General features: G+C 64.0%; 54 protein-coding genes and 2 pseudogenes (1 of these 56 only partly in view). 28 read left to right on the top strand and 28 right to left on the bottom strand.

The annotated features are described in order from the left end of the window. Positions 1-1,421, bottom strand: partial view of an MFS transporter gene (locus ACNJX8_RS24520; protein WP_439357065.1) — the 5' portion only. Its footprint begins 70 nt before the window's first position; 1,421 of the gene's 1,491 nt are visible here — the first part of the coding sequence; its start codon is at positions 1,419-1,421; its stop codon lies off the left edge, out of view. A gap of 473 nt (positions 1,422-1,894) precedes the next feature. Here ACNJX8_RS24520 and guaB point away from each other — a divergent pair, with 473 nt between their 5' ends. From guaB to ACNJX8_RS24505, 3 genes are all read left to right on the top strand, one after another. Continuing rightward, positions 1,895-3,388, top strand: a complete 1,494-nt coding sequence (gene guaB, locus ACNJX8_RS24515; RefSeq protein WP_128934348.1) for an IMP dehydrogenase — start codon at positions 1,895-1,897, stop codon at positions 3,386-3,388. A 253-nt stretch (positions 3,389-3,641) separates the two neighbouring features. Further along, positions 3,642-4,664 (top strand): NADP-dependent oxidoreductase, encoded by a 1,023-nt coding sequence (locus ACNJX8_RS24510; protein ID WP_439357064.1) that lies wholly within the window; start codon positions 3,642-3,644, stop codon positions 4,662-4,664. A gap of 153 nt (positions 4,665-4,817) precedes the next feature. Beyond that, positions 4,818-5,069: a hypothetical protein gene (locus ACNJX8_RS24505; RefSeq protein WP_439357063.1), complete on the top strand. Its 252-nt coding sequence runs from the start codon at positions 4,818-4,820 to the stop codon at positions 5,067-5,069. 60 nt (positions 5,070-5,129) lie between these two features. Here ACNJX8_RS24505 and ACNJX8_RS24500 read toward each other — a convergent pair whose 3' ends face one another. Further along, entirely contained in the window at positions 5,130-5,972 is an 843-nt protein-coding gene (locus ACNJX8_RS24500; RefSeq protein WP_439357062.1) for a metallophosphoesterase family protein, read from the bottom strand. A gap of 68 nt (positions 5,973-6,040) precedes the next feature. Then, positions 6,041-6,655 carry an acriflavin resistance protein gene (locus ACNJX8_RS24495; protein ID WP_439357061.1) on the bottom strand — a complete coding sequence of 205 codons (615 nt, stop codon included), beginning with the start codon at positions 6,653-6,655 and terminating at the stop codon, positions 6,041-6,043. A 154-nt stretch (positions 6,656-6,809) separates the two neighbouring features. Between ACNJX8_RS24495 and ACNJX8_RS24490 the strand changes: the two genes are divergently transcribed. Next, entirely contained in the window at positions 6,810-7,232 is a 423-nt protein-coding gene (locus ACNJX8_RS24490; protein WP_439357060.1) for an MAPEG family protein, read from the top strand. Positions 7,233-7,321: 89 nt separating this feature from the next. Then, entirely contained in the window at positions 7,322-8,623 is a 1,302-nt protein-coding gene (locus ACNJX8_RS24485; protein ID WP_439357059.1) for an RsmB/NOP family class I SAM-dependent RNA methyltransferase, read from the top strand. Between the two features lie 230 nt (positions 8,624-8,853). Here the strand turns inward: ACNJX8_RS24485 and ACNJX8_RS24480 are convergent, their stop codons facing one another. The 3 genes from ACNJX8_RS24480 to ACNJX8_RS24470 all read right to left on the bottom strand — a co-directional run bounded on the left by ACNJX8_RS24480 (position 8,854) and on the right by ACNJX8_RS24470 (position 10,351). Further along, positions 8,854-9,063, bottom strand: coding sequence for a cold-shock protein (locus ACNJX8_RS24480; RefSeq protein WP_008141931.1), 210 nt, complete (start codon positions 9,061-9,063; stop codon positions 8,854-8,856). A 262-nt stretch (positions 9,064-9,325) separates the two neighbouring features. Continuing rightward, positions 9,326-9,658: a DHCW motif cupin fold protein gene (locus tag ACNJX8_RS24475; protein WP_091895774.1), complete on the bottom strand. Its 333-nt coding sequence runs from the start codon at positions 9,656-9,658 to the stop codon at positions 9,326-9,328. 321 nt (positions 9,659-9,979) lie between these two features. After that, positions 9,980-10,351, bottom strand: coding sequence for a nuclear transport factor 2 family protein (locus ACNJX8_RS24470; RefSeq protein ID WP_439357058.1), 372 nt, complete (start codon positions 10,349-10,351; stop codon positions 9,980-9,982). A gap of 141 nt (positions 10,352-10,492) precedes the next feature. Between ACNJX8_RS24470 and guaA the strand changes: the two genes are divergently transcribed. Then, positions 10,493-12,091 (top strand): glutamine-hydrolyzing GMP synthase, encoded by a 1,599-nt coding sequence (gene guaA, locus ACNJX8_RS24465; RefSeq protein WP_439361969.1) that lies wholly within the window; start codon positions 10,493-10,495, stop codon positions 12,089-12,091. A 351-nt stretch (positions 12,092-12,442) separates the two neighbouring features. Here guaA and dps read toward each other — a convergent pair whose 3' ends face one another. The 6 genes from dps to ACNJX8_RS24435 all read right to left on the bottom strand — a co-directional run bounded on the left by dps (position 12,443) and on the right by ACNJX8_RS24435 (position 18,434). Beyond that, positions 12,443-12,931, bottom strand: a complete 489-nt coding sequence (gene dps, locus ACNJX8_RS24460) for a DNA starvation/stationary phase protection protein Dps (RefSeq protein WP_439357057.1) — start codon at positions 12,929-12,931, stop codon at positions 12,443-12,445. 62 nt (positions 12,932-12,993) lie between these two features. After that, positions 12,994-13,608 carry an NADPH-dependent FMN reductase gene (locus ACNJX8_RS24455; protein ID WP_439357056.1) on the bottom strand — a complete coding sequence of 205 codons (615 nt, stop codon included), beginning with the start codon at positions 13,606-13,608 and terminating at the stop codon, positions 12,994-12,996. A gap of 64 nt (positions 13,609-13,672) precedes the next feature. Then, the gene (locus tag ACNJX8_RS24450; RefSeq protein WP_439357055.1) at positions 13,673-15,745 is read right to left on the bottom strand and encodes a xanthine dehydrogenase family protein molybdopterin-binding subunit; all 2,073 of its coding nucleotides are present in this window, start codon (positions 15,743-15,745) and stop codon (positions 13,673-13,675) included. After that, complete coding sequence (locus ACNJX8_RS24445; protein ID WP_439357054.1) at positions 15,742-16,719, bottom strand: FAD binding domain-containing protein; 978 nt, start codon at positions 16,717-16,719, stop codon at positions 15,742-15,744. Before ACNJX8_RS24445 ends, ACNJX8_RS24450 begins: the two co-directional genes overlap by 4 nt. 2 nt (positions 16,720-16,721) lie before the next feature. Continuing rightward, on the bottom strand, positions 16,722-17,261 hold the full coding sequence (locus ACNJX8_RS24440; RefSeq protein ID WP_439361968.1) for a (2Fe-2S)-binding protein: 540 nt from the start codon (positions 17,259-17,261) through the stop codon (positions 16,722-16,724). Between the two features lie 267 nt (positions 17,262-17,528). Beyond that, on the bottom strand, positions 17,529-18,434 hold the full coding sequence (locus tag ACNJX8_RS24435; protein WP_439357053.1) for a helix-turn-helix domain-containing protein: 906 nt from the start codon (positions 18,432-18,434) through the stop codon (positions 17,529-17,531). A gap of 262 nt (positions 18,435-18,696) precedes the next feature. On the opposite strand from ACNJX8_RS24435, the gene ACNJX8_RS24430 reads away from it, so the two are divergent. Beyond that, positions 18,697-19,077: a RidA family protein gene (locus tag ACNJX8_RS24430; protein WP_439357052.1), complete on the top strand. Its 381-nt coding sequence runs from the start codon at positions 18,697-18,699 to the stop codon at positions 19,075-19,077. A 510-nt stretch (positions 19,078-19,587) separates the two neighbouring features. On the opposite strand, the gene ACNJX8_RS24425 is transcribed toward ACNJX8_RS24430, so the two are convergent. Together ACNJX8_RS24425 and ACNJX8_RS24420 are read right to left on the bottom strand one after the other, a co-directional pair. Continuing rightward, positions 19,588-20,952, bottom strand: a complete 1,365-nt coding sequence (locus ACNJX8_RS24425; protein ID WP_439357051.1) for an amidase — start codon at positions 20,950-20,952, stop codon at positions 19,588-19,590. Further along, positions 20,949-22,129, bottom strand: a pseudogene (locus ACNJX8_RS24420) (MFS transporter). Before ACNJX8_RS24420 ends, ACNJX8_RS24425 begins: the two are co-directional and overlap by 4 nt. Before the next feature lie 26 nt (positions 22,130-22,155). Between ACNJX8_RS24420 and ACNJX8_RS24415 the strand changes: the two are divergent. Then, the gene (locus ACNJX8_RS24415; RefSeq protein WP_164934476.1) at positions 22,156-22,491 is read left to right on the top strand and encodes a hydroxyisourate hydrolase; all 336 of its coding nucleotides are present in this window, start codon (positions 22,156-22,158) and stop codon (positions 22,489-22,491) included. Here ACNJX8_RS24415 and ACNJX8_RS24410 read toward each other — a convergent pair whose 3' ends face one another. From ACNJX8_RS24410 to ACNJX8_RS24395, 4 genes are read right to left on the bottom strand one after another with little or no spacing between them, the layout of a single operon-like run. Further along, positions 22,492-23,307, bottom strand: coding sequence for an ABC transporter permease (locus tag ACNJX8_RS24410; protein ID WP_164934434.1), 816 nt, complete (start codon positions 23,305-23,307; stop codon positions 22,492-22,494). Then, positions 23,307-24,170: an ABC transporter permease gene (locus ACNJX8_RS24405; RefSeq protein WP_439357050.1), complete on the bottom strand. Its 864-nt coding sequence runs from the start codon at positions 24,168-24,170 to the stop codon at positions 23,307-23,309. The genes ACNJX8_RS24410 and ACNJX8_RS24405 overlap by 1 nt, the downstream gene beginning before the upstream one ends. Before the next feature lie 3 nt (positions 24,171-24,173). Next, positions 24,174-25,220: an ABC transporter substrate-binding protein gene (locus ACNJX8_RS24400; RefSeq protein WP_439357049.1), complete on the bottom strand. Its 1,047-nt coding sequence runs from the start codon at positions 25,218-25,220 to the stop codon at positions 24,174-24,176. A 29-nt stretch (positions 25,221-25,249) separates the two neighbouring features. Next, a complete protein-coding gene (locus ACNJX8_RS24395) occupies positions 25,250-26,344 on the bottom strand; it encodes an ABC transporter ATP-binding protein (protein WP_439357048.1) in 1,095 nt (364 codons plus the stop codon). Positions 26,345-26,492: 148 nt separating this feature from the next. Here ACNJX8_RS24395 and ACNJX8_RS24390 point away from each other — a divergent pair, with 148 nt between their 5' ends. Continuing rightward, positions 26,493-27,812 carry an amidase gene (locus tag ACNJX8_RS24390; protein WP_439357046.1) on the top strand — a complete coding sequence of 440 codons (1,320 nt, stop codon included), beginning with the start codon at positions 26,493-26,495 and terminating at the stop codon, positions 27,810-27,812. Here the strand turns inward: ACNJX8_RS24390 and ACNJX8_RS24385 are convergent, their stop codons facing one another. Next, complete coding sequence (locus ACNJX8_RS24385) at positions 27,813-28,562, bottom strand: aspartate/glutamate racemase family protein (RefSeq protein ID WP_439357045.1); 750 nt, start codon at positions 28,560-28,562, stop codon at positions 27,813-27,815. A gap of 2 nt (positions 28,563-28,564) precedes the next feature. Continuing rightward, positions 28,565-29,293 carry a GntR family transcriptional regulator gene (locus ACNJX8_RS24380; RefSeq protein ID WP_439357044.1) on the bottom strand — a complete coding sequence of 243 codons (729 nt, stop codon included), beginning with the start codon at positions 29,291-29,293 and terminating at the stop codon, positions 28,565-28,567. Between the two features lie 182 nt (positions 29,294-29,475). Between ACNJX8_RS24380 and ACNJX8_RS24375 the strand changes: the two genes are divergently transcribed. From ACNJX8_RS24375 to hydA, 5 genes are read left to right on the top strand one after another with little or no spacing between them, the layout of a single operon-like run. Next, entirely contained in the window at positions 29,476-30,480 is a 1,005-nt protein-coding gene (locus ACNJX8_RS24375; RefSeq protein WP_439357043.1) for an ABC transporter substrate-binding protein, read from the top strand. Next, on the top strand, positions 30,464-31,315 hold the full coding sequence (locus ACNJX8_RS24370) for an ABC transporter permease (RefSeq protein WP_439357042.1): 852 nt from the start codon (positions 30,464-30,466) through the stop codon (positions 31,313-31,315). The genes ACNJX8_RS24375 and ACNJX8_RS24370 overlap by 17 nt, the downstream gene beginning before the upstream one ends. Further along, entirely contained in the window at positions 31,315-32,091 is a 777-nt protein-coding gene (locus ACNJX8_RS24365) for an ABC transporter ATP-binding protein (RefSeq protein ID WP_439357041.1), read from the top strand. Before ACNJX8_RS24370 ends, ACNJX8_RS24365 begins: the two co-directional genes overlap by 1 nt. A 9-nt stretch (positions 32,092-32,100) precedes the next feature. Continuing rightward, complete coding sequence (locus ACNJX8_RS24360) at positions 32,101-32,832, top strand: maleate cis-trans isomerase family protein (protein ID WP_439357040.1); 732 nt, start codon at positions 32,101-32,103, stop codon at positions 32,830-32,832. Continuing rightward, entirely contained in the window at positions 32,832-34,253 is a 1,422-nt protein-coding gene (hydA, locus tag ACNJX8_RS24355; RefSeq protein WP_439361967.1) for a dihydropyrimidinase, read from the top strand. Before ACNJX8_RS24360 ends, hydA begins: the two co-directional genes overlap by 1 nt. A 37-nt stretch (positions 34,254-34,290) precedes the next feature. Here the strand turns inward: hydA and ACNJX8_RS24350 are convergent, their stop codons facing one another. The 6 genes from ACNJX8_RS24350 to ACNJX8_RS24325 all read right to left on the bottom strand — a co-directional run bounded on the left by ACNJX8_RS24350 (position 34,291) and on the right by ACNJX8_RS24325 (position 39,890). Then, positions 34,291-35,127, bottom strand: coding sequence for an ABC transporter substrate-binding protein (locus ACNJX8_RS24350; RefSeq protein ID WP_439357039.1), 837 nt, complete (start codon positions 35,125-35,127; stop codon positions 34,291-34,293). Between the two features lie 70 nt (positions 35,128-35,197). Beyond that, the gene (locus tag ACNJX8_RS24345) at positions 35,198-35,680 is read right to left on the bottom strand and encodes a MaoC family dehydratase (RefSeq protein ID WP_439357038.1); all 483 of its coding nucleotides are present in this window, start codon (positions 35,678-35,680) and stop codon (positions 35,198-35,200) included. A gap of 9 nt (positions 35,681-35,689) precedes the next feature. Further along, positions 35,690-37,273, bottom strand: coding sequence for an acyl CoA:acetate/3-ketoacid CoA transferase (locus ACNJX8_RS24340; RefSeq protein ID WP_439357037.1), 1,584 nt, complete (start codon positions 37,271-37,273; stop codon positions 35,690-35,692). Between the two features lie 4 nt (positions 37,274-37,277). Continuing rightward, positions 37,278-38,420: an acyl-CoA dehydrogenase family protein gene (locus tag ACNJX8_RS24335; protein WP_439357036.1), complete on the bottom strand. Its 1,143-nt coding sequence runs from the start codon at positions 38,418-38,420 to the stop codon at positions 37,278-37,280. Positions 38,421-38,432: 12 nt separating this feature from the next. Continuing rightward, positions 38,433-38,801 carry a tautomerase family protein gene (locus tag ACNJX8_RS24330; protein WP_128945561.1) on the bottom strand — a complete coding sequence of 123 codons (369 nt, stop codon included), beginning with the start codon at positions 38,799-38,801 and terminating at the stop codon, positions 38,433-38,435. Between the two features lie 3 nt (positions 38,802-38,804). Next, the gene (locus ACNJX8_RS24325; RefSeq protein WP_439357035.1) at positions 38,805-39,890 is read right to left on the bottom strand and encodes a LacI family DNA-binding transcriptional regulator; all 1,086 of its coding nucleotides are present in this window, start codon (positions 39,888-39,890) and stop codon (positions 38,805-38,807) included. Between the two features lie 184 nt (positions 39,891-40,074). On the opposite strand from ACNJX8_RS24325, the pseudogene ACNJX8_RS24320 reads away from it, so the two are divergent. The 11 genes and pseudogenes from ACNJX8_RS24320 (at position 40,075) to ACNJX8_RS24270 (ending at position 48,903) form a co-directional block, all read left to right on the top strand. After that, positions 40,075-40,982 (top strand): annotated as a pseudogene (locus ACNJX8_RS24320) (dihydrodipicolinate synthase family protein). A 16-nt stretch (positions 40,983-40,998) separates the two neighbouring features. Beyond that, positions 40,999-42,189: a CaiB/BaiF CoA transferase family protein gene (locus ACNJX8_RS24315; protein ID WP_439357034.1), complete on the top strand. Its 1,191-nt coding sequence runs from the start codon at positions 40,999-41,001 to the stop codon at positions 42,187-42,189. Further along, positions 42,186-43,349 carry an acyl-CoA dehydrogenase family protein gene (locus tag ACNJX8_RS24310; RefSeq protein ID WP_439357033.1) on the top strand — a complete coding sequence of 388 codons (1,164 nt, stop codon included), beginning with the start codon at positions 42,186-42,188 and terminating at the stop codon, positions 43,347-43,349. Before ACNJX8_RS24315 ends, ACNJX8_RS24310 begins: the two co-directional genes overlap by 4 nt. An 11-nt stretch (positions 43,350-43,360) precedes the next feature. After that, on the top strand, positions 43,361-43,768 hold the full coding sequence (locus ACNJX8_RS24305) for a MaoC/PaaZ C-terminal domain-containing protein (RefSeq protein ID WP_439357032.1): 408 nt from the start codon (positions 43,361-43,363) through the stop codon (positions 43,766-43,768). 3 nt (positions 43,769-43,771) lie between these two features. Further along, complete coding sequence (locus tag ACNJX8_RS24300; RefSeq protein ID WP_128934534.1) at positions 43,772-44,203, top strand: MaoC family dehydratase; 432 nt, start codon at positions 43,772-43,774, stop codon at positions 44,201-44,203. Next, complete coding sequence (locus tag ACNJX8_RS24295) at positions 44,200-45,153, top strand: dihydrodipicolinate synthase family protein (protein ID WP_439357031.1); 954 nt, start codon at positions 44,200-44,202, stop codon at positions 45,151-45,153. Before ACNJX8_RS24300 ends, ACNJX8_RS24295 begins: the two co-directional genes overlap by 4 nt. 11 nt (positions 45,154-45,164) lie before the next feature. After that, entirely contained in the window at positions 45,165-45,467 is a 303-nt protein-coding gene (locus ACNJX8_RS24290; RefSeq protein WP_439357030.1) for a hypothetical protein, read from the top strand. Between the two features lie 121 nt (positions 45,468-45,588). Beyond that, entirely contained in the window at positions 45,589-46,425 is an 837-nt protein-coding gene (locus ACNJX8_RS24285; RefSeq protein WP_439357029.1) for an ABC transporter substrate-binding protein, read from the top strand. Between the two features lie 19 nt (positions 46,426-46,444). After that, positions 46,445-47,176 carry an amino acid ABC transporter permease gene (locus ACNJX8_RS24280; RefSeq protein WP_439357028.1) on the top strand — a complete coding sequence of 244 codons (732 nt, stop codon included), beginning with the start codon at positions 46,445-46,447 and terminating at the stop codon, positions 47,174-47,176. Beyond that, positions 47,173-47,964 carry an amino acid ABC transporter ATP-binding protein gene (locus ACNJX8_RS24275; RefSeq protein ID WP_439357027.1) on the top strand — a complete coding sequence of 264 codons (792 nt, stop codon included), beginning with the start codon at positions 47,173-47,175 and terminating at the stop codon, positions 47,962-47,964. Before ACNJX8_RS24280 ends, ACNJX8_RS24275 begins: the two co-directional genes overlap by 4 nt. A 9-nt stretch (positions 47,965-47,973) precedes the next feature. Further along, on the top strand, positions 47,974-48,903 hold the full coding sequence (locus ACNJX8_RS24270; protein ID WP_439357026.1) for a dihydrodipicolinate synthase family protein: 930 nt from the start codon (positions 47,974-47,976) through the stop codon (positions 48,901-48,903). Here ACNJX8_RS24270 and ACNJX8_RS24265 read toward each other — a convergent pair. After that, positions 48,900-49,625, bottom strand: a complete 726-nt coding sequence (locus ACNJX8_RS24265) for an LLM class flavin-dependent oxidoreductase (protein ID WP_439357025.1) — start codon at positions 49,623-49,625, stop codon at positions 48,900-48,902. The two genes, ACNJX8_RS24270 and ACNJX8_RS24265, sit on opposite strands and share 4 nt — an antisense overlap. A gap of 8 nt (positions 49,626-49,633) precedes the next feature. On the opposite strand from ACNJX8_RS24265, the gene ACNJX8_RS24260 reads away from it, so the two are divergent. After that, positions 49,634-49,963: a flavin reductase gene (locus ACNJX8_RS24260; RefSeq protein ID WP_439357024.1), complete on the top strand. Its 330-nt coding sequence runs from the start codon at positions 49,634-49,636 to the stop codon at positions 49,961-49,963. A gap of 39 nt (positions 49,964-50,002) precedes the next feature. After that, positions 50,003-50,317 carry a hypothetical protein gene (locus tag ACNJX8_RS24255; protein WP_439357023.1) on the top strand — a complete coding sequence of 105 codons (315 nt, stop codon included), beginning with the start codon at positions 50,003-50,005 and terminating at the stop codon, positions 50,315-50,317. An 834-nt stretch (positions 50,318-51,151) separates the two neighbouring features. Here ACNJX8_RS24255 and ACNJX8_RS24250 read toward each other — a convergent pair. Next, positions 51,152-51,343, bottom strand: coding sequence for a DUF1330 domain-containing protein (locus ACNJX8_RS24250; protein WP_439361965.1), 192 nt, complete (start codon positions 51,341-51,343; stop codon positions 51,152-51,154). A 537-nt stretch (positions 51,344-51,880) separates the two neighbouring features. Between ACNJX8_RS24250 and ACNJX8_RS24245 the strand changes: the two genes are divergently transcribed. Next, positions 51,881-55,225: an AAA family ATPase gene (locus ACNJX8_RS24245; protein ID WP_439357022.1), complete on the top strand. Its 3,345-nt coding sequence runs from the start codon at positions 51,881-51,883 to the stop codon at positions 55,223-55,225. Positions 55,226-55,662 lie beyond the last annotated feature (437 nt).

Here is a 55,662-nt window from a genome sequence, read left to right as displayed (position 1 = left end):
CCTTTGCCCGCACCCTTGCGGCTCGCGATCTCCACCGCCTTGCGGCCGGAGATCTCGTAGCCGGCATCAATGGGCATCTGCCAGAAGAACCAGCTCGATGCTGCCGAGGTCAGCGCCACCACGACGAAGGCCGGCGCGAACACGGTGGCGTTGAGCTCGCTGACATGGCTGAACCACATCGTCGTCTCGACGCACGCCGCGCCGACGGCGACGCCAGCTGAGACCGCGAGCTGCTGGTTGACGCTGACCAGCGTGGTGGCGCGGCTCATCTGCGCGGTCTCGACGTCGGCATAGGCGACCGTGTTGATCGCGGTGAACTCCAGCGAACGGAAGAAGCCACCCACCACCAGGATCACCATGATGATGAGCAGTGGTGTCGTCACCGTGAACAGGGCACAGACGCCGAGGAAGAACGCGCTGACGACCGCGTTCACCGTCATCAGATTGCGGAAGCCGAAGGTGCGGATGAGGCGCGCCGCCAGCGTCTTCATGCCCATGGCGCCGAGCGAGGAGGCAAACGTGACGAGGCCGGAATGAAACGGCGACAGGCCGAAACCGATCTGCATCAACAGCGGCAGCAGGAACGGCAGTGCGCCTATGCCGAGGCGGAACAGGAAGCCGCCGAAAATGGCCGCGCGCAGCGTCGGCAGCTTCAGAAGCGAAAAGTCCAGCACCGGCGATCCCGTCCGCCGCGCGTGCAGGACATACAGTGTCATCGAGATCGCGCCGCCCACGACCAGGGCCGCAACCGTGCTCCAGGGCAGCAGGTTGAGCCCGGCGACGGAGAGACCAAACGCGATGCCGGCAAGCCCGATGCCCGCCAGCACCATGCCGTAGAGATCGAACGGCTCCTGCGTCTCGCTTTTGATGGGATCGATGAAACGCAGCGCCATGAAGATGCCGAGCAGCCCGATCGGGATGTTGATCAGGAAGATCCAGTGCCAGGAGGCGTACGTCGTAATGAAGCCGCCGAGCGGCGGCCCGATCACGGGGCCGATCAGGGCAGGGACCGTCACCCAGGCCATCGCATTGACCAGCGCGCTCTTGTCGACCGAGCGCAGCAGCACGAGACGCCCGACCGGGGTCATCATCGCCCCGCCCATGCCTTGCAGGATGCGCGCGAACACGAAGTCGGTGACCGAGGTCGAAAGCGCGCAGCCGACCGAGCCGACCATGAACACGCCGACCGCGATCGCGAACACCATGCGCGCGCCGAAGCGGTCGGCGGTCCAACCGCTCGCCGGGATGAACACCGCCAGCGACAGCAGATAGGAGGTGATCGCGAGCTTCAGCGTCAGGGGGCTGGTGCCGATGTCGGCCGCGATCGCCGGCAGCGAGGTCGCGATCACCGTCGAGTCCATGTTCTCCATGAAGAGCGCGGTGGCCACGATCAGCGGAATGACGCGTTGCTTGTCGACCATGACGGATTGGTAATGAAAATCGGAAGGAGGGCGGACTTGCGGCTTATCACCCCCGTCAGGCCGGGACCATTGCGGATCAACGCATAGCACCTAAGTCCCGCGTAACAACGGTGTGACCCTCCCTCGTCATTCCGGGGCGCGCCCCTGGCGCGAGCTATGGTGCGCAATTGCGCACCTGAGAATCCATTGGGCCGCAGGGATCGCTGGGGAATGGATTCCGGGCTCGCGACGCCGTCGCGTCCCGGAATGACGATGGGTGGGGGCGCCGCCGGGCTGTCCCAGCCGAATTTGCCTAAAAAGCCTGTGCATGGCTGGCCGGCGGTCCGAATTGCTTTGATTCGTCACGCAGCCGTGCTATCGACCCGCGTCAACCCCACCGATGGGCTCCGATTCTCCGGCGTTGCCGCAAGGTACGCCGAGGGCGGCGCTCATCCATAAGCATTTGCGGCAGGGCCGCAGGAAGGAGTTGGCAGATGGCCACGGTGCAACTTCAAGGCATTCGCGAAGCCTTCACGTTCGACGACGTGCTGCTGAAGCCGGGCCTGTCCGAGGTCATGCCGGGCGAGGTCGACATCCGGTCCCGCGTCACCCGCGCCATTCCGCTCAACATCCCGATCATGGCCTCCGCCATGGACACCGTCACCGAGGCGCGCATGGCGATCGCCATGGCGCAGGCCGGCGGCCTTGGCGTCATCCACCGCAATTTCGATCCCGAAGGGCAGGCTGCCCAGGTGCGGCAGGTCAAGCGCTACGAGTCGGGCATGGTGGTGAACCCGCTCACCATCAGCCCCGAGGCCACGCTCGACGACGCGCTCAAGCTGATGAGCGATCATGGCATCTCCGGCATTCCCGTCGTCACCGGCGCCGGCAAGTCCACGCCCGGCAAGCTGGTCGGCATCCTTACCAACCGAGACGTGCGGTTTGCGACGAACCGGCAGCAGAAAATCTCCGAGCTGATGACGCACGAAAATCTCGTCACGGTGCGCGAGAACGTCAGCCAGGACGAGGCGCGGCGGATGCTGCACCAGCATCGCATCGAGAAGCTGCTCGTGGTCGACGAGCAATATCGCTGCGTCGGCCTCATTACCGTGAAGGACATGGAGAAGGCGGTCGCCCATCCGCTCGCCTGTAAGGATGCGCAGGGCCGCCTGCGCGTTGCTGCCGCCACCACGGTCGGCGACACCGGCTTCGAGCGCACCGAGCGGCTGATCGATGCCGGCGTCGACCTCGTCGTCGTCGATACCGCGCACGGCCATTCCCGCCACGTGCTGCACGCCGTGAATCGCATCAAGCGTCTCTCCAATTCCGTGCAGGTCGTCGCCGGCAACGTTGCCACCACCGAAGGCGCGCAGGCACTGATCGACGCGGGTGCGGATTGCATCAAGGTCGGCATCGGCCCGGGCTCGATCTGCACCACCCGCATCGTCGCCGGCGTCGGCGTGCCGCAGCTCACCGCGATCATGGATGCGGTGGAAGCTGCGAAGAAGTCCGACATTCCTGTCATCGCCGACGGCGGCATCAAGTTCTCCGGCGATCTCGCCAAGGCGCTCGCCGCCGGCGCCGACATCGCCATGGTCGGCTCGCTGCTGGCCGGCACCGACGAGACGCCGGGCGAAGTGTTTTTGTGGCAGGGCCGCTCCTACAAGGCCTATCGCGGCATGGGCTCGGTCGGCGCGATGGCGCGCGGCTCGGCCGATCGCTACTTCCAGCAGGATATCAAGGACGCGCTCAAGCTCGTTCCTGAGGGCATCGAGGGCCAGGTGCCGTACAAGGGCCCGGTCGGCAACGTCATGCACCAGCTCGCCGGCGGCTTGCGCGCCGCGATGGGCTATGTCGGCGCGCGCGACATGAAGGATCTGCACCAGAAGGCCCAATTCGTCCGCATCACCGGCGCGGGCCTGCGCGAAAGCCACGTCCACGACGTGACGATCACGCGCGAGAGCCCGAACTATCCGGGCGGGGGCTAGTCGCTCCGCATACCGCTGTCATGCCCCGGCTTGACCGGGGCATCCAGTACGCCGCGGCCATCAATTCAATCTCTACGGTCTCTGGATACTGGATCGCCCGGTCAAGCCGGGCGATGACAGCGAGTTTGTGGCGTGCGCGTGCCACAAGCTCGTCATTGCGAGGAGCTCTTGCGACGAAGCAATCCAGAGCTTTTGTGTTGACGCAACTGGATTGCTTCGCTTGGCTCGCAATGACAGAAAAGTGGAGGAAGCCATGTCCCAAGGCAAACGCATCGTTCTCGCCGCGCGTCCCGTCGGCGAGCCCAAGTCGTCCGATTTTCGCCTGGAGGAATTCGCTGTTCCGACGCCCGGGCCGGGCGAGGTCCTGCTGCGCACGATCTGGCTGTCGCTCGATCCCTATATGCGCGGGCGCATGAGCGAGGGGCCGTCCTATGCCGCACCGGTGCCGATCGGCGGCGTGATGGAAGGCGAGGCGGTCAGCGAGGTCGCGGCCTCCAACAATCCTGATTTCGCGGTAGGCGACATCGTGCGCATTCGCTCCGGCTGGCAGACCCACGCCATCTCGAACGGCAAGAGATTGATCAAGGTCGATCCGAAGCTCGGGCCGATCTCGACCTCGATCGGTGTGCTCGGCATGCCCGGCATGACCGCCTATACGGGCCTGCTCGACATCGGCAAGCCGCAACCGGGCGAAACCGTCGTCGTCGCCGGTGCCTCCGGCGCGGTCGGCTCGGCCGTCGGCCAGATCGCGAAGATCAAGGGCGCACGCGCGGTCGGCATCGCCGGCGGCAAGGACAAGTGCGACTATGTGGTGAAGGAGCTCGGCTTCGACGAGTGTCTCGATCATCGCGAAACCGATTTCCCTGCCAAGCTGAAATTCGCCTGCCCGAAGGGCATCGACGTCTATTTCGAGAACGTCGGCGGGGCCGTGTTCGAGGCGGTGTTCCCGCTGCTCAATCCGTTCGCGCGCGTGCCGGTTTGCGGCCTGATCGCGCACTACAACGATACCGAGGCCAAGCCGCCGAAATGGGCCACATCCATGATGCGCGCGACCCTGACCAAGCGGCTGACCTTCCGCGGCTTCATCGTCTCCGACTTCGCCTCCCGCCATGGCGACTTCCTGCGCGACATGTCGGCTTGGGTCCGCGAGGGCAAGGTGAAATACAAGGAGTTCGTCACCGAGGGCCTGGAGAGCGCACCCGGCGCCTTCATGGGGCTCCTGAAGGGGGCCAATTTCGGCAAGCAGCTGGTGCGGGTGGGGCCGGATAAGGCCTGAACCGCCGCTTCCGGCCCCGAGGGGGCGGAAGGAAATGGTTAACAAGGAGTCACCGATCGGCCACACCTGTTCGTAAAACCCGCAGGTGTGACCGCCGGTTCATTGACCCCAAGGCGAAGGCATTGAATCATCGCGCATATTTTGGATGTTGCGATGTTAGAGATCAGTGTTTTCTGCGTCATTGTGCTGGCGGCCGGCTATTGGGTGGCGATGTTCGTCATGGGCCGGCACGACGACGTCATCCATGGCAAGTTCGTGCATGTTGACGAGGAGGACGATGTCGTTCGTCCCGCGATGCCGACGCCACCGCCGCCATTCCCGAGGCGTCCGGTCAAGGCTGCGCAGCCAACCATGGTCCAGCCCGCGGTCGCCGAGACCAAGCCGGTGAACAGTGCGGCGCTGTAATCCCTGCTGGCCGCGATCCAGCAGGACCTCAAGAGCGTCGCCTGAACCGCCAAGTTCGCGCTAGTGCTCGCTGCCCATCTGGGCGAGGATCTCCTCGATATCGACATCGATCTGGCCAGCGGCCCTGACGTGGCGAACCTCGAGGCTGTCAGGCTGGAAACGGTACTCGACGAGCCCGACTTCCTTGATTGCAATCCGGTCCTGCCGCGCATCGTTGATGACGAAGCCCGTCGATGGCGCCCAGACGTGGCGGGTGTGGCGATAGGTGAAGTCGCGCCGCTGGTGCACATGGCCGCTGGCGATGAGGCGCAGATCGACATGCGCAAACATCTCGATCAATCGCGCCCGGGCCGGCTGCGGCACGTAGCGGATCGCGGTCTCCGCTGTCTCGGCATCGTCGGGCAGGTTGAGAAACACCGGCTTGTGCAGGAACAGCGCGACCGGCTTCCCAGTGGTGCGCGCGAGCTCCCGTGCCAGCCAGTCGAACTGCTCGGCCTCGAAGGCGAGCCCTGAATTCATGACAAGGGAATTGAGGCCGATGAAGCGCCAGCCCGCGGCCTCGAACGCCCAGTGATCTTCGCCGATGATGTCGCAAAATTGCCGGCGGTGTGCCTCGCTGACCGGCGGCTTCGGCGCCGGTCCGATCATGGTCGGATTGTCGCCGATGTCGTGATTGCCGGGCAGGTAACGGCAGGCGACGGGCAGGGCGTCGTGCAGGTATCTCGCGAATACGACATCGTCGCGCCCGGTCGGGCCGTCGAACGAGACATCGCCGGTATTGACGACGAGATCGGGCCGGTTGGCGTCGATGTGCTCGCTGACGCGCTGGAAGTTGGTGATCAGACCGGGAAAGCGCCGGCCGAGATGGGTGTCGGAAATCTGCGTGAGGCGAAATTCGGACATGCGATCATCATACCCGCCGTCGCGCGTCGGAACGATGACGGCGCGGGCATGCTCGCAACGAACAAAGTTTAAAGCACGCGATAGCCGATCGTGTAGCCGTCCTGCGGGGCGACGGGGCCGACCAGCGGCGATGCGATGCGGTCGGCGAGGTGCCAGGGACCGAACTGCTCGGAGCGATGCGGCTCTGCGGGCAGGCGGAGGCGGAATTCGAACGTGCCCTTTCCGGGCAGGTTCACCACCAGCGCGCGGTCGGCGGTGCGGTGGTTGAGCGCCACCGCGCCACGCAGCAGCGCGCGCCCGTCTGAGAGGTCGCGCACGCCGTCGACCAGCGCCAGCGTCTGGTTGCGGTCGGTGTGCAGCTCGATCTGGCTGTCGGTGACCGCCGCCAGCATCTCCCTGGGCATGCGGATCTCGAACTCGACCGCCGGCTTGGACGGGTTGAGGCCGAGATAGGCGAGCGCGGCGTGGCGCATGTCGTAGGCGGCAAAGGCGAACAGGACGATCGCGGCGAGCGCCGCAAGGCCGTGCCTGACGGCGTCGCGCCAGGTCCGGTAGCTCAGGCGGAAATAGACCGTCATCGCCAGCGCCACCGCAAGCGCGGCAGCAATGCCGGCCAGCGCCGACAACAGAATGCCGTGCCGCCCGTCGGCCGATTGGGCGAAAAGGCTGGACAGGATATTCATGGCGGTCTCTCGCCTCAGGCCCTGGGGCCGAAATCGCTTTAACTATCGACGTTTGGTCGCGAGAGCGGGAACGCCGGTTCAAGTCGTTCATTGTCAGCGCCAAGAGACGCGGCTAATGACGATCGGCGGCAATTCGCCTCCCGGGAAAGTTCCGATGTCCGTTCAAATGGTCCTGCTGCCGATCTTCGTGCAGGTCGCTCTCACCTTCGCGCTCTTGATCGGCATGGTGGTGGCGCGCCGCAAGACGCTGGTCTCGGGCGAGACCCAGATCCGCGACATCGCCCTGGGCGAGCCGAACTGGCCCAAGGGCGCCACACAAATCGCCAATTGCTACCGCAACCAGTTCGAGCTGCCGGTGCTGTTCTACGTCCTGATCGCGCTGGCATTGCCCTTGCGCCGCGCCGATCTCTTCATCGTGCTGATGTCCTGGGTGTTCGTGGTGACGCGCCTTGCCCATGCCGGCGTGTTCGTCTCCTCCAACGATCTCGGCCGCCGCTCCACGATCTGGCTCGCCGGCGTGCTCGTGCTGCTCGCGATGTGGATCTACTTCGCGCTGAAGCTTTTGCTGCTGATCTGATCGCGCATGATCCGGACCCGAAGGGCCGCGTTCGCGCAAAGTGGATGCCGGCTTTCCGATCAGATCATGCGCAAAACTGAAAGATTCAAATGACCCCCGCTGCCCGGCTGTCCGCAGCCATCGAACTGATCGACACCATCGAGAAGGACCGCGTGCCGGCGGCCAAGGCGCTTAAGGAGTGGGGCACCGCGCACCGCTTCGCCGGTTCCGGCGACCGCGCCGCCATTGCCGGCCTCGTCTGGGACGTGTTGCGACGCTACGCCTCGAGCGCGTTCCTGATGGATTCCGATACCGCGCGGGCGCGGCTGATCGGCATGCTGCGCCTCGAGCGCAACATGGATACGGCCACCATGGCCGCGCTGTTCGACGGCAGCCGGTTTGCCCCCGCGCCGCTGACGGAGGCCGAGCAGGCCGCGCTCGCCTCGCGGTCGCTGAGTGGTGCGCCGGCTGCGGTCGCCGGCGACTATCCGGACTGGCTCGATCCGCACTTTGCGAAAGTGTTCGGCGAGGACCGCGTCGCCGAGGCCGCGGCGATGGCGAGCCGGGCCCCGCTCGACCTGCGCGTCAACACGCTAAAATCCAATCGGGACAAGGTGCTGCGTGCGCTTGCTCATCTTCATGCGAAGCCGACGCCTTGGTCCGCAACAGGCTTGCGCATCGAGCTTTCGGCCGATGCGCGCAATCCCGGCATCCAGGCCGAGGAGGATTTCATCAAGGGCGCCATTGAAGTGCAGGATGAGGGATCGCAGCTTGCAGCCCAATTCACCGCGGCAAAACCCGGCGAGCAGGTGATCGACCTCTGCGCCGGCGCCGGCGGCAAGACGCTGGCGCTCGCCGCCCTGATGCAGGGCAAGGGCCGGCTGATCGCCACCGACCGCGACAAGCGCCAGCTCGCCCCGATCCACGAGCGGCTGTCGCGCGCTGGCGTCCACAATGCCGATGTCCGCACGCCCAAGGGCGAGGCCGATCCGCTTGCCGACATCCGCGCCTCGGCTGATCTGGTCGTGATCGACGCGCCATGCACCGGAACCGGCACCTGGCGCCGCAACCCCGACGCCAAATGGCGCATGCGGCCGGGCGCGCTGGAGATCCGCCTGCGCGACCAGGCCGAGGTGCTGGAGCGCGCGGTTCCGCTGATGAAGCCGGGCGGCCGCATCGCCTACATCACCTGCTCGGTGCTGTCGGAGGAGAACGGCGAGCAGGTGAGGGCGTTCGTCGCCCGCCATCCCGAGTTTGCGGTGGTGCCGCCGGGGCAGACCGCAAGCGTGCTCTGGGACAAGGCGGAGGCTTTCGGCGAGGCCGCGCTGCAGTCAGATGAAGGCTGGCTGATGACACCGCGGCGGACCGGAACGGACGGTTTCTTCGTGTCGGTGCTGCGGAAGGCGGGCTGATCGCACTCCGCCGTCATTCCGGGGCTCGCGAAGCGAGAACCCGGAATCCATGGAGCCGCAGAGATCACCGTGCGATGGATTCCGGGTTCGCCCTCCGGGCGCCCCGGAATGACGGGCTTTGATGTTCCACCCCAAAACGAAAGCCCCGCGAACCGAATCCGGTCGCGGGGCCTGTATTCGTAGCGCTTCTGCCGGTACGTCCGTGGTCAGAAGCGCTGGTGCGCTGGCGATTAGCCGACGCGGAGATTGTCAGCCGAGGACTTGCCGCTGCGACGATCGGCGACGATGTCGAACGAGACCTTCTGGCCCTCGTTGAGGGAGGAGAGGCCAGCGCGCTCGACGGCGCTGATGTGCACGAACACGTCCTTCTGGCCGTCATCCGGCTGGATGAAACCATAACCCTTTTGGGTGTTGAACCACTTCACGGTGCCCATAGCCATGGGAATTTCCTTTAGTTAGAGAGGATACGCACGCAGACCGGTACGCAGCATTGCGCCCATAGTCCTGATGAGTCGATGTTTGGAGAATTCATCTGAAGCGTGCGCGCCCGTCAGCAACGAAGCGAAGCGGCCCAGTCGTTCGGCCAAGTATCGATGATCACAATATAGCGAGGATTTGGGGCTTCTTCAAGGCACCACCCGCGCTTCGGGATACCGCGCGGGTTTGCTATTTTGCGGTGCAAGTTCGCCGCACTCGCGCGTCTCAGTCGACGATGAAGAGCGTCGCGCCCACCGCCGTCGAGGACCGGTGCGCGGCATCACCGAAATCCGAGACCTGGTAGCTCATCCCGGCCGTCAGCTTGAATTTGCGCCCGTCGCGCAGCTCGCTGTCGAGCTCGCCCTTCAGCACGTAGAGCACGTGACCGCGATCGCACCAATGATCGGCGAGATAGCCCGGCGAATACTCCACCATCCGCACCCGGAGATCGCCAATGTTGAGCGTGCGCCAGAGCGCCTGGCCGGTCTCGCCGGGATGCGTGGTGGGCTCAACTTGGCTCCAGTCGGTGACGGTGAAGGGGGAGGTCGGGAGTTTCATGGGAGGTCCTGTCTCGATGCCGGCGGGCTTCTGTTATCGCACGCTATCGCCCCAGTCTCCGTCATTGCGAGCGAAGCGAAGCAATCCAGAAATGCATCCGCGGCAGCAGTCTGGATTGCTTCGTCGCAAGAGCTCCTCGCAATGACGCTTGTGGCACGCTCGCGCCTCAATCTCGCTGTCATCGCCCGCGAAGGCGGGCGATCCAGTATTCCAGAGGCCCGTGCCGAAACCGCGGCGTACCGGATTCCCCGCTGGAGCCTGTCATCGGGCTCGCCGAAGGCGAGACCCGGTGGCAGGGAATGACGGCGGTGGGTGGGGCGCTCACTGCACCAAATGGTTCGCCGATCCCTGCACGATCAGCCCCGCCGCATTCACCCGCAGATATTCGCAGATCTTCTTCCCACGCTCGTTCGCGTAGAACACCACGACACTATCGGGGCTGACGAACACATCGATCAGCGAGAAATGCAGCTCCGGCAGCAGCCCCAGCGCCTTGCCCCAATAGGCGCGAAGCGCGTCCTTGCCGCGCACGGTGCCGCTGGCATCGAACCCCATCACGGGGATGCGGTCCGAGGTCATCACCGCCTCCTCGTCATAGAGCCTGAGCACGCGTTCGAGGTCGCGCGCGTTCCAGGCCTCGACCCAGGTGCGGCCGAGCGCGGCAAGCGATGATGGCTGGTGATGCTGTGACATGGCGTTCTCCCTGATCAGCCCTTGTTCGAGAGCAATAGGTCAATATTACTTACCTATATCGATTTGTCCATGCCCAAAGAAGAATGTGGGGCGCCCGCCCGCGCGGTTGCGGGCCGGCGCGCGGTCGCGTATCTGCTGGCCATGACAGCAGCACAAAACGACCGCTCCCCGTCGACGCCCTCGGTGGCCTCGGCGCACGACAAGATTCTCATCGTCGACTTCGGCAGCCAGGTGACGCAGCTGATCGCGCGTCGCGTGCGCGAGGACGGCGTCTATTGCGAGATCGTCCCGTTCAACAAGGCCGAAGCTGCCTTCGACGAGATGAAACCGAAGGCGGTGATCCTCTCCGGCGGCCCGGAATCGGTGCATGAGGCCGGCTCGCCCCGCGCGCCGCAATCGATCTTCGATTCCGGCGTGCCGGTGATGGGCATCTGCTACGGCCAGATGACCATGGCGGCGCAGCTCGGCGGCGAGGTCGAGGGCGGCCATCACCGCGAATTCGGCCGCGCCGATGTCGAGGTCAAGGCCAAGAGCCAGCTGTTCGAGGACGTCTGGTCGCTGGGCGGCAAGAACCAGGTCTGGATGAGCCATGGCGACCGCATCACCAAGATGCCGCCGGGCTTCTCGGTCGCCGGCACCTCGCCGAACGCGCCCTTCGCGATCATTCAGGACGAGACGCGCAAATATTACGGCCTGATGTTCCACCCCGAAGTGGTGCACACGCCCGACGGCGCCAAGCTGATCCGCAACTTCGTCCGCAAGATCGCCGGCCTCACCGGCGACTGGACCATGCGCGCCTTCCGCGAGGAGGAGATCCAGAAGATCCGCCAGCAGGTTGGCAGTCGCAAGGTGATCTGCGGCCTTTCCGGCGGCGTCGATTCAGCGGTCGCGGCCGTGCTGATCCATGAGGCCATCGGCGACCAACTAACCTGCGTCTTCGTCGACCATGGCCTGCTGCGCCTCGACGAAGCCAAGACCGTGGTCGACCTGTTCCGCCACCACTACAACATCCCGCTCGTGCACGTGGATGCCTCCAAGCAATTCCTCGGCGAGCTCGAAGGCGTCACCGACCCCGAAGCGAAGCGCAAGACCATCGGCCGCCTCTTCATCGAGGTGTTCGAAGCCGAAGCCAAGAAGATCGGCGGCGCCGATTTTCTGGCGCAGGGCACGCTCTATCCCGACGTGATCGAGAGCGTCTCCTTCACCGGCGGCCCCTCGGTGACGATCAAGTCGCACCACAATGTCGGCGGCTTGCCCGAGCGCATGAACATGAAGCTCGTCGAGCCCCTGCGCGAGCTGTTCAAGGACGAGGTGCGCAAGTTAGGGCGCGAGCTCGGCCTTCCCGAAATTTTCGTCGGCCGTCACCCGTTCCCGGGCCCGGGCCTTGCCATCCGCTGCCCCGGCGAGATCACCAGGGACAAGCTCGACATCCTGCGCAAAGCGGACGCCGTCTACATCGACCAGATCCGGAAAGCAGGCCTCTATGACGAGATCTGGCAGGCTTTCGCCGTGCTGCTCCCCGTCAAGACCGTCGGCGTCATGGGCGACGGCCGCACCTATGACTACGTCGTGGGCCTGCGCGCCGTCACCTCCACCGACGGCATGACCGCGGACTTCTACCAGTTCGACATGAAGTTCCTGGGCGAGACCGCCACGCGCATCATCAACGAGGTGAAGGGCGTGAACCGAGTGGTGTATGACGTGACCAGCAAGCCGCCTGGGACGATTGAGTGGGAGTAGGGGGCAATCGGCGGCAATAGCGTAGTTTTGGCGGAAAATGTTCGCCGTCATGCAACTTACCTGCCCGTCTGCTCACCACACACACTCTCTCTGGGCCGCCCGATCTCTTCACGAACTCGCACAGCCGATCAGCATCCGATCACGATAGCATGTAAAGCGTCTTCAGCAGGCGGGAGGGCCCTGGCGTAGAATGGGGTAAACATAGGCGGGTCTGCCTGCGCGCAAGCGGGAGTCTCGGGCAATCGCAACCAACTCTCCTTGGATTCCCGCTGTTGCAGGAATGACGACAAGTGGTTTCGCTTCTGACGATCATGTTCTAGCTAGGTCCGCCGGATTGATATTCGCACGTGCCTAAGCCTTCTCTTGAACATGCGCCTCGAGAAACCAGAGCGCCTTGTCGAGCGAGCGTGACACTTCCGTGAAAACATCCGCGGTGTTTTTGTCGCCGGCGTCATCGGCCTGATCGATCGCCTTGCGGGTTTGATTGGCGACCTTGCCGTAGCGCTCGATCAGCGCGTCCAGATGGTCGCTGATCTTATAGATATCCGTCGGATAGGGAGCGAGCGTTGTTGCCTTTGCCACGGCCTGTGTCGTGCCGAGCGCGATGCCGCCAAGCTGGACGACCCGCTCCGCCATTGTATCGACATGACCATCGAGATCGGTGCGGAATTGGTCGATCATCTCATGGATGGCGATGAATTCCGGCCCCTTCAGATTCCAATGGGCTTGCTTCGTCAGCAGTGCAAGATCAATCGCATCGGCGAGGCGCGCATTCAAAAGGGTGATCGCGACATTCTTGGTATTGGAAGTCAGATCGTTCTTGGCCTCGTAGATACTCATGAGCCTTCTTTCTTTCCGCATAGCCCGGCGGCAGAGGTCTGGATTCGCGTCAATTGGGTCGTCTAATGCGGCGCGTATAGCGTCAGGCTTCGACGCGCGGACTTCAGCGCGTGACCCCACCACACGAGGTTGTCGAACAAGGCCGTACGTGCTTGTATGAGGTATGGGTAATCGTCGAGCGACTTGCCATCCCTGACCACGCCCAGGTACGCCTCCATCGCTATGTTGATCTCCTGCTTGATTGGCGCCATTTGCAGTTCGACCGCTGTGCCACGCAGATGCTCGATTGCGCGGGCGGCTCCGACGCCACCGTAGCCGACAAACGCAATGGGCTTCCTGTTCCATTCGAGACAGGCGCTGTCGAATGCGTTCTTCAGAACGGCGGCAGGCCCGTGGTTGTACTCGGCTACGGTGGCGATAAAGGCATCATAACCACGGATCCGCAGCCGCCAGGCCTCCGCAGCCGGCTCCGAATATTGGCCTTCGGTGTAGATCGGCGCGACCGGCTCGTTAAAGAAGGGCAGGTTTTGGTCGCGCATATCGAGGACATCCAATTTGAAATCCTCACGCTTGGCTGCGCCGATGGCGATCCATTGTGCCGCTGTGTCCGCGAACCTGTTGGGGCGCGTGCTGCCGACAATCAGAGCCACTCTCAACACTGAAGCGACGTCTAACATTATCCGAATTCCAATATCTACAAGAGCAACAGTCTAGTCTGCGCCGACGCGATAGACGTCTGCCCTAAAGCACATGCTCGATGCGGATCGGCAATTCGCGAATGCGCTTGCCCGTCGCGTGAAAAACGGCATTGGCCACAGCAGGCGCCATCCCGACGAGGGCGATCTCGCCCAGGCCTTTAACACCAAGAGGGTTCACGTGAGGGTCGTTCTCGTCGACGAAGAGGGCCTCGACGCGGCTTATGTCGAGATTAACAGGCACAAGATAGTCGCCCATGTGGGCATTGACCGGGCGGCCATCCCGCGCGTCCAGAACGGTGCGCTCCATAAGCGCCATTCCGATACCCCCGATCATTCCGCCAGTGCACTGGCTGGCCGCGAGACGCGGATTGACGATGCGGCCGGCGCCATAGGCACCGAGTGCGCGGCGGACCCGGATCGTTCCAACGTCGGGATCGATCGAGATCTCGGCGAACACAGCGCCAAACGCGTGCATGGAATAGCGCTTCGCGATGTCCGGATCGCGCTGACTGGAGGCTGTCGCCTCGATGCAGCGATCGTTGCTTGCCTTCGCTTTCTCTTGAACCGCGATGCAGGCGGCACGAATGGCCGAACCGACCGAAGCCATCGTCCACGAACCGCCGTGCGACGGCGCCGCTGGGAAGGTTGTGTCGCCGATGTTGACACGGACTTTTTCGATAGGCAGCCCGAGTGCCTCAGCCGCTACCTGCGTCATGGACGTATAGGTGCCCGGTCCCATATCGGACGCCGAGACTTCGATCTCGGCGCTGCCATCGGGCATCAGCCTGGCGCGCGCATCGGATGGCGCGTGGTAGGCGGGATAGGTAGCCGAGGCCATGCCCATGCCGATCAGCAGCCGTCCGTCGCGCATTGAGCGCGGCTCAGGATTGCGAGCCGGCCAGCCGAACGCGCGCGCGGCGAGATCGTAACACTGCAGCAGCGAGCGGCTTGAGAAGGGCTTGCCTTCCTGCTCGTCGATCTTGGGCTCGTTGCGGCGCCGCAGTTCGATGGGATCGAGCCCGAGTTTGTAGCTCAGCTCGTCCATTGCACATTCAAGCGCGAAAATGCCGGAAGCCTCACCAGGCCCGCGCATGAACGTGGGCGTTCCTGTATCGAGCGGGGATAGCCGATAGCTTGTCCGCACGTTTGGGCAGGAATAGAGATAGCGGGAGACGTTGGTAAGAGCTTCCACGAATTCCTCGTGGCGGCTGGTTTCGCCGGTGCCCTCATGAATAAGGCTGGTAAGCCGGCCTTCGGCGTCGGCGCCGACGGCGATGCGTTGCTGTGTCCGTGGCCGGTGGCCCGTGTTGAAGAACATCTGCTTGCGGGTCAGCACGAGCTTCACCGGGCGTTCGGTCATCTTTGCCGCCATGGCAGCCAGAGTGACGTGCGGCCAAGTCCTGAGTGAGGTGCCGAAAGCCCCTCCGACGAATGGGCAGATCACGCGCACTTTTCCCGGAGGCAATCCGAAAATCGCGGTGATCTCGGCTTGCTCGTTGGCGACGTATTGGCTTTTGCTCCAGAGCGTCAGCTGATCACCATCCCAATGGGCTAGGGTCGCATGCGGCTCCATCGGATTGTGGTTCTCGCGCGCGATTTCGTAGACCGCATCTACGGTCTGTATCGCCGCGGCTAGCCCTGCATCGGCATCGCCCCGAGCGGTGCCGGCAGCGCCCGACTGCGGCACTATCGTGCGTGCCTGCGGGTTGGTCTGATCTACCAGTGGCCGGACGGCCTCGTAGTCGATCCGAAGTGCTTTGGCTGCCTGCTCGGCAGTATCCAGCGTTTCCGCCAATACGAGCGCCACAGCCTGACCATAGAAGTGGACACGATCATCCTGGAGCATGTGGATTCGCTCGCCGATCGCAGGGTCAATCGAGCCCTTGTGGGATCGATAAGCAAGGCGAGGGGCGTTCTTATGGCTGAGGACAGCCACAACGCCGGGAAGCGCGAGAACCGGCTCCTCGTGAATCGCGGTAATGCGTCCAAGGCCCACCGCAGCATTCACCGGGACGGCGTGGAGCTGGCCGGGCAGGCTGAACTCCGCAGCATAGCGCGCAGCGCCGGTGACCTTGGCGCGGCCGTCAACGCGAGGAAGGGAAAGCCCGATGCTCATGCGAGTTCTCCGGCCATCGCGAGGGCGCGTGTGATCGTACGGGGCAGGAGCGCGACCTTGTAGGCGTTGTGGGCAAGCGGCCGCGCGCCTTCGGTTGATAGAGCCGCCGCGGCCGAGAACGCTTCATGCTGCGGAGGTTTGCCGATGAGTGCTGCTTCGCAGGAGCGCATTCGCCAAGGCTTCGTCCCGACCCCGCCGCAGGCGATGCGCACGTCCCGGATCGCTCCGTCCTTGACGTGGAGTGCAGCGGCGGCGGAGACGAGGGCAAATTCGTAGGACTGCCGGTCGCGCACCTTGAGGTAGCGCGCGGCTTCTGCGTGCGGGCCGCCGGGTACGCGGATTTCCGTGATCAGTTCGCCGTGTCCTAGTGCGTGTTCCAGATGCGGCGTTGTGCCGGGCAGCAGGAATAGATCCTCAACCGCAAAGCTGCGCTCGCCATCGGGACCGAGTACGGTCATCGTGGCGTCGAGCGCGACAAATGCCACAGCGACATCGGACGGGTGGGTTGCCGCGCAGCTATCCGAGATGCCAAGGATCGCGTGGCCCGCATTGAGACCATCCATCGCGGCGCAGCCGGCCCGGGGATTGCGCTTGTTGCAGGCGGCGTCGAGCATTCGAAAGTAGGGGCAGCGGCAGCGCTGCAAAAGATTGCCGCCCATCGATGCCATGTTGCGAAGCTGCGGCGATGCGCCCTCGATCAGGCTCTCGGCGATCATCGGTTGGAGCCGTTGAACGTCCGGGTGCGCGGCGACATCTGACATTCGGGCCAGTGCGCCGATCACGAGGTCGTCACCGTCCACGCGAATGCCCGTCAGGGCCAGGGCGTTGATGTCGATCAGGTGTTCCGGCCGTTCGACTTCCTCGTGCATCAGATCGACCAGGGTCGTGCCGCCCGCGATGTATCGTCCGCCAAGGAGGGCAGACCGGATCGCATCTGTGGGAGTGCTGGCAGCCTCAAGCGTGAAGGGGATCATGTTCACATCTCCTTCGCGACTTGGGTCACGGCTGCGACGATCCCGGGATAGGCGGCACACCGGCAGATGTTTCCGCTCATCCAGAAACGGGTCTCCTCGGGAGATCCGGCATGTCCCTCAGCGATGCAGGAGATGCCGGAGATGATCTGGCCCGGTGTGCAATAGCCGCATTGCAGGCCATCATGCTCGATGAAGGCCGCCTGCAGCGGGTGCAACTGGTCCCCGTTTGCGAGTCCCTCGATTGTGGTGACTTCGGAGCCGTCGAGCATCGCGGCAAGCGTGAGGCAGGCATTGATGCGGCGACCGTTGACGAGGACAGTGCAAGCGCCGCAGGCACCCTGGTTGCATCCCTTTTTGGTGCCCGTCAGGTTCAAGCGCTCGCGGAGCAGGTCCAAGAGTGACTGTCGCGTGTCCAGAGAGAGGTCATGCGCCTGCCCATTGACTGTCAACGTGATCCGTTTTTCATGAGGGCTTTTGAGGCGGGGTTGTGCTTCTGCGCTGGTAACAGGGATTAAGGACGCAGCTGCTGCGCATGCTGACATCTCGAGAAACTCCTTTCGTGTCAGGGTCCCGAACCTAGCCGCCCGATCGAAGGTCGGGTCACGGCAAATTTTGCCGTCTTCGTTGCCTCGCACGATCACCACGGTCTCCTTTGGTATCGGAGGGCGATGTGCATGAGAAAACCTCGCTCCTTCCGTCAGGACGATCCTCCGGAAAACTCGAGGGTTGGGCAATTTCTATAAGTGCTGTTTCATGTCCGAGAGTGCTGTTTTTCGCGGGTGCCTAAAAAAGTGGGACGCTTGGGCGTCTCATCGCTTCCGCTGACGGCGCCACTCCCCGGGCGCCACTCCAACATGCCTGGCGAACGCGCGTGAGAAGTGGCTCTGGTCGGCAAACCCACACGCATAAGCAATTTCGGATAGTGAAAGAGGAGAGTCCGCCAACAATTCTCGCGCCCGAATCAGTCGTTGGCTGACAAGCCACGCCATGGGTGATTTTCCCGTCGTAATCTTGAAGCTGCGCGCAAAGTGAGCGCGCGAAAGTCCGCACTCCTTCGCCAGCGTCTCGAGGTTTACGTCGCCACGCAGATTTGCAAGCAGAAGAGATTTAGTGCGACGCTCCTGCCAAGGCGCCAGGCCTCCCTTTACCGGCCTGAAGCTCACGTCACGCTCTCCATAGACGTGGGTCAGGTGAGACATCATCGCGAGAGTTAGTTGGTCGAGGAACAGAGGAGAGACCGTCTCGGGTTTCTCGAAGGCTGGAGTAACGCACTCCATCAGGTTTCTGATGGTGGGATCGAAGTACCCGATGCCATCGGTGACACGCAGAGTGGAAAAGGAAGGGAGGTCATGCTCCAAGTGGAACTGGACTATTGTATTCCGTGATGCGAATAGGGAAATGCAGTCGATGTTTCCGCGATTGACGGCGCTGTGGCTCTGCCTGAGGTCGAGCAGCAGGAACTGACCGGGATCGAGCGCTTCTGCCTCTATCGCCTTGCCGTCCACCCACCGACGGGGAGCGGGAAGGTGGTTGCGCTGGTAGCACACCATGTATCCATCGCTTTGCTCCATCTGCACGGGAGTGCCGCGTTCATCGTCCTGCCACCGCAGGCGGCTGAGAGCCGCATCCTTGAGCATGATCTGATTGAGCTCGAGCGACGTTGGCTGCTCGAGTCCGTCGAACCTGTCCAGACTTTGGGCTTCCTTTTTGGGCATGCATTCCACCTAACCGCTGCTCCAAGATTACACTGGAGTTAAGCGCCCATCGACGTCAAAAAGGCGGCAACGGCCGAGCTCGCCGCTCCGAAACTGGTCAATCGTCCTGCTGTTTGTCGTGGTCGCTGCGAACCTGCTCCCTATCGACCGCCTGAACATCCAGATGTTTCGCTGCCTAGCAGCGAAATGACGTTGGCCGGTGCGACCGTCGCCGCCGCACCGGCCGAGAAGTAAGCGACCACCAGAGGAAAGGCTCAGTCTCATGTCGACGCCACACGAAAACAGACCGCGATTTTCGCCGGCCCGCCGCCTCCCGCTCGGTCCGAGCGGAGATCTGCTATTCCTCTCCGGAAGCCTTTGCGTCGATGAGGACGCACGCGACAACATCGAGCTCCAGACCCGACGCATCTTCGAGCGCATCGCTCGCGTGCTGGGCAAACACGGCGCCTCGCTGTCGGATATCGTGAAGACCACGGCCTTTCTGGCCGACCTCGCCGACTATGATGGCTTCAACCGTGCTCGCGTCGAAATATTCATGGACGCCAAGGAGCCGCCGGCCAGCACAGCCCATCGGAGCCGGGTCGCTCCTTGGCACCGGCACCCGCGTGGAGATCGAGGCGGTGGCATTCGTGCGTCGCGCTGACGCGCCGAGCCACCTGGACGCGATCGTTGTACAACTGATCAGTTGTTCTTGTCGTTGACGGTATTGGCAAGAGTGCGAGTGCGATAGGCCATTCAGGCTTCGCTTGCACAGCCATTTAGTCGATTGACTCCAATACTTCCCGAACTCGTCATTCCTGCGGACTGCTTAAATTTTCCTGTGAATTCAAGACCAAGAAAAAGCGGCGGGTATCCCGTCGGCATTTGTCCGTCAGATCCGAAAAATTGTGCTTGCGGATCAACGACGAACCGTCGTTCGAAATGATAGAGTGGGAGTAGTGCGGCCTGCTGGCATCGCGTAGTTTAGCGTGGCCTAGTCGGGTTGCTCTCGCTTCCTTCGCGTTGAGAATTCTGACCGAAGTAGTGAGCTTGGCTTATCCCGACTTGGGACAGTCGCCATCAAGCGAGATGCTCATCGCTCGAATGGTTTCTCGTGGCAATGACCGCGGACCTTTCGCCGACAGATCGCGGAAACTCGCGTTGGCCGCAGGGTCTACGTTCGCAACATGGCCTCAATCTGTTGTGCGGCTCCAAGCAGCGTGCGGTCCTGTCCGCGTCTGGCAATGATTTGCAGGCCGAATGGAAGTCCGCGCTGATCCGTTCCGCACGGAAGCGAAATCGCCGGCAGGCGAGCGTGATTGGCGAAGGGCGTGAACACTGCGTGCCCGCGCGGGCTCGCAGGCTTTCCGCCGATCATGTCCGGGCCGAGCTGCATCAGCGGCCACGCGACGCATGGGACGGTTGGCGCTAGCAATAGATCAACCTTGCCAAAGAATGCCGCAAACGCGTTGGCGATTGCGGCACTGGTGCCGAGCGCAGCACCGATCTCGGCGCGAGACCAGGACAGGCCGCGCTCGATCTGCGTTGCGATGTCCGGATCGAACAGGCTCGGATTCTTGCGGAAGGCCTCGCCATAGAGGGCCGCGAGGCCAGCATGCTGGAGCGGCATGATGGCCTCTTCGGTCGCACCCGGCGGCCAGACGGGATCATGTCGGGAGATCTGCAATCCGGCAGCGGAAAGATGCTCGACGACCGAGGAAACACCGTCGGCGACGGCCTGATCGACGGCGACATCAAATCCGAGACGCGGCGAGAAAGCGACGCGCAAGTCCGAGAGCTCGCCGCTATCGCGTGCGATCGCCGCGGAATCCGGATCGCGCGGATCAAGGCCGGCCATAGCCTCGAACGCGAGCGCGACGTCGGCGACCTCTGCTGCCATCGGCGCAATCACAGACAGGCCAAAGAACGGTTCGGCAAAGCCCGGACCATAAGGGATTGCACCGTAGGACGGCTTGAAACCGACCACGCCGACATGAGCCGGCGGTCGCCGGCTGGAGCCTCCTGCGTCCGTTCCGACCGCGAGCGGCACGAGACCGGCCGCGACTGCAGTCGCCGGCCCGCCCGATGAGCCGCCCGGCGTCAGTTGCGGATTGCGTGGATGACGCGTCGGACCGAACAACTCGGAGGTGGTGATGCCCTTGCAGGCAAACTCGGAAGTCGCTCCGATCCCCACGATGACGGCACCAGCCTGCCGAAGCCGCTCGACGGCAATGGCGTCCTGCGGCGCGACGAAGTCAGCAAACAGCCGGGAGCCCTGCGTCACGCGCCAGCCGCCGACCCAGATGTTGTCCTTCACGACCACGGGGACGCCGGCGAGCGGCAGCGGCCTTCCGGCGTGCGCGCTGCGATCGACTTCGGCGGCATCCGCAAGAGTGCGCTCCGGATCGGTGGTGACGACCGCATTCAAGTCCTTGGCGGCTTCGATGCGGTCGAGCGCGGCGCGCGCGATCTCGGCCGCTGTCATCTGTCCCGCGGCGACATTGGCCGCGATGTCGCGTGCTGTCGGGAACGCTGTCATCGACCTCCCCAGATCAATGCGAGTGTGCCGCAGAAGGTGAGGCACGCCAAGGTCACGAAGGCGTCGCCAAGGCTTGCCGCGGCATCGATAGCCGAAACAAGCACCGGCGCCAGCAACAGTCCCGCATAGGATGCAGTCAGCACCGCACCCGTGGTCTCGCCAATTCTGACCTGCGGCGCAAGTCGCGCGACCTCGGCAAGGAAGACGCCGTTCCAACCGGAGGCCGTCAGACCCAACAACGCCGCAACGGCGAATTGGCCCATTCGACCGAACGAGGCTCCATCTGCGCCGAGAAGGCCGGCGCAGAGCGACATGCCCATTCCGATGACGACGAGGACCATGCGCGAAGCGTCAAAGCGCATCGCGAGGAAACCCCAGCCAAGTCGTCCGATGAGGCCACCTGCCTGCGCGCATGCGAGCGCTATGCCGCCTCGATGTGACTCAGCCCGAGTTCATGCGTGCCGAGCGTCACGAAGACGGTATTGAGGGACAACTGCATTGCACTGAACGGCATCGAGGCCAGCGCCAGCATCGCGATTCGCCGGTCTGCGGTCACCAGCGCCAGCCGCGCGCGGAGATCGAGCTTTGGCGGCGGGATGACCTTGCCGGCGTAGGCCGGCCGCAACCATTCGAACAGCGCGATCGCGAGCAGCGCGCAGAGGCCCACCACCGCATAGCACCAGGCCGGCCCGAACGCGATGGCGATCGCGGGCAGGGCCAGCGAGCCGCAGACCGCGCCGATCTGGTTGCCGGTCTGGCGTACCGAGAACACCAAGGCGCGGCGCTCGGCGGTGACGAGCCGCGACAGCAGCGCCGCGCTCGCCGGCGTTTCGGGCCCCATGGCAAGGCCGAGGCAGAGGCCCGCGGCCAGCAGGGCGGCGCTCGATCCGAGCGAAGCCAGTGCGATGCCGACGACGATGGCCGCCGCACAGAAGCTCGCGATCCGCAGCGATCCAACCCGCGCGATGAAGCCGCCGCCCCAGAAAGAGGCGGGGATGCCGACCGCGAACACCGCGCACGAGAACATCGAGAGCTGCCAGACCTCGATATGAGCGCGCGGCGCCACCACGCCCGGCGCGAACAAGGCGAGCGCCACCAGGGCCTGAAGCGCGGTCATCGCCCCCAGGGCCGGCAGCAATGCCGGTGCTGGCCGAACGGCGGTGCTTCCGTCTACCATGGCGGCGTGCTCATGGGAGGAACATGGTGGCAGGCGGCATTTCCATTCACGCGGTCGATGTGGCGAGCGGACGGCCCGCGCAGGGGCTGCGCGTCGAGATCTGGCGGATCGATCCGGATTCGGTGCGCGTCGCCGACGGACGGCTCGGCGCCAATGGCGTGCTCGATCATTCCGTTGCGCAAGGTGCCGGTGTGACGGCAGGCGAGTATGAGGTGCTGTTTCATCTCGGCGAGTTCTTTGGCGAGCGCGACGCCTTCCTGACCGTGACGCCGTTCCGCTTCCGCATCAAGAACGTTGACGAGCATTTCCATCTGCCGCTGAAATTCACGCGCTGGGGCTATTCGCTGTTCCGCGGGGCCTGATCAGTTCGTCAGCCGCCGCGACAGGCCCGTGACGCGCTCCATGACCGCTACCAGCGCGACGGTGGCGATGATCAGCACGCCCGACAGGGCGGCGATGGTGACATCGAGCTTGCCTTCGAGGTCCTGCCACATCCGGATCGGCAGCATGTCGGTTGCGGCATCGCGCAGGAACAGCGACACCGGCACGTTGTCGAAGGACGACATGAAAGCGATGAAGGCGCCCGCGATGATGCCGGGCCGGATCAGCGGCAGCACGATCCTGCGGAAGGTGTAGAGGCGGCTCGCGCCCAGCACCGCCGAGCTTTCAAGCAGGGTCGGCTCGAGCTGGGCGAGCGCTGCGACCGTGTTGCGCACGACATAGGGGACGCAAACCACGGTGTGGCCGATCACCAGCGTCAGCAGCGACACCGGCAGGCCGACCAGCGAAAACAGCATCAGGGCGGCGAGGCCGAAGGCAAGCGCGGGCAGCACCAGCGGCGACATGAAGAGGGAATCGAGCAGCCGCGCCGACAGCGTGCGCGATCGCGAGATCGCGAGCGCCGCGGCGACGCCGAGGGCGACGGACAGGCCGGTCGCCCACAGTGCCACGATCAGGCTGTTCTTCGCGGCGAAGTGCAACTGCCAGGCATTCCACAGCTCGGCGTACCAGCGCAGCGAATAGCCCGGCGGCGGGAAGCGCAGCGAGAAGCCGCTGGTGAAGGAGACGATCAGCACCACGAGCGAAGGCGCGATGATGATAACAAGCGCGATCACGGCGATCACGGTCATGACGAGCTCGAAGCTGATCGCCTCCCAGGTGCGCTTGCGGCCGCTCATCAGGCGCCTCCATAACCGCGCGACATGCGGCCGAGCGTGGTGAAGACCGAGACCACCGCGAGCACGGCGAGCAGGAAAATGATCGAGATCGCGGCCGCGAACGGCCAGTTCTGCAACGTCGAGGCCTGCTGGTAGAGATACATCGGCATGAACAGCATCTGCCCGCCGCCGATCAGCGACTGGGTGATGAAGGCAGTGATCGCGGCGGCATAGGTCAGCGTGCAGCCGGCGATGACGCCGGGCAGAGACAGCGGCAATACGACGCGGAAGAAGGTGCGCCAGCTTCCGGCACCGAGCGAGCAGGAGGCATCGTCGAGATTGGGATCGATGCGGCCGAGCGCGGTGATCAGCGGCAGCGTCATCAGCGGCATCTGCACCTGCGCCAGCGCGATCACCACGCCGAACTGGGTGTACAGCAGCTTTACGGGTGTATCGATGATGCCGAGCGATTGCAGCGTCGCATTGATGATGCCCTGGCGTCCGAGGATGACGATCCAGGCGAAGGTGCGCACCACGACGCTGGTCAAAAGCGGAAGCAGCACGATCAGGATGATGATGGTCTGAAGCTTTGGCCCGACCCGCTGATACAGCCAGGCGATGGGAAAGCCGAGCACAAGGCACACGGCCGTCACCTCCGCCCCCAGCAGCAGCGTCGAGCCGAGCACGCCGAGGCTGAAGGGATCGGTCAGGAAGTGCAGATACTGGCCGAGCCCCCAATGGAGCCCGGCCGTGTCGTTGTGGAGCGAGAGCCAGAGCAACTGCAGCAGCGGTGCGACGAAGAAGACCAGGAAGAACAGCGCCAGCGGCGCTGCCAACCCCATTCCGTAGGATGTCACGTCCCGTGATGCCGGTGCTGCGCCCATAGCTTAGATCTTGATCTCGCGATTGAAGCGCTCGATCCAGGCCGAGCGCTGCTCGTTGATCTTCTTCCAGTCCTGGAACACGAATTTCTTCTTCAGTTCAGTGGTGTCCTTGGCGAGCACGCGCGCGATCTCGCCGCCCATGGTGACCTTGGAGTTGGTCGGCACGATCAGATAGGGCGGGTTCATCAGTGTGGTCTGCACCTCCGGCGTCAACGCCGCCTCGATCAGCTTGAAGGCAAGCTCGCGATTGGGCGAGTTCTTGACGATGTGGATCGTGGTCTTGAAGGCGATGGCGCCTTCCTTCGGCGCCACGAACTCGACCGGCACGCCGCGCGCTTTCAAGATCTGGATGGCGTTGAAATTGCCGGGCGAGATGTCGATCTGGCCCTGCTGGAACAGGGTCGCGAGCGCGCCGGGATTTGCGGCGACCGCGGCGAGATTGGGCTTGAGCTCCTCCAGCGCCTTGAAGCCAGGATCGACATTGGTCTCCGAGCCGCCGCGCATCTTGGCGATCTCGACCAGCCAGCCGGTGCCGAGCGTCGAGTTGAGATTGGTGATGCCGACACGGCCCTTGAACTCCGGCTTCCAGAGATCGGCCCACGAGGTCGGCGGCGTCTTGACGGCTTCCGGATTGTAGGTGAGGCCGACGACCTGGAAGAACGGGGCAGGGCCCATCGGCTCCTGCGCCTCGGCGATCAGGTCCTTGTAACAGGCGCTCTTCTCGACAGGATAGGGCTCGACCAGATCCTGGCCGACGGCGACGAGCGCGGGACCGGGATCGTGCAGCATGACGTCGATCGGCGGATTGGCCTTGGCGGCGTTTACCTTCGCGATCTGATCGACCGAGAGCATCGGATCGAGCACGATCGCGGCATCCGCATTCGCTTTCCGGAACGCCGGCACCAGCACGGCCTTGTGGGCCTCCTCCCAGCTTCCGGTAAAGGTCGCAAACACCAGCGGGCGAGCCTGGGCAAAGCTCATCCCGGGAAACGCCTTCATGGCGCCGAGTGTGAGGGCGGTCGTCATCAGGCTTCGGCGGTTCAGGATCATGTCGAACTCCCTATGGACAAGACTAAAATCTAGAGCGTTGCGGGAAAGGCATTGGCGAGCGATGGCGCGAGCGGCGCGAGGCGCACCGCAGCGCCATTCTCCAGCGCGCGCGTCTCGCCGATGCGCGCCTGGGAAACCTTGACGCCGGAGCCGTCGGCGGTGGTGATCTCGTGCACGACAGTGGCGCCAAGCGGCAGCGACATGCCGACTACGCCGGCAAAGCCGCTCTCGTCGCCAACGAATTGCAGATGCTCGGGGCGGATGCAGACGGTGACGCGCCCGCCTTCGGTGAGGGCGCCTGCTGCCGGCCGTGCGATGATCTCCGCGCCGGCATCGAGGCGCACTTTCGCGGCCGTGCGATCTGCGGAGACCACAACACCGGGCATGCGATTGGTGGAGCCGACAAAGGCGTTGACGAACAAGGTCTGCGGCCGGTCGTAGACGTCGGACGGCGTGCCGAACTGTTCGAGCTTGCCGTGGCTCAGCACCGCGACGCGGTCGGCCATCGACAGCGCCTCTTCCTGGTCGTGGGTCACGATTAGCGTGGTGATGCCGGACACGCGCTGCAGGCGCTTGACCTCGATCTGCATGTCCAGCCGCAGATTCTTGTCGAGCGCGGCGAAGGGCTCGTCGAGCAGCAGGATCGACGGCTTGATCGCGAGCGCGCGGGCGAGGGCAACGCGCTGCTGCTGGCCGCCGGAGAGCTGCCGCGGCAGCCGCTCGGCCATGGTCGGGAGCTGCACCAGCTCCAACAGGCGCTGCGCCTCGCGCTGGCGCGTGGCCTTGTCGATGCCGCGGGCGGCGAGGCCATAGGCGACGTTCTCGCTGATCGACAGGTGCGGGAACAGCGCGTAGTTCTGGAACACGATGCCGACCGCGCGCTTGTTCGGCGGCAGCGCATCGACGATGTCATCGCCGATGATGATCCGCCCTTGCGTCTGCGCGATGAAGCCGGCGATGATGCGCAAGAGCGTTGTCTTGCCGCAGCCGGAGGGGCCGAGCAGGGCGATGATCTCGCCGCCCTTGATGTCGAGATTGATGTTCTCGACCGCAAGCGCTCCACTCGGATACCGGTGGGTGACCGCGTCGACGACGAGCGATCGGCCGCTTGGCGCATCAGCCATGGTGTTGCCTCCCGTTGCCCCAGAAGAGAAAGCAAGTCTCGTGCCCGTCATGCTCGCCTTTCGATGCGAGGTTTGGCATTGTGGGGCGATGACATCGATTTGCGAGCTCTCGGCCACAACTCTTGCGCGCGCGATTGCGAAGGGCGAGTTGTCTTCGCGCGACGCCGTCGAGGCGCATCTGGCGAGGATCGCTGACCGGGATCCGCAATTGGCGGCATTCGTGACCGTTGATGCCAAAAGCGCCCGCCGCGCCGCGGAAATTTGTGACGGTGCGTCCGCACCGGTCGGGCCGCTGCATGGCGTGCCCGTCGCGATCAAGGACCTCACCGACACCGCGGGGCTTGCGACCACCTACGGATCGGTTCTGTTTCGCGATCACGTTCCAGCCGAAGACGATCTCGTCGTTGCGCGGCTGCGTCGCGCCGGTGCAGTTATCCTGGGCAAGACCAACACGCCCGAATTCGGCTTCGGCGCGGTCTGCACCAACAAATTGTGCGGGCCGACGCGCAATCCGGTCGATACCGCGCTGACCTCCGGCGGATCGTCCGGTGGCTCCGCCGTTGCAGTTGCTGCCGGCATGGTGCCGCTCGCGCACGGCACCGATTTTGGCGGCTCCGTGCGCACGCCCGCCAGCTTCTGCGATGTCGCCTCGATCCGACCCACGCCTGGCCGTATCCCATCGCCGCGCCGTCCGCTCGGCTGGGACATGCTGGCCACCCACGGTTTCCTCGCCCGCGGCGTTGACGATCTCGAACTGGCGCTGTCGGTCTGTGGGGGCGGCGACGCCAACGATCCGCTCTCGATTGGCATTGCCGGTGAAGATCCGCTGCTCACGGGGCGTCCCCGGATCGCAGTCACGCCCGATTTCGGCGTCGCGCCGGTGTCGCGCGAGGTGCGTGCGCGCTTCACTACGGCCTGCGACATGCTCGCGGGCGTGGCCGCCGTCGTGCCATCTTCGCCAGACTGCAGTGGTGCGATCGAAACCTTCCGCACGCTGCGCGCCACGCATATTGCTAACAGCTATGGCGAGCTGCTGAGAACCCGCCGCGCCGAGCTCACGCCCACGGTGATCTGGAATATCGAGGCGGGCGCAAAACTCTCCGCCGAAGATTATCTCAACGCCGAGCGGCGCCGCACCTCGATCTATCGCAGCTTTCGCGAGTTGTTCACGTGCACTGATTTCCTGGTTGCGCCGGCGGCGTCCGTATTCCCCTGGCCGAACGAGATCAGCGACGTCGCCGCGATCGACGGCGTGGAGCTGGAGACGCCGATCGACTATCTTGCGGTCACCTTCATCGTGTCGCTGGTCGGTTTCCCGGTCCTGACCTTGCCGGCGCGACGGGGGAAGAATGAACTGCCTTTCGGAATCCAGATCATCGCGCCGCCCGCTTGCGAATCCCGCCTGTTTGCCTTCGGCCGTATCCTCGAGAACGAACTGGGCTTTTCGCATCGCCGGCCGCCTCTCTGATCAGCTGTCGCGATGCTCGAGCCGGGCGGCAAGCGCGTCGGCAAGACCGATGGTCGGCTTGGCGGCGGGCCGGCGGAACGTGCCCGCGGTCGCCTTGCGTAGGCGCAGCGCATGAAGCGCCTCGGCCTGCTTCACCGAGGCGACGACCTGATCGACCACGGGGACAGGGATCCGGTCGGCGACGCGCTCGGCAAGGCCGGACAGCGGGGCGCCGGCAAAGATCAGTACATCGGCCTCGTCCTCGACGATGGCGCGCTGGGCGAGCTCGACCAGCACGTCTTCCTTCTCGATGCCGACCTCGGAGATCGCCTGGAACGGCGTATCGAGCATGCGGATGCCGGCGCAGCGCTCCCACAATCCGTGGGCGCGGACGCACTCCTCGTACCAGGGGCCCAGCGTTTGGGCGAAGGTGACGATGGCAAAGCGGCGTCCAGCCATGCAGGCGGTCAGCATGGCTGCTTCCGCCATGCCGATCACGGGGATGTCGAAGGTCTCGCGCGCGGCGAACAGGCCGGGATCGCCGAAGGCCGCGATGATCGCGGCATCGACCTTCTTGTGCTGCTCCGCCAGCATCTCCAGCGCGATGGCGCCGCCGATCTGCGCCTCGGTGCGCGTTGCGATATAGGGCACGCCGCGGGTCGCGGTGCAGGGGATCAGCTCGGTGCCTGATAAGGCCGCGCGCTGCCCGACACCCAGCATCAGCTCGGTGACTGCGGTGCTGGTGTTGGGGTTGAGCAGCAGCAGCTTCATGATTACGCCGCCGTCCGCTTGGCCTGAGAGGCGGCGAGGACTTCGAGCAGCGCCGTGCCGGTCCGCGCAACGTGGGCGCCGAGCAGGCGGCCGGCGGCTTCGCCGTCGCGCGCCTCGAGGGCGGCCAGGATATCGGCGTGCTCGTCGACCGAATTGCTCCAGCGACTGTCGGCGCCGAGCGCGAGATAACGCGCACGTTCGGCGCGCGAGATCAGTGTCTCGTGCGCCTCGCGCAGCGGCGTGTTGCGGGCCATGCGGACGATGGTGTTGTGGATCTCGCCGTTGATGGCGAAATAGTCGTCGAGCTTGCCGCTGCGGTGATGACCTTCCATCCGGGTCTGAAGCGTGCGGAGGCGGGCGAGATCACGCTCGGTCGCGCGCTCCGCGGCGAGCTCGGCGGCCAGCCGCTCGATGCCGGCCAGCGCTTCGAACAGCTCAGAGATGCCGTCGATCGCGATATCGGCGATGCGCGGGCTGCGGTTCGGGCGCAGCTCGATCAACCCTTCCGCCGCCAGCACCTTCATCGCCTCGCGCAAGGGGGTGCGCGACACCCCGAGCTCCTTCGACAGCTTCGTCTCCTGGGTCTGCGATCCCGGGGGCAGCTCGCCGCGAATGATCATCGTCCGCATCCGCGCGGCGGCGCGCTCATGCAGGCCCATCCGCTTGAGTTTAGGCGACTTTCGTCCCTTCGGCGCTTCCGATTTTGGCTGCACGCGTGCCTCACTTCTCATGTTGATCCTAGCCGTTTCCGGCCCTTTTGCTTGCCCAAAATATCGACGTATCTCGCTGAAAACAATGGCATAGCGCGCAAATTGTATGCAGCATGCAAAAACCGGATTGCGCTGCGGCGAAGGGCGGCGGATGATCGTTTCCGACGCGCGAGATCCCGCGCGCCTTCGAAACGGAGTAAGCGATGCGGACGAGTTTGCGACTGGGCCTCGTGGTGATGGCGGCGGTGCTTGGCGGAAGCGAGATCGCCTCGGCGCAAGTCCCGAAGATCAAGCTCGGCTACGCCAAATGCGCGCACTGCCTGCCGATGTCGCTGGTCCCCGGGTTGGCCAAGAACGTCGAGGTCGAGGCCACCGGCTTCAACTCGGGCAATGACGTGCTCACCGCGCTGGTGTCGAAGAGCATCGACGTCGCGCAGGTCACCTACCTCCACTACATCACCGCGCTCGACAAAGGTTTTGACGTCGTCGCCGTATCGGGCCAGATCAATGGTGGCTCGGAATGCCTGTCCTCGGCGAAGCTGAGCCTTCCGCCTGAGGACTGGGCCACGTTCAAGACGACCGTTGCGAAGGCGAAGAGCGACGGTCAGCCGCTCAAGGTCGCGGCGTCCCGCGGCAATGCGCAGGACATCCACATGCGCGGCGCGTTCCTCAAGCAGGGCGTCGATCCCAACAAGGACATCCAGTTCATCAACATCCCCAATCCGTCCGACCATCTCGCCGCGCTCCAGCGCGGCGAGGTCGACATGATCTGCTCGGTCGAGCCGTTCGCCTCGCAGATCCGGCTCGCCGGCGCCGGCAAGCATTTTGTGCTGCCGTACGAGCAGGCTGCGGGAAATCTCACGAATCTGATCGTCACGCGTTCGGATGTGATCGCGGGCCAGCGCGCCGGCGTCCAGAGTGTTGTCAGCGCCGTGGTCGAACTCGACAACAAGCTGATCGCGGACAAGGGGCCGTGGGTCGAGGTCATCAACAAGCTCACCGGCCTCGACAAGAATGTCGCGACCGAGGCGCTGAAGAACGCTTCGCCCGATCCTGCGATCCATCGCTCGCAGACGCTGGCGATCGCCGCGATGATGCGCGACCTCAAATACATCTCCAAGGACGTCTCCGCCGAAGCGGAGAAGAACATGGACTATTCGTTCCTGGAGCAGGCCACGGGAAAAACCAAGAATGACCTCGGTTACTGACGTCTCGCCCGCAAGGCCGCCGTTCCGGCTGACGCGGGCATTCCAGGGGCTCGAACGCCTGATCGTGCCCGTGCTGCTGATTGCGGGTTGGGAAGCCTTCGCCCGCAGCGGCATGCTGCCGCCGGCGCTGCTGCCGGCGCCGAGCGCGGTGCTGCATGCGCTCGGCGACTGGGTGTTTGGCTTCGATGAGACCACGCAGACCTATACCGGGCACTGGCTGCGCGATGCGCTCGCCAGCGCCTTGCGCGTGTTCGGCGGCTTTGCGCTGGCAAGCCTGCTCGGCATTCTCGCCGGCGTCGCGATCGGCTGGTCCCGCCTGTTCGAGAAGACGCTGGAGCCGACGCTGCAGATGCTGCGGCCGATCCCACCGGTATCCTGGATTCCGCTGGCCATCATCTGGTTCGGCATCGCCGACAAGCCGGCCATCTTCCTCGTCTTCCTTGGCGCCTTCTTTCCCGTCCTGATGAACAGCATCCACGGCGTGAAGACCGTGGATCATAATCTCGTCCGCGCTGGCGCGATGATGGGCGCCAATAGCCGCCAAATGCTGACCGACATCGTGCTGCCGGCGGCGCTGCCGTCGATCTTTGCCGGCCTGCGCATCGCGGTCGGCTCGGCCTGGATGCTGACGGTGACGGCCGAGATGGTCGCGGTGAAGAGCGGCCTCGGCTACGTGCTGTGGGATTCCTATTACTTCCTGCGCTACGACATCGTGCTCGCGGCGATGATCTCGATCGGGCTGCTCGGCTATCTCTCCGATCTCGGCCTCAAGGCGATCATGGGGCGCACGCTGCGCTGGCAGCAGACCACCACCGTGCAGGGCAGGGCGGGCTGATGGCGGCAATCGAGCTTCGCAACATCGTCAAGGTGTTTTCTGACAAGCGGCGCGGTCGCGACCTGTTGACGCTGGACAACATCAATCTCGACATCGGGGCCAATGATTTCGTCTGCCTGCTTGGCCCGTCCGGCTGCGGCAAGTCGACACTCCTGAACATCATCGCCGGCTTCGAGCAGGCGACCTCCGGCCGCACGCTGGTCGACGGCAAGCAGGTGAAGCGGCCCGGCTCGGACCGCGGCGTGGTGTTCCAGCAACCGACCCTGATGCCGTGGCTGACCGCGATCGACAACATCGCCTTCCACCTCAAGCTCAAGGGCGTCGCCAAGGCCGAACGGCGCGACCGCGCCATGGAGTTCATCGATCTCGTGGGCCTGCGCGGCTTCGAGCACCATCATCCCTCCGAAATGTCCGGCGGCATGAACCAGCGCGTCGGCATTGCCCGTGCGCTGCTGATGAACCCGAGCGTCATCCTGATGGACGAGCCGTTCGCTGCGCTGGACGCCCAGACCAAGCTCGAAATGCAGGAGGAGCTGGTCGCGATCTGGCAGAAGCGGCGCTGCACCATCGTGTTCGTCACCCACAGCGTCGACGAGGCGTTGGTGCTCGGCAACAAGATCGTGGTGATGACGAAGCGGCCGGGCCGGATCCGCGAGGCCGTCAATTTTGACTTGCCGCGCCCGCGCGACATCACGGGTCCTGAGTTCAACGATGCCAAGCGCCATATCCTGGCTTTGATCCGCGAGGAGTCGACGCGCCTCGCGCAGGCGTCGTAAGGTGTCGCCATGCGCAAGCGTCTCGGCATGATCACGCCGTCGTCCAACTCGGTGCTCGAGCCCGTCACCAGTGCGATGCTGGCGGGCGTCCCTGGCGTCACGGCGCATTTCTCGCGTTTCCGTGTCACCGAGATCGCGCTCGACGCAGCGGCGCTGAGCCAGTTCGACGCCTCGGTGATGCTGCCGGCGGCGGATCTGCTCGCCGACGCCAAGGTCGACGCCATCGCCTGGAACGGCACGTCCGCGAGCTGGCTGGGCATCCAGCGTGACATGAGCCTGTGTGAAGCGATCAAGGCGCGCACAGGCGTGCCGGCGACGACGTCGACGTTGGCCTGCATCGACGCGGCGCGCGCGCTGCAAGCCAGACGCGTCGGCCTGGTCTCGCCTTACACGGACGACGTGCAGCGCCGGATCGGACACGTCTGGGCCGAGGCGGGCATCGCTCCGCACACGGAGCGGCATCTCGGCCTGCGCGACAATTTTTCCTTTGGCGAGGTCGAGCCGAGGGTGATCGCCGGCATGATCCACGCCGTCGCTGCCGAGGGCGCCGATGCCGTCGTCATCCTCTGCACCAATCTCGACGGCGCGGGGCTTGCGGCCTCGCTCGAACGGGAATTGGATATCGCCGTGCTGGACTCGGTCGCAGTGACGCTATGGCGGACCCTCAGCCTCGCCGGCGGCGATATCAACACCCTTTCAGAGTGGGGCCGGATCTTCGGGACAGCCCCAGTCATCAGGTGATGGAGACGGCAGTGACGCAGCTCGATCTTGCCATCCGCGGCGGCACCATCGTGACGGCCAGCGACGAGTTTCGCGCTGATATCGGCATTCGGGACGGCCGTATCGTCAGCATTGCCGACAACGTCGATGGCGCGGCACGCGAGATCGATGCGACGGGGCTGCTCGCGCTGCCGGGCGGCATCGACAGCCACGTTCACATTTCGCAGCCGTCGGGACCTGACGTGGTGATGGCCGACGACTTTGCGTCGGCGACGCGCGCTGCTGCGGCCGGCGGCAACACTATGGTGCTGCCCTTTGCGCTCCAGGAGAAGGGCACCTCGCTGCGCGCCTGCGTCGAGGACTACCGCAAGCTCGCTGCGGGCGAGTGCTACATAGACACGGCGTTTCACCTGATCATCTCTGATCCGACAGCCGTCGTGCTCGGCCAGGAGCTGCCGGCCCTCGTCAAGGACGGCTACACCTCGTTCAAGGTGTTCATGACCTATGACGATCTCGTGCTTAGCGACAAGCAGCTGCTCGAGGTGTTCGATGTGGCGCGTCGCGAGAAAGCTCTGGTCATGGTCCATTGCGAGGGCTACGACGCCATCCGCTTCCTCACCGCGAAGCTGGAACGCGACGGCCAGATCGCGCCCTATTATCATGGAGTGTCACGTCCGCAGGCTGTCGAGCGCGAGGCGACGCATCGCGCCATCAGTCACGCCGAGATAGTCGGCGTGCCCATCATGATCGTTCACGTCTCCGGACGCGAGGCGATGGAGCAGGTGCGCTGGGCGCAACAGCGCGGGTTACCCGTGCATGCCGAGACCTGCCCGCAATACATCACGCTCACGGCCGACGATATGAAGGGCCTGAACATGGACATCACCGGTGCGAAATATGTCTGCTCGCCGCCGCCCCGTGATGTCGAAAGCCAGCAGGCGATCTGGGAAGGAATCACGACCGGCGTGTTCCAGACGTTCTCGTCCGATCATTGCCCGTTCCGCTACGACGATCCCAGGGGCAAGCTGACGCCGAACGCCCGCACCTCGTTCCGCTGGGTGCCGAACGGCATCCCCGGCGTCGAGACGCGGCTGCCGATACTGTTCTCCGAGGGCGTCTCGAAGGGACGCATCACGCTGCAGAAGTTCGTCGAACTGACCGCGACCAACCACGCCCGCATCTACGGCCTCTATCCGCGCAAGGGCTCGATCGGCGTCGGCTTTGATGCCGATATCGTTCTCTGGGACCCCAATTTGAAGAAGCCCATCCGGCAGGACGATCTGCATCACGGCTCAGACTACACGCCATGGGAAGGGTTCGACGTCACGGGATGGCCGGTGACCACAATCGCCCGCGGCCGGGTGGTCTGTGACCAGGGACGGATCGTCGGAGCCAAGGGCGCAGGCGAAGTGCTGAGCCGGGGCAGGTCGAGCCTGATCTGATTCGACACGCCGCCAAGTGGCGTGTCGGTGCCTGCCGTCAATTCGTCGGCCCGTCGCCGCGGATCGCGAACGTCGTCCCCTTCAGCTTGGTCATGCCGAATTTGTCGAACAGCTTGTCGTAGGTGCCGTCGGCGCGGATCGCGGTGAGCGCATCGGCGACGGCCTGGGCGAGCTGCTTGTCGCGGAAGGCGAAGGTGATGTCGGTGCCGGCGATGTCGCGGACCCAGATCTTGGCGATGCCCTTCTGCTCGAGCGAGTTGGCGGTCTCGTTGATGTTGAGCGCGGCCTCGAGCTGGCCGGCGCGCAGAGCCGCCGAGGTCGCGGTGACGGTGGTGAAGGTGCGCAGCTCGATCGGCTTGAGGCCCTTGGCCTCCATCGCGGTACTGAACTCGCGCGCCTTGCGCTCGGTGTAGGTCGCCGATTCCACGCCCACCACGCGGCCGGCGAGATCCTCGAATTTTTCGAGCTTCAGGCTGGAGGAGGGATCGGTGTAGATGCTGATCGCCTGCTGCGCGTAAGGCACGAGGTAGAGCATCTTGGAGCGCTCCTCGGTCCAGAACAGGCCGGTGTTGATGGCATCGAACCGGCCGGAGCGCAGCGCCGGGATCATCGGCGGGAAGTCCATGCGCAGGAAAACCGCCTCGACGCAGATGCGCTTGGCGATCTCGCGGGCGAGCTCGACATTAAGGCCCTGCAACTCACCCTTGTCGTCGACGAATTGCTGCGGCGGCAGCGTCGGGTTGATCGACATCTGCCATTTCGGCGCCTCGATCAGGCTCGACGCCGGCACTTTCGGCGTGCAGGTCTGGGCGCCGGCCGCCTGCGTCAGGCCGACCAGAAGGACGAGGGCGGAGAAGATTTTGGGAAATCGCATCTGAATACTCCGATCAAATCTTGGGTGGCAGAGGAGCCGTTCTCCGGTCCGCGTCTTCTTCATTGTCTCGTCATGTGGCCGCCGCAGCATCAGCTCGCCGGGTCAGGATCAGCGAGATGTGGCGCGCCGCGGTCACCACCTCGTCGCGCTGGTTGAGGAGGTCGAGCGTCTCGACGACGATGCCGCGCGCGGGGTTCTTGGTCGGCCGCTTCTCGACGAAACGAAAGCGCACGCGCAAGGTATCGCCGGCGACGATGGGCCCCCTGAACTTCACCTCGTCCCAGCCGAGCGAGGCGACCGAGGTCTCTTCATATAGCTTGAGCTCCGACTTCAGCCCCTCCATCAGCGACAGGCCGTACAGCCCGTGGCCGATCACCGCGGGAAAGCCGCGGGAGCGCGCGTAGGCGCCATCGACATGGAGCGGATGATGGTCGCGCGTGACGTCGGCGAAGGCCGCGATGTCGGCTTCCGTCACGGTGTGCACGGCGGTCTCGAACTCCGCGCCGAGCGCGATATCTTCGTAACGGAGATTGATCGGGCCGCTGGCGTTCATGCTGATCCCTCAGGCAACCTTGCGTGGCCGCGCCGGCAGGGCATTGAAGGTTTGCGCGATCCCCATCGGCCCGGAGCGGAAGATGCGCGGGTCCATGTCCTTCAAATGCGGGCTGATGTGCGGCTTGAAACCCATATGGGCGAGGATGTCCTCCTCAAGCCGCGCGCCCGGCGCGACTTCGGTCAGGGTCACGCTGCCGTTCTCGAGCTCGAACACGGCGCGCTCGGTGACGTAGCTGACTTGCTGGCCGCGCTGTGCCGCCAGCGACGCGCTGAAGCTGATCTGGCCCACTTGCGGCACGAATTTGCGGAAGGCGCCGTCGCGACGGATCGCCAGGCGGCCGTTCTCGACGCCGATGTCGAACTTGCCGCCGGTCATGGTGCCGCTGAAGATCAGCCGCTTGGCGTTCTGCGTGATGTCGATGAAGCCGCCGGAGCCGTCGTGGCGCTCGCCGAAGCGGGTGACGTTGACGTTGCCGGCTTCGTCCACCTCCGCGAAGGAGAGGAAGGCGCAAGAAAGGCCGCCGCCATCATAGAAGTCGAACTGATAGGCCTGATCGAGAATGACGCGTGGATTGATGGCGGTGCCGAATTCGCGCGCATGCCCGGGCACGCCGCCGACCACGCCGGACTCCACCGTCAGCGTGATCAGGTCGGAGATGCCTTCCTCGGCCGCGACATTCGGGATCATCGCCGAGATGCCGACGCCGAGATTGACGACGTCGCGCGGGCGTAGCTCGAAGGCGGCGCGGCGGGCAATCACCCGGCGCTCGGTGAGCGGATCGGGCGTAATCATCGCCACCGGGACGCGCGTCTCGCCGCAGCGTGCGGGGTCATAGGCGGTGCCGTAGGTCTGCATCTGCTCGGGCTCGAGCACGACGTGGTCGATCAGGAAGCCCGGGATCTTCACCATCTGCGGATGGATCGAGCCGCGCTTCACGATGCGCTTGACCTGGCAGATCACGGTGCCGCCGGCATTGTGCACGGCCTGTGCGATCGAGAGATCCTCGCGCGTCGTGCCTTCGTGCTCCATGCTGATATAGCCGTCCTCGTCGGCCGAGGTGCCGCGGATGATGGCGACATCGGGCGGGGCGGGCACGCGGTAGAGCAGCCAGGACTGGCCGTGCAGCTCGAGTAGGTCGACCAGCGGCGCGGTGGTGCGCTTGTTCATGCGCCCGCCGTCCTGCCGCGGGTCCATGTAGGTGGTGAGGCCGACATGGGTGAGCACGCCGGGATGTTTCGCCGCCATGGCGCGGCAGAGCTGGCTCATCACGCCTTGCGGGAAATTGTAGGCGTCGATCAGCTCGTCGCGGACGAGCCGCATGAACGGCACCTGAAGCCCGAAATTGCCGCCGATCACGCGCGCGATCAGGCCTTCATGGGCGAGATGGCAGAGGCCCTTCTCGGAGACGGCGCCGACGCCGGTGATGTTGATCAGCGTCAGATCGTGTGGGCCCTGGCCGCCGAGGAAGCGCTGCTCCAGCGCGTCGAGGATGGCTTCGGCAGCACCGGTGCCGCCATTGCCGCCGACGATCAGCGTGTCGGTGTCGCGGATTAGGCCCGCGGCTTCTTTCGCCGTGATGATGCTCAGCATGCCCTCACGCGGCCTCCTTCTCGACCTGGCGGGCGATGATCAGCCGCTGGATCTGGTTGGTGCCCTCGTAGATCTGGGCGAGGCGCACGTCGCGGAAGATGCGCTCGATGCGGTATTCGCGCGAATAACCGTTGCCGCCGTGGATCTGCAGCGCGTTGGAGACGTGCTTCATCGCCATGTCGGTGGTGAACAGCTTTGCCTGCGCCGCCTCCTTGGCGATCGGCTCGCCGGCATCGTGCAGGCGCGCGGCGTGGTGGATCAGGAGGCGCGCAGCGGCGATGTCGGTCGACATATCCGCGAGCATGAACTGCACCGCCTGGAAGCCGATGATGGCCTGGCCGAACTGCTTGCGCTCCTTGGCATAGGCGGTCGCATCCTCGAACGCAGCCTGCGCCATCCCGAGCGCCATCGAGGCCATCATCAGCCGGCTGAAGTTGAAATTGCTCATGGCCATCTTGAAGGCCTGGTTCTCCGGCCCCATTACGCTGTCGGTGGGCAGGCGCACGTCGGAGAAGGTGATCTGGCAGTCGTCGAGGCCGTGCATGCCGAGCAACTCCTCGTTCTTGCCGCGGGCGATGCCAGGCAGTGCGCCGTCGACCAGCAGGCAGGAGATGGCGCGGTGGCCGGCATCCGCGCCGGTGCGCGCGAACACCATGATGCGGTCGGCGACGCCGCCGAGCGTCACCCAGGCCTTGGTGCCGTTGAGCCGCCAGCCATTGCCTTCGCGCAGCGCATTGGTGCGGATACCCGCGACATCGGAGCCGTGATCGGGCTCGGAGACGGCGGTGGCGGGAATGATGTCGCCGCTCAGGATCTTCGGGATCAGCGTCTTGTGCGCCTCGGTGCCGTGATGGTCGAAGAACAGTACGGCCTCGACGGGGATCGCGAAGGCGTTGGCGACCGCGCCGGAGCAGCGCGCCAGCTCCTCCATCGCGATGCAGGCCGCGACCGCATCGAGCCCGGCGCCGCCGGCGCCTTCACGCAGGCAGATGCCGAACAGGCCGAGATCGGCCATGCCCTTGTAGAGGGAGCGGTCGAAGCGGTCCTCGCGATCGATCGCGGCCGCGCGCGGCAGGATCTCCGCTTCGGCGAAGCGGCGGGCTGTGTCGCGGAGAGCCTTCTGGTCTTGGCTGTAGAAGCGGTCCATGGCGTGCTCCGGTCAGTCGCTGGCGAGCTTGGAATCGTGGGAGACCTCGCTGCGGTCGCGGTCGAGGAAATAGACCGCGACGTCGTCGCCCGGCACGCCATAGGCACTGCACACGCTGCGGGTCAGCGCGATGGCGGCTGCGCGACGCTCGGCCTCGCTGCGGCGGAAGGCGTGGACCTTGAGCAGGATGCGCTGGCCGGTGGCCTGCGCGCCGAACGTGCCGGCGTGGGCGTAATCATCCGCCGCAATGGGCAGGAAATAGAGCGTGACCGTATCAGCGGTGACGCCGAACGCCGACATCAGGCCGTCGGTCACGGACCTCGCCAGCGCGGCCTTGCGCTGATTTGGGACTTGCGGGGCGAGCACTTCGACATAGGGCATCGATCAGACCTTTGCGGATTTGGCCGCTGACGATTTGGATGAAGATGATTTGGACTTCGCGGACTTCGCCGGGGGCGGGGCGTCGATCCGGCGGCAGGAGTCGCGCTGCACCAGGCGCGCGCCGACCCGATATTCGCGGACGCCGTCATTGCCATTTCCCTTCGCATCCATGCGATGCAGCAGCCGGTCGACGGCGAGATTGGCAAGATCCCGCGCGCCGTTGTCGACGATGCTGATGGCCGGGCGATGCCATTCGAACCAGGGCATGTCCTCGTAGCAGAGCAGCGAGAGGTCGTCGGGGATCGCGATGTTCCGCTCCGCCGTCACGCGCAGCACGCCGAGCGTCGCTTCATGGTTGGCGACGAAGATCGCGCTGGGCGGGCGGGGAAGGTCGAGCAGTTTGCGGGTGCAGGTCGCGCCGGTCTCGGGCACGTAGTGGCCGGCATGAATCAATGTGTCGTCCCTGGGGATACCCGCCTCGCGCAGCGCGCGGACATAGCCGGACAACCGTTCGCGGCCCGACGTCGTGTCCTGGCGGCCGACGATCAGCCCGATGCGCTTGTGTCCGAGCTCGATCAGGTGACGCGTGCCCAGATAAGCGCCTTGCGGATCGTCGGCGAGCACGGTCTCGAGATCGGTCGCGTCATCGCGCCGCACCAGGCAGACGATGGGGACGTCCTTGGAGAGTGCCTTGAGCTGCGCGCCGTTCTTGCCTGTCGGCACCACGATCAGTCCGTCGATGCGGTGGTCGACCAGCGTGGTGAGGGTGTCGCTTTCTTGCTGCGGATCGTCGCCGCCGATGCACAGAAGCATCTGATAACCCAGCGCCTTCAGGCGCGCCTGCACCACTTCGGCCATCACTTGGAACGAGGCGTTGGTGAGATTGTGAACGAGAAGCGCCACCAGCCGCGACTGTCCGGTCTTCAATCCGCGTGCGATCGGGTTCGGCCGATAGCCGAGCTCGCGCGCGATGCGCACCAGGCGCTGCTGCGTGCGTTCGCTGGTCAGGCCGGTTCCCGTCAGCGCTCGGGAAGCAGTGCTGACTGAAACGCGGGCCGCTTGTGCCACATCTTTGAGCGTGACGCTCATCCAACCTGCCGATAGACTGCAAACGATTGCAGAAACGCTATGAGCTTATTCTACGGGGATCAAGCTCAAAAAATGGATGGTGTTGCCCAATGCAGAGCCATTTATGCAAACGATTGCATAAAGCGTGCGGATATTCCGCAGGCGGCACTTATCGCTTCAATCCACCCGAGTACTCGGCAGTTTCCTGATGAAGACGTTCCGCGGCACCTACACCGTCATGATCACCCCGTTCACGGCAGCGGGGGCGGTCGATGTCGCGGCCTTGCGCGCCTTCGTCGACTGGCAGATCGCGCAGGGTATTCATGGATTGATCCCGCTTGGCTCGACGGTGAGTTCCTGTCCATGGACGATGACGAGAAGGCGCTGGTTGCGGAGGTCGTCGTTCGCCAGGCCGCGGGCCGCGTCCCCGTGCTGATCGGCACCGGCGCGGAGGATACGCGTGAGGTGGTTCGCCTCAGTCGCCGTGCCGAAAAACTGGGCGCTGACGGCGTGATGATCATCCCGCCGTTCTATTCGACGCCGACCGACGACGAGCTCGTCCATCACTACAAGACGGTGGCCGATGCGATCGCGCTGCCGATCATGGTCTACAACAATCCGGCAACCGCCAATGTCGATCTCAAGCCACAGCTCGTGGCGCGGATCGCCGAGATCGACAACTGTCTCTATATCAAGGAGTCGACGCTGGAGGTGACGCGCGTGCGCGACATCATCCGCCTCTGCGGTGACAAGATGATCGTGTTCGGCGGCATCCTTGGCTTCGAATCCTTTGTCGAGGGCGCGCAGGGCTGGGTGGCCGTGGCCTCCAACGTGGTCCCTGCGGAAATGGCCCGCATCTTCAGCCTCGTCGCCGACCACGGCGCGATCAAGGACGCGCGCGAACTCTATCTCAAATACCTGCCGGTGATCGAATTCGTCGGCGGCCAGGCCTACGTCGCCGGCAGCAAGGCGCTGCTCGGCCATATGGGCTTTGCAGCCGGCAATCCGCGCCCGCCGCGGCTGCCGCTGCCGGCCGCGCAGGACGCGGCCGCACGTGCCCTGGTCAAGACATTCGATCTCGTGTGGCGCGGCGCGCCAATTGCGGCTGCTTGAACTGAGGTATGAACGGATGAACCTGCTCGACGGCGTCAAGATCCTCAGCTTCAATCACTATCTCGCGGGGCCGCTGGCTGCGCAGACGCTGGCCGATCTCGGCGCCGACGTCATCGCGGTCGAACCGATCGAGGGCGCATTTCAGCGCAACTGGGCGGTCGCCAATCACTTCGTTGCGGGTGACAGCGTCAATCATCTGGCGACCGGCCGCAACAAGCGAAGCCTCGCGGTCGATCTCAAGCATCCCGACGGTATCGCCGCGGTGAAGAAGCTGGTCGCGACGTCAGATGTCGTGATGGAGAACTTTCGGCCGGGCACCATGGCCAAGCTCGGCCTCGGCTACGACACACTGAAGGCGATCAACCCCGGCCTGATCTATGCGGTGGCAACCGGCTTCGGGTCGGAGGGGCCGTACAAGGATCGTCCGGGGCAGGATCTCCTGCTCCAGGCGATGTCGGGTCTTGCGATGCGGACGGGACGCGCCGATGGTGAACCGACCGCGGTCGGCGCAGTCATCGTCGATCAGCATGCGGCCTCGCTCTATGCCATGAGCATCCTTGCGGCACTGTTCGCCCGGACAAAGACCGGGAAGGGCCAACTCGTTGAGGTCAACCTCTATCAGGCCGCACTCGATCTCCAGGTCGAGCCGCTGACCGCCTGGCTGAACGGCGCGCCGTCGCCGACGCCGCGCGGTCCGGCCGGCATCGCGGCCTGGTTCAGCCCCGGGCCTTACGGCATTCACGCGACGGCCGACGGCCATCTCGCGATCTCCATGGCCACGCCTAAGGCTCTGGGCGTCGCGCTCGACAGCGAGGAGCTGAAGCAGTTCTGCGACACCGACAGTTTTTCGAAGCGCGAAGAGATCACGCGGATCGTTGCTATCAGGCTGAAACAGAAGTCGACGGCCGATTGGTTGCCCTCGCTTGAAGCCGCGCGCATCTGGCACGCGCCGGTGCAGGATTATCGCGACCTCGAAAGCGATCCCCAGCTCAACCATCTCGGCGTGTTCAAGAGCGCCGAGAGCGCGGGAGGCGCGTCGATCCGCATGGTCGCGCATCCCGCGCGCTATGACGGCCGGACGCCGGAGGTGCGGCTGGTGCCGCAGCGGCTCGGTGCGCAGACGCGGGAGGTGCTCGGCGAGATCGGTTACGGCGCCACGGAGATAGACGCGATGGTCGCGGGCAAAGCCCTCGGAGTTGCACGATGATCGATTTTTCACTCCCTGAGGAGACGCGCCTGCTGGTCGATACCGTCCGCCGTTTCGTCGAGACGGAGGTGCAGCCGCTCGAAGAAGAGGTGGAGCTGACTGCCAAGGTGCCGGCCGACGCGCTTGCGGTCACCAAGGCCAAGGCACAGAAGCTCGGCCTTTACGCCATGAACATGCCGGCGGATGTCGGCGGCGGCGGGCTGTCCTGCGTCGAGCATTGCCTGGTCGAAGAAGAGTTCGGCAAGACGTCGGACGCGCTGATCCGCCGCGTGTTCGGTCAGGTCTATCCGATGCTGATGGCCTGCAAGGGCGACCAGGTCGAGCGCTATCTGCTGCCGACGGTGAAGGGCGACAAGATCTGCGCCATGGCGATCACCGAGCCGGGCGCCGGCTCCGACGCGGCGTCGATCAGCACGACGGCGCATCTCGACGGCGACGAATGGGTGCTGAACGGCACCAAGCATTTCATCAGCGACGGCGACATCGCCGATTACGTGATCCTGATGGCACTGACGGACAAGGAAAAACGTGCCCGCGGCGGCATCACGCTGTTCCTGGTCGACCGCGGCACGCCCGGCTTCAAGGTCGCGCGCACCCAGCCGATGATGGGCCATCGCGGCTATGGCCATGCCGAGCTGAGCTTCGAGGATTGCCGTATTCCGAAGGCGGCCGTGCTCGGCGAGGTCGGCGGCGGCTTCAAGCTGATCATGCAGAGCGTGCTCCAGATCCGGCTCGCCCATATCGGTGCGCGCGCCGTCGGCATGGCGCAGCGCGCGCTGGAGATGATGCGCAGGCACGCCGGCGAGCGGCGCCAGTTCGGCCAGCTCATCGGCGATTTCCAGATGGTGCAGAAGCTGATCGCCGATTCCGCCACCGAGATTTTTGGCGTGAAGATGATGGTGATGAATGCGGCCTGGGACATCGATCAGGGCAAGGATGCGCGCGACAAGGTCTCGATGATCAAGGTCGCGGCGTCCGAGATGCAGGGCCGCGTCGTCGACCGCGCCATCCAGGTGTTCGGCGGCATGGGGTTCAGTAAGGACCTGCCCCTGGAGCGGATGTATCGCGACGCCCGCGTCACCCGCATCTATGACGGCACTTCCGAAATCCACCGCATGCTGGTTGCGCGCAGCACCATCAAGAACGGCTTGCAGCTCTAGGGAAGCGATCGATGTCTCACGCACCTCTCAAGCCCGGCGCCGCCTTCGCGTTCCGCAAGACCATGACGGTAGCCGAGCAGGCCATGTTCACCGGCATTAGCGGCAATCTCGGCGGTCTCTATGTCGATGCCGTCCGCGCCAGGAAGGCGGGCGCCTCCAACATGGTCGCCTTCGAGCTCGCCGTGGGTGGTCTCGCCACCACCTGCCTCAGCCAGCTCGGTGGGCCGACACGGCGGATCGGCAGCATCGCGCTGAATTTCGCTGCGCCCGTGATCGTCGGCGAGTCCGTCGAGGCCCGGGCCGAGATCGTTTCGGTTGACGGCGACGATGCGACCTGTCGCGTCACCTGCACGCTGTCGCCCTCAGGCGCGACCGTGGTGGACGGCACCGCGACGCTGGTTCCCTTTGCCAAGGCCTGAGCCATGTACGAGCCAAAGTCCTTCGACGATCTCAGGGTGAATGACAGGGTCAGCCTGAGCAAGACCATCACAGAGGCCGATGGCGCGCTCTATATCGCTGCGACCGGCGATTTCGGCCCCGTTCATGTCGACGAGGTCTATGCTGGCGCGACGCGCTTTGGCCGCAGGCTGGCGCCGGGGATCATGGTCGCGGGCCTCTGCACCAGCATCCTCACCAGCGAGCTGGTCGGCACCATCGGCGTGTCGGTGGAGGACCGCTTCTGGTTCACCGGTCCCGTGTTCTACGGCGACACGCTCACCTTCGACGTCTGGATCGCCGAGCAGCACGACGAGACTCGCACCATCATCTGGGAGGCGAGCGCGCGCAACGAGGGCGGCCTCGAAGTGCTGAAGGCGCGCGCGAGCCTGAAATTTCCGCGGCGAAAACCGTCATGAGCAAGGCGATGAAAAAGCCGGATTTGCGCGGCGTCACGGTCGCGACCGTGCTGCCCTTCAGGGACGACAGCTCGATCGACTGGGACGGCTATGCCCGCGTGCTCGACTATTGCGCCTGCCCGGACGGCATCGCGGCGGTGTTCGTCAATGGACATGCCGGCGAGGGCGGGTCGCTCTCGGACGACGAACGTCAGGCCGTGATCGAGCGGACACGCCGGCAGATCGGCGGCAAGCCGCTATTGGCCGGCATCATCGCGCATTCCACGGCGGAAGCGATCCATCAGGCGCAGCTCGCGGAAGCTGCCGGCGCCGATTGCGCCGTGTTGTTCCCGCCCGCACCGCTCGGCGGCGGAGCCTCGGCGACCTCGCACGCGCCGGCGGCTTTCGTGCAGGCGGTCGGCTCCGCGATCGGAATTCCCGTGTCGATCTTCCAATATCCGCTCGCATCGGGATTTGGCTACTCGCCGGAGACCTTGGCCAAGATCGCAGCGCTCGACAGCGTCATCGCCATCAAGGAGGGCAGCGACACCATGCTGGCCTATGACGAGAACCGGCGGGCGGTGAAGCAGGCCGATCCCTCTGTCGCGATCCTGCCGTCGAACTTCAACTGGTTCGTGCCGCAGCTCGCCGTCGGCGGCGACGGCATTCTCTCCGGCCTCGTCAGCCTCGCGCCGCATCTGTTCGCAGCGCTCTGGCAGGCCTCGCTCGCCGACGACCTCAAGGCGATGCGCGCCGTCAACGAACGGCTCTATCCGATCGTCCGCGCCATCTACGGGCCTGCGCCGATCATGGACATGCACACGCGCATGAAGGTCGGGCTCAAGGCGCTCGGCCTGATCCGCAATGCCGATCCGCGGCCGCCGCTGCTGCCGGTTCTGCCTGCGCTGTGCGATGCCATTGCAACGACGGTCGGTGCGGCGCGCGCGGCCGGCGACATCCGTCTGGCATGAGGAACGAGACGATGCTGGACGAAGCCTTCATCCACATCGTGCGGGTCGACATCGATCCCGAGCACGAGGCTGCATTCAACGCTTGGTACGAGCAGAAGCATTTCCCTGATCTGCTCGCCTGTCCCGGCTGGCTCTCGGCCAAGCGCTTCGTCTCGGTCGGCGACGGGCCGAAATACGCCGCCATGTACGAGGTCGCGGGGCGATGGGCATTCGAGACGCCGGAGTTCCTGAAGGTGAAGGGTTTTGGTCCGTTCGAATCCCTGGTGAAGAATTTCATGCGCATCCAGCTCAGGCCGATGTCGGGACCGGCTTGAGCAGATCGAAGACGATGCTGCCTGCCGCGTCGCGAGATCCGGCCGGCCGCATCCAAGAAACGTCGAGGGGAATCTCGGGCGAGGAACTGCATCGGTTATTGGCGTCTTACTGGAGGTATCCATGGTCTCGACACTGTTTCGCTTGAGTGCGGCCGCCGCACTCGTTCTCGCGTCCACGGCGGTGCATGCCGCCTGTACGCCCGCAATCACCGATGACAATCTGATTGCGCCCGGCAAATTGCAGCTCTCCATCAACCCGACCAATCCGCCGCAGCAATTCGTCGACAAGGACGGCCAGCTGCAGGGCCTCAACGTGGAGCTCGCCGCCGAGCTCGGCAAGCGGTTGTGTCTTCCGGTCGAACTCGTCCAGATGGATTTTCCGGCGATGATTCCTGCCTTGGGCGCAGCGCGCATCGACGGTGTCAATACCGGCATGTTCTGGACCGAGGAACGCTCGAAGCTGATGTACATGGTGCCGTATGCCATTCAGGCGATCTCAGTCGTGGTGGCCCCCGTTAGCGGCACAAAAATTGCTACCGAAAACGATCTGATCGGAAAATCATCCGCGGTCGAGGTCAGCAGCTACCAGATGAACTGGCTCAAGAAACTCAGCGATGCGAGCGTCGCAAAGGGCGGCGCAGCCGTCGAGATGCGCACGTTCCCGACCGCGACCAACGTCGTCAGCGCGCTGCTTGCGGGCCAGGTTGACAATGCGCTGCTGGTCGACAGCGTGGCGCGCGATCTCGTTGGCCGTGGTCGCGTGAAGGAAGTCCTGAGCGGGCTCGGCACGGCCAGGACCACGCTTGGTTTCCGCAACAAGACGGTCGCCGATACCGTCGTCAAGGCGCTGAACGCGATGCGGGCCGACGGCTTTTATCAGGCGCTGTTCGACAAGTTCGGCCTGACCGCCATGCCGGCCGACCAGCCGCTTGCGATCGCCGGCCCCGGTCCGGCCTGAGACCTACGGAGACGAGCCGATGAGCCATTTCAGTCCGACGGCCGCCGTCAGCTACTTCTTCAATTACTTCCTGATGAAGGGAGTGCTCGTCACCATCGGCTTGACGGTGGCGGCGGTCGTCGGCGGTTTGATCCTCGGCATGGGCATCGCGTTGCTGCGCATGTCGTCCAATCCGGTGCTCGCGCGTGCCGCGCGCTTTTACATCTGGTTCTTCCGCGGCACGCCGCTGCTGATCCAGCTCGTGGTGATTTACAGCGGCTTGCCGCAGCTCGGCATCAAGTTCAGCGTGATAACCTGCGCGCTCGTCGGATTGATCCTCAACGAGGCGGCCTATCTCGCCGAGATCGTGCGCAGCGGCTTCATGGCGGTGTCGGCGGGGCAGCGCGAGGCCGCCTGGGCGCTCAGCCTGTCGCCCTGGGTTACGTTCCGCCGCGTGACCCTGCCGCAGGCGTTCCGCCTGATGATCCCGCCGCTCGGCAACTCCATCAACTCGCTCTTGAAGGCGACCTCGCTTGCCTCCGTGATCTCGGTCGAGGAGCTCATGCGCCGCAGCGACATGCTGATGCAGGAGCATTTCCAGATCTTGGAAGTCTATGCGGCGGCAACGGCGTATTACCTGATCCTCACCTCGGTCTGGGACGCGGTACAGCGCCGGCTGGAGAAGCATTTCGGTCGATCGAATGCCGCGAAAACGAGGCGGGTCGCAGCGAGCGCGCCGGTCGCACAGGCGAGCGTGGAGGCCCGCGCATGAGCGAGATATCGATGACTACGGCCGAAGGTTCAACAGTGCAGCCGCAAATCCGTGAGGTGCCTGCGGTCCGCATGGAGGCGGTCTACAAGCACTATGGTGACTTCACCGCGTTGAACGAGGTCGATCTCAGAGTTACCAAGGGTGAGAAGATCGTGGTCTGCGGTCCCTCCGGCTCGGGCAAGTCGACGCTCATTCGCTGCGTCAACCACATCGAGAAGCACGACGAGGGCCTGATCTACGTCAACGGCGTCGAGCTCGATCGCCAGCGCAAGAACATCGACGCCGTCAGGCGCGATACCGGCATGGTGTTCCAGAGTTTTAATCTGTTTCCCCACATGACGGTGCTGGAGAACTGCATCCTGGCCCCGATGACCGTGAACGGCATGAGTGAGGCGGAGGCAAAGGACCTCGCCATGCATTTCCTCACCAAGGTCCGGATTCCCGATCAGGCCGAGAAATTTCCCGGGCAGCTCTCCGGCGGCCAGCAGCAGCGCGTCGCCATCGCACGCGCGCTGTGCATGCGGCCCAAGATCATGCTGTTCGACGAGCCGACCTCCGCGCTCGACCCGGAAATGGTCAAGGAAGTGCTGGAGACCATGAAGAAGCTCGCGGAGGAGGGCATGACCATGCTGTGCGTGACCCACGAGATGGGCTTTGCCCGCGAGGTCGCCGACCGCATCGTATTCATGAACGAGGGCAAGGTGGTCGAGCAGGCCGCGCCGGAGGAATTCTTCAAGCATCCGAAGTCCGAGCGGGCGCGGACGTTCCTCGATCAGATCATTCATTGATCGGCCAAGATGCGGACATTCAGCGACCGCCTGCGCGGCATTCACGCCGCCACCATCGTGCCGATGACGCCTGATTTCGAGATCGACGAGGCGCAGCTCGCAGCGCATCTCGCGTCGGTGGCGTCCGCGCCCGGCATCAATGGGCTCCTCGTCAACGGCCACGCCGGCGAGAATTTCGTGCTGTCGCTGGCCGAGAAGCGGCGCGTGGTGGAGCTGGCGCGCCAGCACACGCCGCAGGACTGCCTGATCGTCTCCGGGGTCAATCATGAATCGAGCCTGGAGTCCGCGCGCGAAGCGGCTGCGCTGCAACAGGCCGGCGCCGACGGGCTGCTGGTGTTTCCACCCAACAGCTGGGCGCTCGGCCACGCCGATGACTGCGTGATCGAGCATCACCGCTACATCCGCGATGCCACGACCGCGCCGCTAATGCTCTACGCTGCACCCGTCGGCGCGGGCGCGATGGCCTACGCGCCGCCGCTGCTTACGCGGCTTGTCGCCGATCCCCGTTTCGTTGCGGTGAAGGAAGGCAGCTGGGAGGTTGCGGCCTACGAACAGAATCTCAGGCTGATCCGCAAGCTGCGACCGGACTTCGTCGTGCTCGGCTCCGGCGACGAGCACCTGCTGACGAGCTATCTCGTCGGCTCGGCCGGCAGCCAGGTGAGCCTCGCCTGCGTCGTGCCTGAGCTCGTGGTGAGTCTCTGGAATGCGGCGGAGGCCGGCGATTGGGAGCGGGCGCGTGCCGCGCATGAGAAGCTCTATCCGCTGGCGGTCGCGATCTATCGCGATGCGCCCGGAGGACGCGCGACCGTGCGGCTCAAAGCCTGCCTGAAGCTGCTCGGACGCCTGTCATGTGACACGGCGCGGCCGCCACAGCCGGCGGCGACACACGGCGAGTTGCAGGCGCTCGAGCAGGCACTGCGCTTCGCCGGCGCGCTCTAAGCCGCGAAGAACGGATTCGCCGGCCGCGCGAGGCCGAGATGATCGCGCAATGTCGTGCCTTCATAGTCCGCACGGAACAGCCCGCGCTCCTGGAGGATCGGCACGACGAGCTGGACGAAGTCCTCGAACCCCTCGTGGAAATAAGGCGGCATCACATTGAAGCCGTCGGCGGCATGCTCCTCGAACCAGAGCTGGAGTGTGTCGGCGATGCGCTCGGCCGAGCCGCACAGCACCCAATGGCCGCGGGCGGCGGCGGTGAGATTGTAGAGATCGCGCAGCGTCATGTTCTCGCGGCGGCCCTTGGCGAGCATGACGCTGGCGAAGCTGTGATAGCTGTCTGATGGCGCGATGTCGGGGATCGGCCCGTCGAGATCGTAGGCCGACATGTCGCGCCCGAAGCGGTCCGACAGGATGGCGAGCGCGTTGCTGCCGCTGACGAAGCTCTGGAGCGTGTTGAGCTTCTCGAATGCCTCCTTGTCGGTGCGGCCGACCACCGGCATCACGCCTGGCAGCACCGTGACGTCCTCGGGCCTGCGTCCGAACGCCGGCAGGCGCGTCTTCAGCGAGGCGTAGCCGGCCTTGGCTTCCTCGATATCCTGCACCACCGAGAACACGATGTCGGCGGTGCGCGCGGCGAGTGCCTGGCCGGCTTCGGAGCGGCCGGCCTGGAGCACGACGAGCTGGCCCTGCGGGCTGCGGCCGATGTTGAGCGGGCCCTTCACCTTGAAGAATGCGCCGTCATGGTCGATCGGGCCGCGATCGCGCCCGACTATCCCGCCTGTTCGGCGGCAAGGTGCCCGCTGAGGAACGCTTTGCCGCTGCGGCGTGGTCGACACTCGCAACCGGCGCGCCCGTGCTGGCCGACTGTGCCGCGGCGTTCGACTGCCGGATTGCGGACGTCGTCAATGTTGGCACGCATGATGTGCTGTTCTGCCGGGTCGTCGCGCTGCAAAGATCTGGCTGCGCCGACAATCTGATCTATTTCGGCCGCGCCTACCACACGATCGGGGTGATCATTCCGGCTGAGGCTGGACCCGAATCCGCTCTTGGCCGATCCTGATGGGGCCGGCGGCTATCGCCAGCCGTTCCAGCAGTCTCTATGTCATGGAAAGAGATCGTCACCCGAGCAAGCGTATCCCTTGCGGGGATGCATGGTGAACTGCTGTTGCTGGCAGCCGGGGAGGAGGCCGAAAATCAAGCGGACGCGGAGTTCGAGGCCGCGAGTGAAATTATCGCTGCCCAGGGTGCAAGGCTGCCCGAGCTTCGCGCAAGCGTTGCGCGAGCCAGACTCCAGGCGGCACGCGGCATGCGGCGAGAGGCGCGCGACGCTCTTGTGCCGATCTACAGCTGGTTCAGCGAGGGCTTGGAAACACGCGATCTCGTGGAAGCTCGCAAGTTGCTGGCAGACCTGTGACGAAGTTACCGCAATAACGACCCATCTCCCTGTCCATCGTTCGGTAATGCGGTGATCAATTCGGTAATACTCCTCGCAGCAGGCAGCGCGCCGCGATATATTTCCGTTCGAAGGACTGCTGAGCCCCAAGGTTTATGGGCATCATGGTCAACCCCACGCCCGGAATGCGGAGAGTGCTACGGCAAGCGCATCTGTACGGCCGTTTGGTCGCACATGATGGGAAATTGTACTATCCGGGCGGTAACCACCGGTTATGCAGTGAAGAGACCGCGATCGCAATGGTAAAGGCAGGCTGGCTCAGGCATCGCGGCGACGACTATGAAATTACGTCCGACGGCATAAGGGCCGATGCGCGGCGCGAATAGCTCCTTCTGACCGGCACCTCCGCCTCGTGCGGATCGTGCGGAAACGGCAATGATATGCAGGCTCAGACCGGGAGAATTCGACAACAACGAGTGTGCCCCCGAGGCATCGATAATTTGCGGGCGCAATCGGACGTCGCCGCGACCGCAATACCCGAGGGAAAGATCGGCTAATCTATTGCGGCAACGGTTTGCTCGCCCGATGTCATTAGCGCCATGCCGCAACGACGGCTGTTAGCCACCAGACCCGAGCAAAAACGCATCGACCGACGCAGCTAATCGGTCTGCCACTTGCATGGCCGGAGTGGACTGCGTTTGAGGAGGCAGCGAACCTCTAGAATGGACTGCCAGCCCAGTGCCAGCGGCAAGGACAGCTATTGCGATCGCAGCGAGATATTGAGTCCTCATGGCGATGGTCCTGTCATCGCCCCATAAACTAACCGGACAGTCTCAGAAGTGGTTCCCGAGCCGTCTAGAGGCCCTCAAGCGTGATCAGCATGTCGACATCGCTCGTGCTTTCCTTGCGCAGCTTAATCAGTGGCTGGTACTCAGGTGAGTTGTAGCAAGCGGCGAGTGATTGCTTGTTAGGGAATTCGATGACGATGACGCGCTGCGGCTCCCAACGGCCGCCTTCCGGGAACTGATGCGCGTTGCCCTTTGCCAGATACCGCCCAACCTATTTTTCGATCATAGGTCCAAATTGACCCGATATTCTTCAAAAATAGCGGGCTCCGTGATGTTGTGTTCAGCGATCAGGTAAGCCTTTGGCATAGGCCAGTCTCCGCTCTTGATTTGCATGTCGGAAAATTATCGTGCCCACCAGCCTACCAGCGGAAGGGTCAGCGCCTGGTATTGCGCGATACAAAATTTCGTGCGGGAACGCGCGACTGCCTACCCTGACAACACCTCACGACCTTGTATCCCAATCGTGCCTCGCGCAAGCGACCACGGGTGAGTTTGCAGGACGGGGGCTACACCGGGGTGAGCGGCTGCGTAATGGTCAATATTTCGGCCATACCTGGCGAAGCTCCCAAAATGAGTTCATCCCATGAGGATCCTCGCGCGCAGGCAGCGAGAGGTCACTAAGCGCGGTCGCCCGCCGCTCCACTCATTCGCTGCGCGTTCGCTCTTTCGTGTGTGATACGTTTGTGTAGTATACGATTGTTCGGACACCGAGAACGAGCGGGAAGGCGCCCATGCCATGAGAGGCGTCACGGAGTGGCTCGAGTCAATCGGCTTATCGACGTACGCCCAGCGCTTCGCCGAAAACGGCATTGACCTCTCGGTCGTCCGCGACCTGACAGAACAGGACCTAAAGGAGCTGGGCGTCCTGCTAGGTCATCGCCGCAAGCTGCTGCGCGCCATCGCAGAGCTTGATGACGAAATTGGGCCTCCGGCTAAAACAGAGCTTTACCCGAGCCGACCGGATGAGGGCGAGCGGCGCCATCTGACGGTGATGTTTTGTGACTTGGTTGGCTCCACAGCCCTTGCGGCGCGGTTGGACCCAGAGGACATGCGAGCCCTGATTAGCGCGTATCACAGCTGCATCGCAGAAGTCATAGGCGGTTATCAGGGAAGGATTGCTCGCTATATGGGTGACGGTGCATTGATCTATTTCGGCTATCCGCACGCCCATGAGGATGATGCCGAACAGGCTGTGCGCGCTGCGCTCGCACTCATTGATGCCGTGGCGAGCATCCGGAATGTCGCCGCGGCACTGCAGATTCGCGTTGGCATTGCGACGGGGACTGTGGTTGTTACCGAGCTTCTGATTGAGAGTGTTCCGGCGGAGCAAGCAGTCGTTGGTGAGACGCCGAACCTCGCCGCGCGCCTGCAAGGGATGGCCGAGCCGGGGGCTGTGTTGATCTCCGCGGGCACACGCCGTCTCACCGGGGGAGAGTTCCATTATCGCGATCTCGGTCCCATCACGCTGAAAGGCTGGGCAGAGCCGCTCCGGGTTTATCAAGTGCTGGGAATGAGCGGCGTCGAGAGCCGCTTCGAGGCGATGCATACCACCAAGCTGCCGCCGCTGTTTGGGCGTGAGGAGGAAATAGAGCTGCTGTTACGCCGCTGGCAACAAGCTACCCAGGAAGAAGGCCGGGTGGTGACCCTTACGGGCGAGCCGGGGATTGGCAAATCCCACATTGCGTCGGCGCTTAATGAGCGGCTCCAGGGAGAATCCCACATCACGCTGCGCTATTTCTGTTCTGAGCATCATACCCACAGCGCATTGTGCCCATTCATTAGCCAGCTCGAACGTGCTGCCGGGTTCAGGCACAGCGACTCGCCTCGGGAGAAGCTATCGAAACTCGAGGCTCTGTTGGTGCAATCCACAGGCGATCCCGAACACCGGGCAGTTCTGGCAAACTTATTGGTGCTACCGGCCGATGATCACTACCGGCTGCAGGATCTCACTCCACAAAAACGTAAAGAGAAGACCTTCGCGGCATTATTGGCCCAGCTTAATGGATTAGCGGCGAGGCAGCCGGTCTTACTCATTTTCGAAGATGTGCATTGGATTGATCCAACCTCGCTTGAGCTGCTCGCAGCTATGGTGGAGCATGCGCCGCGGCTTAGGGCACTGGTGCTGATCACGGCGAGAGCCGAATTCACTCCCCCCTGGCCGAGTTATCCTCACACCACCACCATCCCGCTCACCCGACTTAGCCGACGCAGCGGCACAGCGTTGGTCCTGCGGGTGACCGGAGGCAAAACCCTCCCCAAGGAGGTAATGGAGCATATTCTCGCACACACCGATGGCGTGCCTCTATTCGTCGAGGAATTAACGAAGATGGTGCTGGAAGGCGGGCTTTTGCGAGAGCGCGACGGGGAATATGTTCTTGAGGGACCTCTGCCGTCATTCGCAATCCCAACTACCTTGCAGGCTTCGCTGATGGCTCGCCTTGATCGGTTGTCACCGGTGCGGGATGTGGCCCAAATCGGTGCTGTCGCGGGGCGAGAATTTCACTACGAGCTTTTGAGCGCCGTCGCTGGACTGCAGAAGCAGAAGTTGGACGAGGCTCTTGAGCAGTTGGTCCGTTCGGAACTGATGTTTTGCAGGGGTGAAAATCCACACGCGGTATACACATTCAAGCACGCTTTGGTGCGAGACGCCGCATATGCTGGGCTCCTGAAGAGCCGCCGCGTGCATCTGCACGCCGCTATCGCGAAGGCGCTGGAGCAGAAATTCCCCGAAGCGGTACGAACGCAGCCCGAGATAATTGCGTGTCATTACACTCAAGCGAAGAACCACGAACGGGCCTTACACTACTGGTACGAAGCAGGCAGGCAGTCAACGGCTCGCTCGGCGCACAATGAAGCGGTCCGTCACCTGAAGCAAGGGCTGGATCAGATTCCCAAGATCGACAACCCGTTGCTACGCAACAAGTCGGAGTTGCTGCTTCAGATATCACTCGGCAACGCTCTCCGGGCAATTAACGGCTGGAGCACTGACAGCGTGAAGTATGCGTACACGCGAGCGCTTCAACTCTGCAACGAGAGTGGGCTTGACGAACATGTCTTGCCTGCGATCTTTGGTCTATGGACGTGGAATTTCGTTCACGCATCGCTTGGTGAAGCGCAAGCCCTTGCAGAACATTTGCTGGATAGCGCCGAGAGGGCGGATAACTCGGTTTTCAGGGTTCTTGCCCACGAGGCTGTAGGGTTTACCTTGTTTGCACAGGGGAAATTTGCCGATGCTCACGCGGAGCTACAACGTAGTGTTGGCCTCTGTGAGGACAGTAAGGCTGCAGAATACCTTGACCTGTCGGCACAGGACCCCCGAGTTCATGTCCGCGCATACGATGGCATGACTCTCTGCTTGCTCGGTCAACCAGATCGAGCTTTGCAAATGTGCGCGGAGGCACGCCGATACGCAGAGGCGTCTCAACATCCCTTTAGTGAGGCAATCGTACGAACGATAAGCCTTCGCGTGCATCAGCTTCGGGGCGATGCCGCCGCTGTTGCAGGTGAGGCGAACGCCGCCGTTGCATTCTGCAAAGAACATGAGTTTGCGCACTATCTGGCTATGGCCCTTATTTTGCGCGGATGGGCAAGCGCTTACCAAGGCAACTTTGAGAAAGGTCTCGCCGAAATTCAGGAAGGCTTGGAACAAGAACGCGCCACTGGCGCGCTATTATTTGAGTCTTACGCTTTGGGCCTATTGGCGGATGCATGCATAGAGCACGAACAGTACGCGAAAGCGCTCGACTTTTTGAAGCAGGCGCAATTAAGGCTTAACGCGGAGAATTCTGAAAGCTTTTACGCGGCCGAGATATATCGTTTGTTCGCGGAAGCCTACCTCCGGTCGAACCAGGACTTGGATCAGGCGGAGTACTATTTTTCTAAAGGCTTTGAGGTTGCGCGCGAACAGAAAGCCAAATCCTTGGAGCTTAGACTTTGTTTGAGCATGTGTGGCCTGAGCGAGCTGAGACACAACGCAGACAAGTGTCGCTCACAACTCGCCGAGATCTACCGATCGTTTAGCGAAGGTTTTGAAACTCCGGACCTAGCCAGAGCCAAGGCGAGATTAGAAAGTGCTTGGTAATGATCAGCTTTGGATTTCTTTGGGTTGAAGTGTGGCCGGACGGGGAAGGCCGATTCTGGCGCAAGCCGGACAAAGCTTGATCTGGCTTGGTCTATTTGTCCCTCGCTAGCTCAAACTGGCCCATGATGGATTGGAGCGAGAGTTAGGTTAATTGAACCACTTAGAGGATAGTGTGTGCACGACGTGTGCACCGAGAGAGCAAGAAAAATCTTGCGACAGCCAACGAGGAGCAAGCCTTCTGAAGCGGACGGGTCGGCCTTCAGTGGTGCAAGTGCAAGGCAAAGTTTCGAGGGTGACCGCAGACTGTGCGAGTGCTGACGATCAACCTCAGTTCTCGAAGATGAAAATTGTCACTCGATCGCCACGTAGCATGGTCGTGCTGATCGACCCGAGATCAAACCGTTCCTAGGGTGTGGGTTGGTCGCGTTTCCCGCGAC

The organism is Bradyrhizobium sp. SPXBL-04 (assembly GCF_051853035.1).
GTDB classification, from domain to species: Bacteria; Pseudomonadota; Alphaproteobacteria; order Rhizobiales; family Xanthobacteraceae; genus Bradyrhizobium; species Bradyrhizobium zhanjiangense.
Note: the sequence above shows the minus strand (reverse complement) of the source record. Positions and strands in the feature narration are given on the sequence as shown.

Coding starts and splice junctions, on each gene's coding strand:
- guaB (WP_128934348.1), top strand. CDS start 1,895: ATGGCCACGGTGCAACTTCAAGGCATTCGCGAAGCCTTCACGTTCGAC.
- ACNJX8_RS24510 (WP_439357064.1), top strand. CDS start 3,642: ATGTCCCAAGGCAAACGCATCGTTCTCGCCGCGCGTCCCGTCGGCGAG.
- ACNJX8_RS24505 (WP_439357063.1), top strand. CDS start 4,818: ATGTTAGAGATCAGTGTTTTCTGCGTCATTGTGCTGGCGGCCGGCTAT.
- ACNJX8_RS24500 (WP_439357062.1), bottom strand. CDS start 5,972: ATGTCCGAATTTCGCCTCACGCAGATTTCCGACACCCATCTCGGCCGG.
- ACNJX8_RS24495 (WP_439357061.1), bottom strand. CDS start 6,655: ATGAATATCCTGTCCAGCCTTTTCGCCCAATCGGCCGACGGGCGGCAC.
- ACNJX8_RS24490 (WP_439357060.1), top strand. CDS start 6,810: ATGTCCGTTCAAATGGTCCTGCTGCCGATCTTCGTGCAGGTCGCTCTC.
- ACNJX8_RS24485 (WP_439357059.1), top strand. CDS start 7,322: ATGACCCCCGCTGCCCGGCTGTCCGCAGCCATCGAACTGATCGACACC.
- ACNJX8_RS24480 (WP_008141931.1), bottom strand. CDS start 9,063: ATGGCTATGGGCACCGTGAAGTGGTTCAACACCCAAAAGGGTTATGGT.
- ACNJX8_RS24475 (WP_091895774.1), bottom strand. CDS start 9,658: ATGAAACTCCCGACCTCCCCCTTCACCGTCACCGACTGGAGCCAAGTT.
- ACNJX8_RS24470 (WP_439357058.1), bottom strand. CDS start 10,351: ATGTCACAGCATCACCAGCCATCATCGCTTGCCGCGCTCGGCCGCACC.
- guaA (WP_439361969.1), top strand. CDS start 10,493: ATGACAGCAGCACAAAACGACCGCTCCCCGTCGACGCCCTCGGTGGCC.
- dps (WP_439357057.1), bottom strand. CDS start 12,931: ATGAGTATCTACGAGGCCAAGAACGATCTGACTTCCAATACCAAGAAT.
- ACNJX8_RS24455 (WP_439357056.1), bottom strand. CDS start 13,608: ATGTTAGACGTCGCTTCAGTGTTGAGAGTGGCTCTGATTGTCGGCAGC.
- ACNJX8_RS24450 (WP_439357055.1), bottom strand. CDS start 15,745: ATGAGCATCGGGCTTTCCCTTCCTCGCGTTGACGGCCGCGCCAAGGTC.
- ACNJX8_RS24445 (WP_439357054.1), bottom strand. CDS start 16,719: ATGATCCCCTTCACGCTTGAGGCTGCCAGCACTCCCACAGATGCGATC.
- ACNJX8_RS24440 (WP_439361968.1), bottom strand. CDS start 17,261: ATGTCAGCATGCGCAGCAGCTGCGTCCTTAATCCCTGTTACCAGCGCA.
- ACNJX8_RS24435 (WP_439357053.1), bottom strand. CDS start 18,434: ATGCCCAAAAAGGAAGCCCAAAGTCTGGACAGGTTCGACGGACTCGAG.
- ACNJX8_RS24430 (WP_439357052.1), top strand. CDS start 18,697: ATGTCGACGCCACACGAAAACAGACCGCGATTTTCGCCGGCCCGCCGC.
- ACNJX8_RS24425 (WP_439357051.1), bottom strand. CDS start 20,952: ATGACAGCGTTCCCGACAGCACGCGACATCGCGGCCAATGTCGCCGCG.
- ACNJX8_RS24410 (WP_164934434.1), bottom strand. CDS start 23,307: ATGAGCGGCCGCAAGCGCACCTGGGAGGCGATCAGCTTCGAGCTCGTC.
- ACNJX8_RS24405 (WP_439357050.1), bottom strand. CDS start 24,170: ATGGGCGCAGCACCGGCATCACGGGACGTGACATCCTACGGAATGGGG.
- ACNJX8_RS24400 (WP_439357049.1), bottom strand. CDS start 25,220: ATGATCCTGAACCGCCGAAGCCTGATGACGACCGCCCTCACACTCGGC.
- ACNJX8_RS24395 (WP_439357048.1), bottom strand. CDS start 26,344: ATGGCTGATGCGCCAAGCGGCCGATCGCTCGTCGTCGACGCGGTCACC.
- ACNJX8_RS24385 (WP_439357045.1), bottom strand. CDS start 28,562: ATGAAGCTGCTGCTGCTCAACCCCAACACCAGCACCGCAGTCACCGAG.
- ACNJX8_RS24380 (WP_439357044.1), bottom strand. CDS start 29,293: ATGAGAAGTGAGGCACGCGTGCAGCCAAAATCGGAAGCGCCGAAGGGA.
- ACNJX8_RS24375 (WP_439357043.1), top strand. CDS start 29,476: ATGCGGACGAGTTTGCGACTGGGCCTCGTGGTGATGGCGGCGGTGCTT.
- ACNJX8_RS24370 (WP_439357042.1), top strand. CDS start 30,464: ATGACCTCGGTTACTGACGTCTCGCCCGCAAGGCCGCCGTTCCGGCTG.
- ACNJX8_RS24365 (WP_439357041.1), top strand. CDS start 31,315: ATGGCGGCAATCGAGCTTCGCAACATCGTCAAGGTGTTTTCTGACAAG.
- ACNJX8_RS24360 (WP_439357040.1), top strand. CDS start 32,101: ATGCGCAAGCGTCTCGGCATGATCACGCCGTCGTCCAACTCGGTGCTC.
- hydA (WP_439361967.1), top strand. CDS start 32,832: ATGGAGACGGCAGTGACGCAGCTCGATCTTGCCATCCGCGGCGGCACC.
- ACNJX8_RS24350 (WP_439357039.1), bottom strand. CDS start 35,127: ATGCGATTTCCCAAAATCTTCTCCGCCCTCGTCCTTCTGGTCGGCCTG.
- ACNJX8_RS24345 (WP_439357038.1), bottom strand. CDS start 35,680: ATGAACGCCAGCGGCCCGATCAATCTCCGTTACGAAGATATCGCGCTC.
- ACNJX8_RS24340 (WP_439357037.1), bottom strand. CDS start 37,273: ATGCTGAGCATCATCACGGCGAAAGAAGCCGCGGGCCTAATCCGCGAC.
- ACNJX8_RS24335 (WP_439357036.1), bottom strand. CDS start 38,420: ATGGACCGCTTCTACAGCCAAGACCAGAAGGCTCTCCGCGACACAGCC.
- ACNJX8_RS24330 (WP_128945561.1), bottom strand. CDS start 38,801: ATGCCCTATGTCGAAGTGCTCGCCCCGCAAGTCCCAAATCAGCGCAAG.
- ACNJX8_RS24325 (WP_439357035.1), bottom strand. CDS start 39,890: ATGAGCGTCACGCTCAAAGATGTGGCACAAGCGGCCCGCGTTTCAGTC.
- ACNJX8_RS24315 (WP_439357034.1), top strand. CDS start 40,999: ATGAACCTGCTCGACGGCGTCAAGATCCTCAGCTTCAATCACTATCTC.
- ACNJX8_RS24310 (WP_439357033.1), top strand. CDS start 42,186: ATGATCGATTTTTCACTCCCTGAGGAGACGCGCCTGCTGGTCGATACC.
- ACNJX8_RS24305 (WP_439357032.1), top strand. CDS start 43,361: ATGTCTCACGCACCTCTCAAGCCCGGCGCCGCCTTCGCGTTCCGCAAG.
- ACNJX8_RS24300 (WP_128934534.1), top strand. CDS start 43,772: ATGTACGAGCCAAAGTCCTTCGACGATCTCAGGGTGAATGACAGGGTC.
- ACNJX8_RS24295 (WP_439357031.1), top strand. CDS start 44,200: ATGAGCAAGGCGATGAAAAAGCCGGATTTGCGCGGCGTCACGGTCGCG.
- ACNJX8_RS24290 (WP_439357030.1), top strand. CDS start 45,165: ATGCTGGACGAAGCCTTCATCCACATCGTGCGGGTCGACATCGATCCC.
- ACNJX8_RS24285 (WP_439357029.1), top strand. CDS start 45,589: ATGGTCTCGACACTGTTTCGCTTGAGTGCGGCCGCCGCACTCGTTCTC.
- ACNJX8_RS24280 (WP_439357028.1), top strand. CDS start 46,445: ATGAGCCATTTCAGTCCGACGGCCGCCGTCAGCTACTTCTTCAATTAC.
- ACNJX8_RS24275 (WP_439357027.1), top strand. CDS start 47,173: ATGAGCGAGATATCGATGACTACGGCCGAAGGTTCAACAGTGCAGCCG.
- ACNJX8_RS24270 (WP_439357026.1), top strand. CDS start 47,974: ATGCGGACATTCAGCGACCGCCTGCGCGGCATTCACGCCGCCACCATC.
- ACNJX8_RS24260 (WP_439357024.1), top strand. CDS start 49,634: ATGCGCCGTCATGGTCGATCGGGCCGCGATCGCGCCCGACTATCCCGC.
- ACNJX8_RS24255 (WP_439357023.1), top strand. CDS start 50,003: ATGTCATGGAAAGAGATCGTCACCCGAGCAAGCGTATCCCTTGCGGGG.
- ACNJX8_RS24245 (WP_439357022.1), top strand. CDS start 51,881: ATGAGAGGCGTCACGGAGTGGCTCGAGTCAATCGGCTTATCGACGTAC.